This window comes from Eximiradius sp., from assembly GCA_937127445.1.
In the GTDB taxonomy this organism is placed as follows: Bacteria; Bacteroidota; Ignavibacteria; order Kapaibacteriales; family UBA2268; genus JAKIZO01.
Genome location: CAKZLY010000006.1, coordinates 1 through 57671 on the forward strand (window position 1 = coordinate 1; position 57671 = coordinate 57671).

A 57671-nucleotide genomic window follows, 5' to 3' on the forward strand; every position below is an offset into this window, starting at 1 on the left:
ATCGTAAATGTCCCATTGCCTACATTCGTACCATTTATCGTTGCCGGCGATGCCGTGATACTCGTTACCACAGGAACGGTATTATCTATTGTGAATAGCGGAGAAATACCGTTAGCCGTAGGATTTAATTGATTAAGGGCATAATCAGTAATTGTGGTATTATTTACAGTTATTCCAATAGTACCATCACCAGTAATAATTGAAGAGCTGCCAAGAGTAACAGTATAATTAGATGGAGTATTTTGAGTAACCGAAATGCTTGGAGTATTAACTGTTCCAGTAGTATTTAAGGTTACTTTTGTATTATCAAATCCAATAACAGGTTCACTGAAAACAACTGTAAATGAAACTGTGTCGTCATTTGTAATAAAGTTGCTGCCATTTGTTACCGTATTGCGAGTAATAGACTGAACTTCTGGAGCAACATTATCAACAGTGAAAGCATTAGTTAATGATGCATTCCCAGTAAAATTCATATTATCAGTAGCTGAAACAGCAATATTCATTACAGTATTACCAGAACCAACAGTGTAGGTATAAGTATATAAATATGGATTTGAATTTGTTCCGCTTCCGGAAACACTTTGATAGGTAGGATAATATGAATTAGACGATTGGTCGGTAAGAACAACATCAGGATTGCCTTGAATACCGCTTACCTCAACAATATTGAATGTAATAGTAACAATGTCGCCTTGCTTCTTCCAAATTTGACCATTTGAAACACCATTAACAGCAATATTTGAAATAGTTGGGGCGCTACGGTCAGGGAGTGTCTTGGCAGAAGTGGATTGATTGAAGGCATCATTCCCAGCAATATCAAAAACTTCGTTATTCTTAAGAGAAATAGATATTGTTTCAACACCTTTCGGAGTTACATTGGTAGTAAAGAATGCTCTGGCTTGGGTAGCTCCAGCAAGCAGCGGGCTAGCAAAAGCAGGGTTGGAATTGTTTGGTTGTGTTACGTGTGTAATAGTTGCAGAAGTTACTGCACCATCGCTCCCAGTAACAATTATTGGAGTTTCGAAATCAGAAACTGTCAAAGCACCTGTACCGTCAGAGTTTGTATATACACCTTCATTAAATGTAATGTCGACAAAAAATCTATTAGTAGCACCAGAACCAACAGTAACGTTGCCCGATGCAGTAATTGAAGGCTTAACGCGGTCCACCACAACAAGGGTGCCAGAGCTTAAAGTAGTATATGTTGGTCCAGGATTGCTTGCTTCATCTGTATAGCTGGAAACATTTATACCAGCAGAGCCATCAGAAGCAGGAACGGTTTCTGTAATCGTTAATGTTGCGGTATAATTTGTAGTAGGAGCACCACCAGACACATTTGCCGAAGCCCCACCAATAGTAACAGTTGGCTGAGTGATTGGTTTTGATGCTTGCAGAGTTAGGGTTATAACCTCGCCAATTTTAGCGTATTTAGTTCCACTAACTTCATTCCCATTTGAAGTAATCGTACGTGTTGGAATTGATGGAGCAGATACATCATAAATTCGAGTTAATGTATTGGAAGCTGTATTTAGATTTCCAGGACAGTCATTTGCAACATTTTCAGGAATATCAAGGATTATTGAACCTTCTGTGGATGGAGTGACTGTAAATGTCCAGGTAATATTATCAGAGGTCGTAAAATTAGAGATTGAAGCTGTTGCTGTGCCTGTTTTAACAATATCAGAAACCTCAAAACCATCAACCTGTTCACTAAATGCAACGGTAACGCTAAATGGAGCATTAACATACGCGGTTGATGCAGAAGATAGAGTAACAGAAGGTCTAACATTGTCAACAGTAATGGAAGTAATACCAGTTGCAGATTGATTCAGATTACCTGCAAGATCTGTTGCAGAAATACTAATATTACAAATAAGTGCGTTAAGGTTATCGCTTGGGATATTCCATATATAAGTCCAAACTTTGTTGGTTGACTTGGTCATAGAAACATTTGTAATATTACTACCACTTCCAGCACCGTTGGTAATTGTAATTTTAGGAGGAATAGTTTCATTAATAGTATTGGCTTCGGTAAATGTTGCGGTAATAGTAAGAGTTCCGTCTGAATTGCGGACACAATTTGTATTCGAGAGGTTATTGGATAATTCAACTGTTGGTTGTATATTATCAACGATGTAGGAAGTAACCCCAGTTGGAGTTTGATTGTCATTGCCAGCGACATCTTCAGCTGAAATACTTACACTGCAAGTAAAGTCACCACTTGGGACAGTCCAGTCGTAATACCATTCTGAATTTGAGGTCTTGCTCATAGTAACATTTGAAATATCGTTCCCGCTGCCATTGCCATTAGTAATAGTAATTGTTGGTTCAGGAGATTCAGAAATAGGCGAAACATCAGTAAATGTTGCTATAATTCTGACGACTGTGCCTTGTTTTACTTCTTGTCTATTAGAAATATTATTAGAAAGCACAACTGAAGGCCCAGTATTATCGATAGTAAATGTACTACTCTCCTGAGATGATGTATTACCGGCGTTATCCACAGCTGTCAATTTAATTTTTGCAGCATTAGTATTAATATTTGGGACATTCCAAGAGAATGGACTTGTATTTGCAATATTGCTTTGAATTGTATTCCAATTATTTCCATCAAAATACTCAAGAGTGATTGGGCTTGATGCGAGGCCACTACCACCATCAGTAATATTAACAACGGTCCACTCAATATTATGTGAACCGGTTGCCCAAATTGTAGAGCTATTTGGAGTCGTAATAGTTCCAGAAGAAATGGAAGGAGGAGTTTTGTCGAATACAATTTGCAAAGAACCACCTGTTAGATCAGAATGAGTGAATGTGGCATTATTACCAGCTCGATCGATTACACTTATAGATAAAGCCATTGCTCCTTCTGTTTCTGAACCATCAGTTGTATAAGTAAGTGTATATGTCGAGTTAAAACCAGAATTTGGGTCAGCAGTCAAAGTTTTGCCGCCGATTGTTGCAGTATTAACAGCAACTGGCTCATTTGTTGCTAAGTTCACAGTAATTTGTTCACCAGAGCGAGCCCAGCGATCATTGCCAAATTCGGTAGTATTTGTAAGAGTTGTTACAGTTGGAGGAGCTTTATCAACAAGGACGGACGAAGCATCGGTTGTTGACGAAACTGCTGATGTATTTCCAGCAATGTCTGTTGCAGTTAAGTTGAAAGCAACTGTTCCATCCACATCGCTTGAAGCAACTGTATAAGCAATTTCCCAGGTATTGCCGCTTGGATTTGTTATTGAAGGAGAATTTGTAATAGCGTTTCCACCACTTGTTATAGAATTAGCATTCACTCCTGAGAGAGTTTCATCGGAAACAAGAGTGATTTTTATCTGATCACCCGATTTTGCTTTATCAGTTTGGGTTGCGTTATTGGACACAATAGAAACAGGAGAAATAACAGGCGCTTTGGTGTCGGTATAGACGGCTGTGTTGCCGTGAGTAGTAGGAGCTACGTTATTTGCTTCGTTGCCGGCTTCATCTATTCCATAAATAGTGATAGTTTCGGGTGTCGTACCGATCGCAGCAGCATCATAAACAATAGTACGAGTATATCTATAAGTGTTGCCAGAGACTAAAATAGTAAGTGCTGATGAAACATCGTTTGCTGTACCTTCGGAGTTAATTGTGATAGCAGGAGCAGAGGCAAGTGGTTCATTAGCCACAATTTTAATGTAGTAAGTACCAGCTTTCAAACGAGGATTTGTTCCAAGCGAAGCGGTTAAACTCAAATCTGAGAAATATTCAACGGTAAATGAAGGAGCCGAACAATCAATGTATCCAAGTTTTGCAGTAGTTGTCCCAGAAGTAATGTAGCTTGAAATATCAGGGTTACCTGTTTCGGGATTATCCAATTCACCTAATTGTGCGGTAACATTGTTTCCTGCAAGGTCTGTTGCTATAATTGTAATACGTTCTCGTTTAGTTCCATCTGTATTTGGATCATTGACAAAAATGCGGTTAATTCTAAAATTATTTCCACCGGCAGCAGTCGCGGTTACGTTATTGACGTCGTTTGAAGTACCCTGAGAATTTATTGTTACTATTGGTGCAGAAGCGAGAGGTTTTGAAGATGTTATTCTTAAATATGCAGCATTACTTGTGCTAAATTTTGCATTGTCTGGATATGAGACTGTAAGAGCAGTATTGTAGAAATATTGTAATGCAAAGGTTGGTTTTACACCATCAATCACAATAGCTTTTTGACCTGAGATAGAATTAGCCCCACCAACATCTGGAAGAGTAAGCACAGTAACAGGATTGCCATCAATATCAGTAATAGAAGCTGTTCCAGTTAATGACAAGGAACTTGTTGTTACATAATCCAAATCTGAATTATAGTCATTTTCCTGAACTACATAAACTAAATCGATATAGTTTTTACCGTCTGCAATAGTTTGAGAAGTATTGGTTGTTGCGTATCTATCAGTAGTTCCTGTTTCAAGTAAAAGTTGAAGATTGCCATCACCTGGATTGAAGGCTATTACTTTGCTGAAAGTAACTCTCACACTAATATTTGAACCAATTCCGTAGGTACCATTTGAGTTTGTAACTGTTACATTTTGTACGGTAGCAGCATTAGCGTTTTTGGTTTCTGTATCTTGGCCTGATGTAGATAAGTTACCAGCAGTATCGCGAAGAGTTACAGTGGATGTTATAGTTCCATCGTTTAGAGACGAAAGATTTAATCCGCTGATAGTTACAGGCGAAGCAGAAATAGTTTGATTAGTTTGGCTTATAGAATTTGTGCCATCGCTAATCGAATAATCGTAAGTAGCAATATCACCGCCACCGTGAGTGAAACTTAATGAAACATTAGTAACATTTGTTGCATTTATTATATTGCCATTATTCAAAGTAACAACAGGAGCATCTGGTGCAACAATATCAACGGCAAGAGGAGTAGCAAAAGTGCTACCTATTGTAGTATTTCCGGCAATATCAGTAAGAACAACCCGGAAATCTACACTTACGCCTGATGCCCAGCCGTTGAGTTCTTCTAAATCAGTATTTGCAGAACCAGAACGATTAACAGTTAATACCTTTGTATTGTTTATTTCGGAATTTAATATTGTATTAGTTAATGCCCCGACATTTACAAATTCATTTGTACCAACACGTGCTTGCAAAATTGCATTACCACCTTCAAGAGTCGCATCATTAGGAATATTAACAGTAACATCAACGCCAGTATTAGTATTATTGAAATAACCTGATACAATAGTTCCACCAGTAGCAGTACGTGAAGCAATATTTGCAGAAGCAGGCGAAGTTTGGTCAACAGTAATAGTGGTTGCTGCAGCAGTACCGGCAGTCTGATTTCCAGCTTTATCAGTGAGAACTGCACGGAATTCAAATACATCACCGTCAGCAAAGCTCGAAAGCGCTTCGAAAGTTGCATCATTTATTGTCAGAACTTTGTTAGCATTCAAATCAGTACCTTGAATAGTATAAGCAGTGCCGAGATTTAGCGGGGTAGTGAAGTTATCTCGACTTGCTTGAAGCTGGATAGAACCATCAATGAGTGAATTATCATTGGGAACAGGTACTGTTAACTCCAATCCTGTGTTAGTTGAATTCCAATATCCAGCAATAATTGTTCCACCAGTTGTAATAACTGACGAGATCTGAGAATTTGCAGGAGCGGTATTATCAATTGTAACGCTCGACGAATTTGTAGTAGTAGTAACTTGATTACCTGGGTTCCCGTAAATATCTGAATAATCTATAGTAAATGTAATTAAACCATCGTGATCGCTTGCGTGAACAGTAACCGTAGCGGTCCAGCTTGTTGGACCACCAGAAACATTTACACTGTTTGTTAAAGTTGTGTTGTTACTCTTCAATACTACTGTTGGAGTTTGAATATCAGAAGGAGCAACAATGGATAATGTAACAACATTCCCCGATTTTGCAAGAGTGTTAACGGTATTAGATGAAACGATTGTAACAGTAGTAAGCGACGGTGCTGTTTCATCACGCTTAATAGAATTGGATTCAGTGCCATTTGTTGAATTGCCCGCTGCGTCTGTTGTAACAGCACGGAAACGAATATATTTATCTTCATCAACAAGTGTGGTAAACTGTGCATCTGTCAATGTCTTATTAATATTAGTGCCTTGCTGCCCGTTTATGATATTATGAGTAGCTATATATGTAACATTTGCCCAGCTTGATGCATTAGAAGTAAATGCAGCATCATCTGCAGTCTGGTATTGAACTACGAAGTTGCCGCCTACAAGAGATGCATCATTTGCAAGAGGAATTGTAAGTTGCACTCCATCGTTGGTTGAATTGTAGCTATTGGCAACTACGGTACCATTCAAAGCAGTAAATTGCACCGCATCCTGCACTGGTGGAGTATTATCAATGCTAAAAGTATTGCTTGTTAGTACAAATGGTATTGCGTTATTACCAGCAGCATCAGTTGCTGTTATGCGAATACGAACATTTGGATAATCTCCTGAAGGAACCGTATATGTATATGTATAAGAATAAGGCTCACCAAGAGTACCGCTGCCAGTTCTATTTGTGAATGATGCAAAAGAACCACCCGCAATTGCAGAGCCATTGTTTTGCAAGATCTCTACTTGAGGATTGACCCCAGTTGCAAATCCACCAACTTCGGTAACAAAGAAAGTAATTGTAACAGTTGAATTTTCTTTTACAAAGGTAGCCCCATTATCACTAACAAGATAAATTAATGGAGGAGTTTGGTCGCGCAGAAGTTTCGAACCGGTTGTTTGAGTTGATTGCATTGCATTAGCAGCATCATCGTATATTGACAAGTTATTAGCAGGTGTAATGGTAATAGTTTCAACACCGTTTGGTGTTCCAGTAACATTAAAGAAAACGCGAACTGTTGTTTCTCCACCAGAAAGAGCACTTGCCGATGCATAATCTGTACTATTTGTTTGTCGGATACCAGCAATTGTTGCCCCTATGGCTGAACCATCTGTACCGGCAGAAAAAGTGATATTGAAATCTGAGACAGTTAAAGCACCCGTACCATCATTATTTGTAAATACTGGCTCACTGAAAGTAATATCGATATAATCTGTTGCACCATTAGAAGCTGCGCTAACATTAGACGAAGAAGAAATAGTTGGAAGTGTGATGTCTCGAAGTGTTGAGGACGATTCAGTACCATTAATTGAATTACCTGCAGCATCTGTTGTAACTGCACGAAAACGAATATATTTGCCCTCAGCGACTAAATTTTCAAATTCAGATGAAGTAATATCTTTGTCAATAGTAGTATTTGGTTCGCCACTCTGAATAGAATGCGTTGCTATTGCAGTAACATCAGTCCAAGAGGATGGATTTGTAGTAAATGCAGCATCATCAGCTGTTTGGAATTGAACTTTGAAGTTTCCTCCAACAAGAGTAGCATCATTTGCAAGAGTAACAGAAATTCTAAAGCCAGTGTTCGTTGAATTAAAATAGCTTGATCGGATAGTACCACCCAATGCTGCAACAGTTGGGGCATTTTGTGTAGGAGGAGTATTATCAAGATAGAATTTATGAGTAGTGGAACCTTCTGCATCAGCGAAGACATTACCAGCGAAGTCAGTAACTCTACGTTCAACGTAGTAAGTTGCATCGCCCGAAGAAATACTTATCGAATACGACCAGTTTGCCCAATCATCGGAGGTTGTTGCATTAACCCAGGTTTGAGTAGTTGCTGTTGTCCAATCATTGCCATCCCAGTAGTAATCACCGCCATCAAACGTTCCACTTAAGTTGTTATCCACCCAAATAGCAGTCTGAACAGATTGGACACCGGAATTTGGTGTGCCGGGATCACTTGAAGTGCCAGAAATAGCGGTAATAGATTTATGATAAGAGTTATTAGCAGGTGAAGAAATAGTTGCTGATGGGTTAGTATGATCAACAATATAGGTTTCACCAGTTGTAAATGAATAGCCAGAGCCAGAAGTATTATTTGCAGCATCAGTAACCGAACCGGTGAAATTGATTTTGATTTCGGCATTAAGCCCAGTAACATCAGCTGTTATGTCATATAAATCATGCGGATCGGCAACAATTGTCGGTGTTGCACCGGTAATTGAAGCACCAGTAATATCACCAGAAACTGATGCCAACTCAAAATCACCATTTGCAACGCTTGAGTTCGCAACAGGTTCGCTAAATTGGACTCGCCAAGTGAGGGAATTAGCATTTGTTTTCTGGGAAGCGGGTGTTTGCTTTACGATTGAGGAAACAGTCGGGCGAACACCATCTATTACAAGAGCCTTTTGTCCAGCAATAGAAGAAGCGCCACCAACAGCTGGCAAAGCAAGCACCGCATCATTTCCAGCAGCATCTTTTATTGTTGCATCATTTAGCAAAGTGAAAGCATTTGTTGTTGTATAATCAAGATCAGAAGAAATGTCCCCTTCTTGCACGGTATAGGTTAAATCAAGAGTAGTAGTGCTTGTCTGAGAAACGTTTGAGGTAGCAAATCTATCAGTAGTTCCTGTTTCAAGTTCTATTTGCATACTACCAGAGTTTGGAGTAAATGTGACAGGTTCGCTAAAAGTTACGCGAACATTGATTGAAGATCCTATTCCATAAGTTCCATCAGAAGTTGTGGAACTAACAGAAGAAATAGTTGCTGTTTGTCTATCAATTGTAAATACATTATTTTCAGTATGAGCAGAAGAAAGTTGAACACCGGCAGCACTAGTAAAATCAACAGGTATGGTTACTCCTATATTTGCTGCATATTGAGTAGAAGCTGTCGTTACACTATAAACAGCAGTATAAACGGTATTCGTGGCGTTCCAGTAGCCATATGAAAAAGTAAGAGTAGGGCTTACATCTGTTGAAAATGTAAGAGTACCAATAGCGGTTGGATCCATTTCTTCGCTGAAAGTAACAGCAACAGAAAATGTACTACCATTTTTGTTCAAGACATTTGGAGTAGCAACAACAGTTGTAACAGTAGGTGCAGTAGGAGTAGCTGTCGTAGCAAATTCTACCCAGGACGATGCGGCATTAATTGTATTAGCATTGTATGAGCGGAGTCCCCATTCATATTGAGTGCTTGCAGAAAAGCCCGAGTATTATAAAAGAATTAACATAGCCAATATCCAGAAGATCATAATTTGTAAGTATAGCACCATTTTTTATACGAACATCAAGATAATATCCTGAGGCGCCAGTTGCGTGTGTCCACGATATGTTTGCGGTATTGTTTGTAACAGTACCGTTGGTCAAACCTGATGGAGGAAGTAAATTAACTGTATTGATATAGCGTGGATTTAAAGTTGTTCCTGCTGAAGTCATATAATAGGCTGTTGTTCCATAATAATTATATTCAAACACATGGAATGAATAAACGTGCCCAGCAGTAAGTCCAGTAACGGTTAAAGTCCTTGCAGAACTTGTAAGCAATCCTACAACTTTATAATTCGCAAGGGTAGCATTAACCGAGGGAGCAGCAGAAAAATTAGAATTGGGTGAATATTCAGTATTAAGAGTGCTTAAGTAAGTTCTGACAGCATCCCAATCTGGTGTACCGTTATCAGTAGTATCACAAGCAACAACAATACGGCGATTTCCATTGCCATTGATCCAGGCAAGTGACAATGAAGTGGTTTGTACATTTGTTGTAGCAATATAGCGAGCTTGTGCTGTCGGTAATTGAGCTAAAGAAGGCTGAACGCCGACCAAATACGCCAAAGCACATAGTAAAAGGTAAAGAGTCTTTTTCATAAGAAGCTCCTGAAAATTTATTAATTATAAAAAAAATTACAATTAAAACGCAAAAAATATACCATTATGTAATAACTGAACAAACTACAAACAATAATTGTATAAATGTATAAAAAATAAAAATATTTTACAAGTTGATTAAATTAATTTGTGTTTTTTTATTATTTTTAATTGAGCAAATGTAAATAGTTGCTTTTTATGAATAAGCGTTGTAAGTGAACGTTTTTCTAATTGCTGGGTTTTTAATCCTTACTTTTATGGTAATGACATAATTCAAAAAACAAATAGAATTACAATCTATGTGAAAATAATCAACTTAAAACAAATTGTTAAGTTTGAACATAATAAATTGCTATATTTGTTAAGCGATATTTTGTAGTTTGAAAAAAAGGTTAATTATGTGTGGAATAGTTGGATACATTGGAGAACGTCAGGCGGTTGATGTGTTGGTAAATGGATTGAAAAGATTAGAATATCGAGGATATGACAGTGCAGGACTGAGTATTGTTTCAAATAATACTTTAATTACATACAAGAAGCAAGGAAAAGTTGCAGATTTAGAGACATTAATCGAAGGGAAAAATCATAGAAGCAACATAGGAATTGCCCACACACGTTGGGCTACTCACGGAGCACCAAGTGACATAAACGCCCACCCACATAGTGATAACAGTAAACGAATTTCTATTGTACACAATGGAATAATTGAAAATTATGGATTGCTGAAAAAAGCATTAATTAAGCGAGGATATTCGTTCCATACGGAAACCGATACAGAAGTGCTTGCTGTATTAATTGGTGCATTGTTCGAGCAAACAAACAATTTAGAACTGTCTGTGAGAAAGGCTCTATCGGAAGTAGTCGGGACGTTTGGTTTGCTTGTATTATCGCTGGATGAACCTGATAAAATCATAGCTGCTCGGCGTGGTAGCCCAATGGTACTCGGGATTGGAGATGGAGAATATATAATTGCAAGCGACGCCACGGCAATCATTCAATACACAAAGCAAGTAATTTACCTTTCAGACAATGAAATGGCAATAGTTACAAAAGATAATTTTGCTACAAAAACAATAGACAATATTGAAACCAACAATCAGATCCACCAGATAGAATTCGACTTGGAAGAACTTGAAAAAGGTGGGTTTGAACACTTTATGTTGAAGGAAATACACGAGCAACCCTACACAATTCAGAACGCATACAAAGGACGTTTACTTGCGGACAAAGGGAATGTAAAGCTTGGAGGATTGCGAAATGTTGCCGACAAACTCAGAAATGCGAAGCGAATAATATTTACAGCGTGTGGAACATCCTGGCATTCTGCATTGGTGGGAGAGTATATGTTGGAACAATTGGCAGGCGTTCCCGTAGAGGTCGAGTATGCATCGGAATTTCGCTATCGCAATCCAGTGCTATATCCTGATGATATTGTTTTTGCAATTTCGCAAAGCGGTGAAACAGCGGACACGCTTGCAGCAGTTTATGAAGCGAAGCAAAAGGGCTGCACAGTGCTGGGAATAGTGAATGTAGTTGGGAGTTCAATTGCACGCGAGACAGAGGCTGGGATTTATATTCACGCAGGTCCGGAAATTGGGGTTGCTTCGACCAAGGCATTTACTTCGCAGGTAATGGTACTTGCGCTGGTGGCACTATATCTTGGACGGATGAAAAACCTTTCTCAGCTTGATGGCAAGCGTATCGCAAATGAAATTATACAGCTACCTGATAAAATTAATCAAATATTGGGACAGTGCGAAGATATTAAGCAAATTGCGAAAAAATATATATATGCCAAAAATATACTTTATTTGGGACGTGGTTATAATTTCCCTGTTGCATTGGAAGGTGCATTGAAGTTAAAGGAAATATCATATATTCACGCTGAAGGTTATCCAGCGGCTGAAATGAAGCACGGACCGATAGCATTAATTGACGAGAATATGCCCGTTGTTTTCATTGCGACAAAAGATGAAATTTATCATAAAATCATATCAAATATTGAAGAAGTGCGGGCTCGAGGTGGGAAAGTTATTGCAATTGCAACAGAAGGCGACACACAAATAAAGCAATTTGCGAATGATGTGTTCTACATTCCTGAAACTATGCCTATGCTTACCCCAATTCTTTCGGTAGTTCCGTTACAATTGCTTGCATATTTCTTTGCAAAAGAATTGAGTCGCCCAATAGACCAACCTCGTAATTTAGCAAAAAGTGTAACAGTTGAATAGGATTAATTTATGCTATTACAAAAGCTTATAGCTATTTTTGGGATGCTACTGATAATGTTCATCGTATGGATAATGAGCGAGAATAAAAAGAAATTTCCCTGGAGAATTGTAATTTGGGGAGTAGCATTACAATTTATAATAGGCTCAATTGTACTTAATTTCCCTGCGGGTGTAGCTTTTTTCAAATGGTTCGGCGACCAGGTGGCGATATTTCTTGGATACAGCAACAAGGCAGCTGAATTTCTATTTGGTAATGTAATAAATCCAGATTTTGCAACTACTTTTGGCTTTCAGTTTGCAGTAGTGGTATCAGTTACAATAATATTTTTCTCGTCATTTGTTTCTTTGCTGTACCATTTTGGAGTGATGCAAAAAATTGTGCAGGGAATGGCTTGGGTAATGATGAAAACAATGGGGACAAGCGGGATAGAATCTTTATCGGGTTCAGCAAATGTATTTATGGGACAAACCGAAGCACCGCTTTTGATTAGACACTATATTCCGACAGCAACTCGCTCTGAGATTAATTCAATAATGGTATGCGGATTTGCTACGATAGCTGGCGGAGTGATGGCTGCGTTTGTTCAGATGGGTATTTCGGCAACAATTTTGATAACAGCTTCGTTGATTTCTGTTCCTGGCGGGTTGTATCTTTCGAAAATAGCAATCCCACCACAACAAGGGACGCAAACGATGGAAGACATCAAAAAAGCAAACATTCCAAAAGCTGAAAGCTCGCTTGTAGCGATAACAAATGGTGCATCTGATGGTATGAAGTTGGCACTCAACATAATGGCTATGCTCATAGCTTTTATTGCATTGATAGCAGTTATTGATGCTTTTATGGGATTTGTAAGTGTTCAGCTTACCCATATAGGAATATCTTGGTTTCCAAGTAGTTTGCGTGAGCTTTTAGGAATAGTTTTTCAGCCATTTGCTTATTTGGTAGGAATACCAGCAGAAGAAGCAAAAGTGTTCGGAAGTTTAGTAGGAACAAAGGTTAGTATAAATGAGTTCATTGCCTATTCTGACTTATCTGTGCTGATTCGGAATGGTACAATTAGCGAACGAACAGCAAAGTTGGCTGCTTTTGCATTGTGTGGTTTTGCAAATTTCAGTTCAATTGCAATACAAATAGGCGGGATTGGCAGTATGGCTCCCGAACGTAGAAACGAGATAGCTCAGCTTGGGTTACGAGCTATGATAATTGGAGCACTAACAAATATTATGACAACAATAATCGCAAGTATATTAATTTAGCTACTTCTTGATAGCATCACAATCGGCAAGTTTTAAATATTTTGATTGTGGGTATTCGCGTCGAAGCTGACTAAACAAACGTTCAGCTTCTTTTTTTTTGTTTTCAATACAGTAAACTTGTCCAAGACGCACGAGCGCTTTTTCTTTTATATCGTCAAATAACTCATCTGATGAAAGAACGTCTATCAAAAGTTTTTTCGCTGGTTCGAACATATTTTTAGCGATGTAGCATTCAGAAGAATAGTAAAGAAGTATCTGGTAGTCTTTTGCTTTTTTGTTGGTATTGGTAAGAAGTCGAGCAAAAATTTCGCATGCTTCATTGAATTTGCCGTCGTGGTAAAGGTCAATTGCTTGTTTTAGATCATCGTTCATTGCTTGAACGCTTTTGGTTATTTCCTTTGGTGGTATATAGTTGATGTCAATAAAAGTTGTATCGGAGAAGCGACTTTTGGTTTGGCTTACAACTGACTTACTTTTTGCAGTGGACTGATTGCGAGCACCAACTGGAGTGCAAGCAGCAAGAATTATTATTGATAGCAAGAAAAAAGTAATATTTTTCAAAGAGTAACTCCTTCTTTGAAAGAAAAATAATTTTAAATATAGTAAATATATCGAATTAAGCAAAAACAATATTGTAGAGTATTAAATTAATAATTCAAAAACATACAAAATTGTATTTTTGAAGCGTGGGAAAAAATCTTAATTTGCAAAATAATTTTAAAACATACTATGCAAAAAGATATTTTCGACAAAATCATTGTGTTTTTTGAAGGAATTCGCCAGCAAACAGGCGAATATCTGTATTTTGAAGAAATGCCACAGCAATCCGAAGGTATTGCTGTGTTGCCCACTCCAAAAACAGAGAGCCAGACAAGCAAGAAGATACAAGGAGAGGCAATTCATATAGAGGGAAGAAAAATTGAGAAAGTCAAGCAGACACAGACTGTTATTTCTGCACCGACCTTACTGGACGAAAAAGTTGCACCTGACTGGCAAAATGCTAAATCATTAGATGAGTTACTAAATAAAATCAAAGACTGCCAGAAATGCCCGCTTGGAATGATACGCACTAAGTTTGTTTTTGGCGAAGGCAATCCAAATGCAGATATTATGGTCATCGGCGAAGCTCCTGGTGCAGACGAGGACATACAAGGGCGACCATTTGTCGGAAGAGCTGGGCAGCTGCTGACAAAGATATTAGAATCGGTTGGTTTCAAAAGAGAGGATGTTTTCATTGGCAACATTAATAAATGTCGTCCCCCTGGAAATCGTGTCCCAGCAAAAAACGAAGTAGACGCGTGCGAGCCATTTCTTTTGAAGCAAATCGAGCTTATTAAGCCAAAGTTTATATTGGCACTTGGGCTAACAGCTGCAAACACGCTTCTGAAATCGAATTACAAAATGGGTGATATAAGAGGAAAGCTTTTTAATTATAATGGTATTCAGACACTGGTTACATATCATCCGGCAGCATTATTACGCAATCCTAATTGGAAGAAGCCAGTTTGGGAGGATATGAAATTATTAAGAAAATTGTATGATGAATACATAGAAAAATCTAAAAAGGAGTAAAATGAGAGTTGCAGTATTGTTTGGTGGAATTTCTACCGAAAGGAATGTATCAATAAGCGGTGGGCGAGCTGTTGTAGAAGCATTGCGTAGCCTTGGATATGATGTTGTCCCCGTAGACCCTGCTTTTGGAAAGAACGGACAAATAAAAGCAGAAGAGCACATAAACAACATTAATCATTTTAATACTTTGGAGGAGCTCAGTCAGTTTTCCCCAAAGTCAATTATCGAGTGCATTAATTCGGAAATATTCGATAATATTGATTGTGCATTTATTGTGCTGCACGGGAAATATGGCGAAGATGGCATAATTCAGTCATTGCTTGAATTGCGAGGTATTCCATATACGGGCAGTGGAGTGAAAGCGAATGCAATTTCGATTGACAAAGCTACAACAAAAAATTTAATGCTTGTTGCAGGAATTCCTATACCGTCTGGCACTTTGGTAAGTCCCGAAACGGCAAATGAATTCGAAGTAATAAAAGAAATCAGAAACGAATTTGGGAACGAACTTGTTATTAAGCCGAATGATCAAGGATCAACAATTGGGCTAACAATTGTGCGAGATGGAAATTTAGATGAGATTTCGTATGGAATTGCTGAAGCAGGGAAATACTGCCGAGATGTGCTTATTGAACAATATATTGATGGACGTGAAATAACCGTTGGAATTGTTGGGGACGAAGCGTTGCCAGTGATTGAAATAGTCCCGGAAAGCGGATTTTATGATTATGAACATAAATATACAAAAGGCAAAACGCAATATATTTGTCCAGCAGAAATTGATGAAGACGTAGCTGAATTTGCAAAAGGATTGGCAATTACAGCACATAATGTGATAGGGTGCAGAGGATTTAGTCGTGTTGATTTCCGATTGACAGATGATGGGCAGCCTTTTTTCTTGGAAATAAATACCGTACCAGGATTTACATCAACTTCATTGGTCCCGAAGGCAGCAAAGCAGCTTGGGATAGAATTCCCAGAGCTTTGCGATAGAATAATAAAGCTTGCATTGGAGAGATAAACAGATAATTTACATTAGAAAAAATATGGAGTAGTCTAAACTTAAACGTTCAGACTACTTTTTTTCCTTTTACAAAGACATTTTGAATATGATTAATTCCAAAATGATAGAATAAATCGGTGTATGAAGAAACGTCTGCAATGAGCAAGTCGGCTTGCTTACCAATTTCTAAACTTCCGACTTGCAAGCTAAGGCAAAGTGCAGCAGCAGCATTTAAAGTAGCCGCGGTGAGAGCTTCTTCGGCAGTCATTTTCATATTTATAACTGCAAGAGATAAAATCATTTGCATATTTTCGGTGAAACAGGACCCCGGATTGCAATCAGTTGCGAGAGCGACAATTGCACCGCTTTCGATTAATTTTCTTGCAGGAGCATACGGCAAACGTGTAAAATATGCTGTTCCTGGCAATAAAGTTGCAACAGTTCCAGCATTTTTCAAAGCAGAGATACCACTATCGGAAACAAAGAGCAAATGGTCGGCAGAGATTGCCCCAACTTCGGCAGCAAGTTCAGCAGCGGCAACGTTTGCGAGTTCGTCGGCGTGTGCTTTGATTTTCAGACCTAATTCTTTTGCACGTTTGAAAATTTTTCGTCCTTGTTCGATGGTATAGTAGCCTTCATCAACAAATGCATCGCAAAACGAAGCAAGCTGCTTTTCCGCCACTATAGGAAGCATTTCATTACAAATTAAATCCACATAAGCATCGCGATTGTTTGCATATTCGGGTGGGAAATCGTGAGCACCAAGAAATGTAGAAACAACGTTTTGATGAGCAATTTTTTTCAAAACAGCAATTGCTTCGAGCTGACGAATTTCGGGATCAAGCGAAAGCCCATAGCCACTTTTGATTTCAACAGTAGTTGTGCCATATCGTAGAGCAGAATTTGCAAGATTCAACCCATTTTCAATAAGTTCGTTTAAACTAGCTTCGCGAGTTGCTTTCATTGTGGTTAAAATTCCACCACCTTCTTGGGCAATTTGCTGATAAGTAACTCCTCGAAGTCGTCGTGCAAATTCAAACGAGCGGTTTCCTGCAAAAACAAAGTGGGTATGTGAGTCAACAAATCCCGGTAGAACAGTTTTCCCTAAAGCATCGATTGTTTCGTTTATCTGAATATGATTATTGTAAATAAAACGTAAAGCATCATCAGTTTTGCCAACGAATAGGATTTTCTCATCGAAAATAATTGCACCACTTTGAATTTCACCAATATTGTTCATTTCTTCGCCGCGTTTGTAAGGTTTTCCATCGGCGTTGATTGTTACAAGCGATGAGATATTTTTTATTAAAGTAGCCATCTATAGTTCCTTACAAAAATTAAAAATCAGAAACATCAATATTACTTTGATATGGAGGTTCTTCATATTGATAAGCAAGATTGCCGAATTGAGCAAAATCTTTAACAAAAGCAAGGCGCTTGATTCCGGTTGGACCATTACGTTGTTTGCCGATAATTATCTCGGCAGTATTTTCTGTTGGCGAACCATCTTCATATTTCATTATTTTATATACTTCGGGGCGGTTAATGAACATTACGACGTCGGCATCTTGTTCGATTGAACCGGACTCACGAAGATCGCTTAGCATAGGACGCTTATCGGCACGATTTTCCACTAAACGATTGAGCTGCGCAAGAGCAATAATTGGAATATCGAGTTCCTTTGCCAAATTTTTCAAAGATTGAGAAATAATTGAAATTTCACGCTCTCTGCTTTCAGCTTTTGGAGGATGAATAAGTTGCAAATAGTCGACAACGAGCAGTTTAATATTATGTTCATATTTCAAGCGTCTGGCTTTTGCACGAAGTTCCATTATAGGCAGTCCGGCAGTGTCATCAATAAAGAGTGGAGCATCGGCAAGTTTTCCCAGAGCACTGATAATTTTTGTATTTTCTTCGGAGGAAATTCTGCCCGTACGAAGCTTTTGCTGGTTTATTTTAGCTTCTGCGGAAATCAACCTGAGAACGAGCTGTATAGCAGTCATTTCGAGCGAAAAGAAAGCAACAGGTAATTTCTCATCGACAACAATATTGCGAACCATTGATAGAGCAAAAGCCGTTTTACCCATAGACGGACGAGCAGCAATGATAATTAAGTCTGAGTTTTGCAAACCACCAAGCATTTGGTCAAGTTCGATGAATCCGGTAGGCAGTCCGCTAAGTCCATCGCTTGAGCGCTGGGAAATGCGAACAATCATCTCGTATGCTTGATGAGCAAGAGTTTTCATAGAAGAATAATTTTTGTGAAGGAGTTTTTCGGCAATCGAAAATATTTGGGCTTCAGCGGAATCAATTTCTTCGAGTGCGTCGGTTGCTTCGCTATAAGCATTTTTCAGAATATTGCCGGCAACTTCGATTAATCGTCTTTTAAGATATTTTTCTTGAACAATACGAGTATGGTTATCAATAAGCGCTGCTGTTGGAGTAAGCGAGCTAATTTCGGAAAGATACTGAACGCCGCCAACTTCGTCGAGTACACCACGGCTTTTAAGGTGCTCTTTTAGCGAAATCAAGTCGCCGTTTAGACCCTTTTCGTTTAAATTAATTAATGCTTCGTAGATAATTTTGTGGCGTGGGTCGTAGAAAGAATTAGGTTCAAGCAAAGATTGAGCACGAGAAATAGCTTCGCGGCTTAGCATCATTGCACCTAAAACAGCAATTTCAGCTTCACGAGAATGTGGCGGAATATTTGCACTTATGAAATTTGGAGCTTCGTCCAATTTCTTTATGTTTTTTCTTTTTGCTTCCATCTTTTTTTAGTTGATTATTTTCAATAGCAAAAATATTAATTATGAATTAATAATTGGGCTTAAAATTATAAAATAATTGTAAACATAGTTTTCCACAACTAAATATTATTTGGAATTAAAGGAAAAATACTTCTAATTTTGTTCATAAGATTATGAAAAAAATAACAATTTTATATTTGTTGTTGAATTGCACACTTATTTTTGCTGAAAATTGTAATTGCAATGTTTCGGAATTATTGCTTTATCCTGAGAACACAACAGACACGGTTCAGACAAGCATTCGTCAAGACTATGAAAGATGGGAGCAAAGTCAATTCACAATTGCTGGCGCGGTACGGCATACAATAACGGGAGAATTGCCGTATAGGACGACGCATATTAAACCATTGAACTTTGGAATATTTGTTGGAGTTTTGTCAGCATTTTTATATTGGCAACATCAATTTCAGATGGAAACAATCTGGAAGGAGCAAACTGATTTCAAAATACAGGAAGACGGCAAGTATGCAATGTATGCTGATAAAGCCGGGCATATTTACGGTTGCTATCTTACTTCATACCTAATGACAGAAGGATTTATGCAAAGTGGATTAAGTTGGGAAAGTGCAACTATCGCAGGAACTGCTTTCGGATTATCGTATTCTACTTACATTGAAATTCTGGATGGATATGGGAAGCAGTGGGGATTTAGTCCGTCAGATCTCTATGCAGATGTAGCGGGTGCAGCATTGCATATCGGACAATTCTATATTCCATATCTTCAAAACTTTACACCAAAATTTATGTATATTCCTGCTGATTGGCACAATGAACGGAAGCGTTATCCACACGAAATGTTTAACGATGATTACAGTTCACATACACTGTGGCTTTCAGTTAATTTACGAAATACTTTACCTAAAAGTATTTCGCAACATATTCCAAAATGGCTGGAATTATCTTTTGGCTATGCAGTGCGGGGTCTTTGCGATACAGTGCAAGCGTCTTTAGGTAAGTGTAAGCCTTGCCGAGGCGATAAATGGGTTGATGGATTTTACTTCGGCAGTCCAAGATATATCATTGCATTAGATTACAATTTAATACACCTTTTACCAGATGGAGGGTATTTCTGGAATTGGCTTAAACAATCTTTGAACTACTTTAAATTACCATCACCTGCTATTGAATTTGGAAGGGTTACCAAATTATATTTAGTATATCCACTCCAAATTAAGATAAAATGATACACTAAAAAATGAATTATTCCTTAATTTTTTTTTAAACCTTTTTCATTTTGAAACGTCTTAGTATTGGTTTTAGTAACTTATTCAGCAGGTTTTTCTTATGAAAAAAGTGTTTTATTTTGCTCTATTTATTATTACAATAACAGGGATAAATATATTTGGACAACAGCCACAACGTGGTGGAACAATTAAAGGTAAAGTTGTTGATGCAGCGACAAATGCACCGCTTGCACGTGCTAATGTATCGGTAATCACTTTACCCGACTCATCGGTCGCAACAGGAGCAGTCGCAGACGCATCAGGAAAATTTGAAATCAACAATATTCGATTAGGAGCATACATTGTTCGCATAAATTATGTTGGATACGAGACATTCAATTCAGAACCTATAGCGATAACACGGGAAATAAGAACAGTTGATTTAAACACAGTTGGACTTTTGCAGAGTTCAACACGCACAAACGCAGTCGAGGTTACTGCTGAGCGCCAGATGGTAGAGTATTCGCAGGGGAAAAGAATTTTTAATGTCGATAAAAACATTGCTGCAACAGGAGGAACTGCGCTTGACATAATAAAGAACATACCATCTGTAAGCGTTGATATTGATGGGAATGTTAGCCTTCGCGGAAGTTCTAATTTTCGGCTCCAAATAAACGGCAAGCCCACAAGCATCAACCCAACAATATTTTTTGAGCAGACGCCTGCATCATCGATAGAAAGCATCGAGATTATTACCAATCCATCTGCTCGATACGATGCTGAAGGAATGACTGGAATAATTAATGTAATTCTGAATCAAAAGAGAGATGACGGATTGAATGGTTTATTCAGCGTAAATTTAGGGACACGCGATAAGTATTCTTTTTCTATTAATTCAACATATCAATATGGCGATTGGAACTTTTTCTTAAATTATGATTACGGTTCACGTCGTATGCAAGGAAACGGTAGTTCATATAGAATAACTCGTTTAAAAGATACAACAGAGTTATTTCAGGATTTCAAGAATCGGAGAAGTTTTCTAAATCAAGGAATTAGAACTGGTTTTGAATATAATATTTCGAAATTCGACCAACTTTCGATGTCTGCTTCCTATCGGGCATCAGAAGGAACAAGAAAAAGAAATATTGAATATGAAAATTATCTGAATTTCGCAACAGATCCCAATAGTTTATACAATAGATTATCGAAGGAAGATGACGATAGCCCTTACTGGGATTATTCGCTAAATTACAAGCACAATTTCGGCGAACGCGGACACGATTTAACATTTGATGCATACTTTTCTGAATTCGACAGTAAAAATGATGGTGGTTACACACAAATCTGGCAAACACCCATTAGTCCGATTTTAGAAGAAGCATCAAAATCGAATGATATTAATCGCAATATTAATATTCAATCTGATTACTCATATCCGTTTGGTAATTATAAACTTGAAGCTGGTGCAAAAGTATCATTTCAGAAGCTTGATAATGATTATAAGTTTTTCGAGTATTCGGCATTAGATACAAACAAAACAAATCACTTTATTTATAATGAAAGAATTTCGGCTGCTTATGCGATTATTAGTGGGAAATTCGATGATTTTTCTGTTCAATTTGGGTTGCGTGCTGAACACAGCAAAATAGACACCAAACTTAAAACAACAGGAGAGAAAAACAAGCAGGACTATGCAAATTTCTTTCCATCAGCAAATTTTAGTTATAAATTATCAAAAACAGACGAATTTCAAATTAATTATTCGCGTAGAATAAATCGTCCTCGCTCGAATTTCCTTAATCCATTTGTAGATTATTCTGACCCATATAACCTTCGTGGTGGCAATCCGAATTTGAAACCAGAATTTATAAATGCATACGAACTTGCATATATTAAAAATTTCAAGATTTTATCTATCACGCCAACTCTATTTTATCGTCAGACGGACGATAAAATTTCCTTTGTTGCTGATGTTGTTTCTGATGGCAAGATTAAGACAACCTTTGAAAATGTAGCGAAGGGAACAAATTACGGCTTGGAATTGAACATAACATTCGATTATTTTAAATTTATGCGACTATCGGGTGACTTTTCATATTACCGTTCGGAAATAAAGGGCAAAGATAAATCTCTTGAAATGGATAATAATGATTATAGCTGGTCAATTAGAAGTACGGCAAGCATATTTTTATCTCGAGAGCTCTCTATGCAATTAACAGGCTTTTACACTGGACCAACAGTTACAGCACAGGGACAGCGATACTCATCCAGTTCGCTCGATTTGGGTGCACGCTACGAAATGTTCGATCGCAAACTTGCCCTAACTTTCCGCATTTCAGATATTTTAAACGAAATGAAATTTGGTGGATATGCCAAAAATTCGAGTTTTTATAGTCGTTATAATATGAAAAGAGAAACTCGAGTAGCTTATCTTGGATTTCAGTATAAAATAAATGAAGGACCGAAGCAACGCGAACGCCGCCGCCAAACAGACAATACAGGTGGTGGAATGGATTTCGATGAGTTTTAGTTTTTTTGATATTTCGTACAAAATTAAGTGGGTAAATCTAATGCGATTTGCCCATTTTTTTATTACGGATAGTCAAGAATAAAAACAAAAAAGCAGGCATTTTGTTACCTGCTTCCCAGAGCCACTTGACGGACTCGAACCGCCGACCGGCTGATTACAAATCAGCTGCTCTACCAGCTGAGCTAAAGTGGCTTTATTTAGAAAGAACAGCGTCAAATGATGAATACAAAAATAAGAACTTTTCAGATATTGAACAAATTTTTTTTGAAAAAATTCTATATTTTTTACAAAAAATTTATCAAAAATTATCACACAATTGAAATTTGTTAGTAAATCAATATATAATTGAAATAAAATTGCAAAAATATGATAATAGGAAGATTAAAAAATAAATTTTTTTTCAACATAATCGTTACTATAAAAGTTAGTATTATATTAATAAAAAATGAATGTGTAAGGGTGATTAATTATAACGTTTGGAGAAAAGTATGTCGAGAACTTTAAACAAAGTAATGTTAATTGGAAATGTGGGGAGAGATCCCGAACTAAAATTCACACCGAGCGGAATACCTGTTGCAACATTTAGACTGGCAACATCAGAAACCTGGAAGGACCGCAACGGGAATTTGCAAGAGCACACAGATTGGCATACAATTGTCGCCTGGCGTGGGCTTGCCGAAGTGTGCCAAAAATTGCTTCGCAAAGGGACACGCATTTATCTTGAAGGGAAATTGCAGACAAGAACAATTGAAGATAAGAACAACAACACTCGCCGCAACATAGTTGAGGTGATTGCTGAAAATATGATTGTTCTTGACGCACGCAAGCAAAAAGAAAATTCGGATAGTTCAGAAGAAAGGATAATTTCTGATTCTTTATATCCTGACACAAGCTTCGATGCTAATGATTTTTCTGATTTTGATACAGAATTAACCGATACTTTCGATGAATCATACGATTTTGATGAATCTGACAAAAAAAACGATGATAGTCCTTTCTGATAATTGACGAAAAGCGATGAATAAACAAAAAAAAATTGAGATAAAAGTCGGCATTGTATCAGTTCTTGCAATAATAATCTTAATAATTGGACTGTCGCTTGCGAAAGGTATAAGTATTTCACCTGCTAAAAATTTAGTGCATTTCAGGTTTGACAACTCTGGCGGGATAACAGAAGGCTCGCCGGTGGTTGTCAATGGAGTTCGGTGCGGTGTGGTAAAGTCTATTACAAATAGCAACGGCTCGGTTCTGATAACCGCAGATATGGAAACCGTAGAAAATTTGAAGACAGATTGTTATGCAAGGATAACAATTTTAGAAATTACTGGTGGAAAGAAAATTGAAATTTTTCCTGGCTATTCGGATAGACCTTTCGATAAAAGTCAAGAAATTCCAGGAAGAGCAACTGCTGATTTGGCTGATTTAATTGCAACATTGGGAGAAGTGAGTAACGATGCTGCCTCACTTGTTAAAAATCTGGATACACTCACTCAAAATCTCAATTATGTGATGAACAACAAGCATTTGCTTAATAATCTTGAGACAATTGCCCATAATACAAGCGAGATAACCGTTAATTTGAACACTTTTATTAAAGAAAATTACAATGCACTACAAAATATTGTAATTAATCTGAACAATCTTGTTTCTGATTTGAAGAAAACATATTCTCAAAATGAACCGAAACTAAATAAAATAATCGGTCAAATAGAAATTGCGTTAACGAATGCAAATGAATTGCTTTCGAAGATGCAAAACACTATCGGTGAAGCTGATAAAACTCTTGCGAATATTAACGATATAACCGAGGAAGTTCGTTTTGGGAGCGGTCTTGCAAATCGATTAATTTACGACAAGAAACTTGCGGGCGAACTTGATTCAACATTGAAATCAATCAATATCTTACTTAATCAAATTGAGAATCACGGTGTAAATGTAAACGTCAGGTTAGGAACACGCCCATAAACTAATAGGAGAAAAGAAATGTCTGCAAAAACAACAGTTGTAACAGAAGAACTTGATAGATATTTGCATACTCAGTTTACAGCCGAGGATGAAATTATTCAAAAAGTATTGGAAAATGCACAGCGCAAAGGACTACCGAAAATCCATATTAGTGGCAATCAAGCGAGATTTATGCAATTTTTGCTTAAAGCAATGAATGCAAAATATGTGCTTGAAATTGGTAGTCTTGCGGGGTATAGTGCAATTTCAATGGCAAGAGCATTGCCTGAGGATGGGAAGCTTACAGCGGTTGAGCTTAATCCCGAGTATGCAGAAATAATAAAGGAAAATGCAGAAATTGCGGGAGTCTCAAAAAAGATTGAAGTAATTTGCGATGATGGTCGGCATTTTGTTGAAAGCTGTAAATTTAATTATGAATTAGATTTCGTTTTTGTAGATGCGGACAAACCCGGATATCACCTTTATTTGAACAAGCTGACACCGTTTATTAGAAAAGGTGGGATATTTGCGGCAGATAACGCTTTTGCTTTTGGATATGTGCTTGATAGTGCTCCTGAGCGTGATCCAAACGAAGTCAAATCAATAAAAAATTTTAATGAAAAATTCCTTGCTCACGAGAATTATTTTGTAACTCTCGTTCCTATAGGTGATGGTTTGATAATGGGCTTAAAGAAATAATTTTTTTTACTTTCCGAATTGCATAAATTGATTTTTGTAAATTGATTGTATCAGGTCGGCAACGTCAATAATCATAATCACACGTCCGTCGCCTAATATTGTGGAACCAGCCACACCTGTGATACTTCCTAAATATTCACCGAGCGATTTGATTACAATTTCTTGTTGTCCAAGCAGTTCATCAACAACAAGCCCGATTCGTTGCATTCCCAAGCCAACATTAACAACATAGCGATTATCTAATTCTTCGCGTGGATTTGTAACACCCAAAACTTTGTCTAATCTAAGAATTGGGATTACTTCCTGCCGAATACGAATCACTTCCTGATGGCTCACAGTATAGACGCTATCTGTATTTATAGCAACCACTTCAACAACAGAACTAAGAGGAAGTGCATAAGTTTCGTCTTGCACTTTAACAAGCAAGCCTTGAATAATTGCAAGAGTAAGAGGAAGCTTAATAATAAAAGTGGCTCCTTTACCTACTTCGGATTCTATATCTATCATTCCTTTGAGGTTCTGGATATTTGAGCGTACAACGTCCATACCAACGCCACGACCCGAGACAGCAGTAACTTTGGCAGCAGTGCTAAATCCAGGAGCAAAAATTAGCTGAAAAGCTTCGCGAGCAGACATTTGGGAAGCTTGTTCGGGTGTAATAATTCCTTTTTCAATAGCTTTGGCTTTGAGTTTTTCTGGATCCATTCCGCGACCATCGTCGGAAATACGAAGGACAATATTGTTGCCTTCCTGGTCCGCATCTAATGTAATTGTTCCAAATTCAGGTTTGCCGAGACGAATTCGTTCTTCTGGTGGTTCGATCCCGTGGTCGCAAGAATTACGGATCATATGGACGAGTGGATCGTTTAATTCTTCGATAATACCGCGATCAATTTCAGTTTCTTCGCCTTTAACAATTAAATTAATTTTTTTGCCAAATTCTTTACTAAGGTCACGAACGATGCGGGGTGCTTTCTGGTAAAGTTTGCCAATGGGCACCATACGCATACGCATTACAGCAGCTTGGATCTCGGAAGTAACAAAATCGATTTGAGCAGTTGTCTCAATTAAATCGCGAACGTGCTCATTTTTGCCGAATTCTTGTTCGACCATTTCGGTAATTTGAGCTAAGCGGTTTCGCCCAAGTACAAGCTCGCCGGAAAGATCCATTAGAGCTTCAACACGGTTGACATCAATTCTAATAGTATCAGATGCGAGTGCTTTCCCTGGTGATTTTGATGTTTCTTTATTTGCTGATGGTTTAGTTTGCTGCTGCGATACAATGATTGGTTGAGATATTGGCTGCTGATTAGTATTTTCAACAGGAGATTCAACAACAGGAATACCGTAAATATGTTCTATTGGCTTTTGTTGTTCTGGAACAATAGTTATATTGGAATCTGATGGTTCAGCTTCAACTTGTTCTGCAATTGGATCCATTGTGTTGCTATTTATTGTAACACTTGTTTGAGAAATTTCGTCTTTGAATTTGATATTAATTTCCTGAAAAGCGGCATCGATGAGCTTTAATTCTTCATCACTAAAATCACCTGGTTTAGTTGCAATTTCTGGGTTGGAAAGGACGGCTTCGACAAAGCTTGTTCCTTCGGGTAGAATTTGTTGAGTATCCAAAGTGTTTTGAAGCTCAAGGAACTGGGATTGCATTTGTGAATCTTTCAAACGCAGAATTTTAGCAATAGTTTCGGAGTAATCAGCAGATGGTTCGTTGCCTTCTTTAATTTGAGCCACCATCATAGTGATCCAATCCTGAACCTCGAGAAGGACATCAATTATTTCTTGATTAACTTTTATTTCTCCTCGACGAAGTTTATTGAGGATATCTTCTGCGTGGTGAGTAATTTCAGCGATTGGATTGAAGCCCATAAAGGAAGAAGTCCCTTTGATGGTATGGAAACTACGGAAAATTCTATTGATAAGGTCTAAATCATCTGTTCTTGTTTCAATTTCAATTAGATCCTGGCTTAAATTTTCGAGAAGTTCTGATGTTTCAATCAAGTAACCTTCAAATAATTCTTGCATTTCAGGATCATTAAAACTCACCGAAGCCATAATCACTCCAAATTATTTGCCGAATAGAGCATCTATATCGTCTTGCGAAAATTGTTCGAACGAATCTTCATCGCTATTTTCATCAACAACTGGAGTTTTAGTATCACCAGTTGCTTCTGTCGAAGGATTTTGATTAGCAAACATTTTGTCAATTTCGCCCATATCGATTGGCTCGTCTAAATTGCCACTTTCGACTTGTTCGATAACTTCATCAACTTGTTGTTGGCGGAATTCTTTATTAGCCATAGCTTCGACAGCTTCGGGGTCGAAGGCAATTTTGCGGTGAAGCTGAGAAACTTGCATTTTATCATCTGGTGATGGCTCTTTATGCATAAGTTCGCTTATTTCAGATTCATTAAAGTGGTGTAGAATTTTTGTTAACTTAGTTTGAACAGTTTCGAGCAAATTATTAACAGCTGCTATTTGTTGAGCGGTAATATCCTGTACTTGAAGAGAAATCATAATGGAGTTTGAATCGTTAGTAATGCTGGAAATTAATTCTTCGGTTTCATTAGAAATTTTATTAATTTCAACATTAGGAATTTTTTTCATTGTGGTAATAATTGTAGCCAGTGCGGGAAGATGTTGTTTGAGGTCTTCCCCTTTTTCTATTGCCTTATAAAGAGCTTCGAGGAGTGCGATTGGATTTTCTCTTTTCTTTTGAACAATTTCAATAATTCTATTATAATTCTTTTTGATAATTTCAATTTTATATTGAATACCATCTACAATATCCATTACTTCGGTAATTGCCATTTCGGTAGCTTCGGTAACTTTGCTAAGTTGCTTGGAAGCAGATGGCATTTTCTTTAGATTTTCTTGAATTGAAGCATTAATTTCGTCCAGAAGTGGCTGAATTTCGCTGACAAAGATAAAAATTTCTTCGAGAAAAGGGATAACTCTTTGTCCTAATACAAATAGAGCTCTCAACTCATCAGCTTTTTGGAGCAACAGAGTAATATCTTTTTGTTTCATAGCCTCTCCAACTTATGAATTTTGAATAGTTTTAAGAACAGCATCTAATTTTTCCTTTAGCACTTGTGGAGTGAAAGGCTTAACTACATAATTATTAACTCTTGCTTTAAGAGCTTCAATAATATCTTGTTTTAATCCGCGAGTAGTAACCATAAGAATAGGTAAATTTGATAATTGAGCATCAGAGCGTATAGCTTTTGTAAGGTCAAGGCCGCTCATATTAGGCATATTCCAGTCTGTGATAACGAAATCGACTTTGTTCTGGCGTAGCTTTTCGAGGGCTTCCTGTCCGTCGCCAGCTTCAATAACGTCGTTATAACCGAAAGTTTTAAGTGCGTTTATCACAATTCTTCTCATAGTTGGAGAATCATCTACAACTAAAAAAATCATAAAAGAACCTCATAAATTTATTATTCAATAATATTATCGATAAAATAAAACAAAACTTTAATAGAATTATCCAATATATTTTGCAACTTCATATTGAATTCGTTTAGTATTGAAAGGTTTGATTAAATATGAATTAGCGCCCGCAGCAAGGCCGGCGTTAATATCTTCGTCTTTTGCAAGAGAAGACAGAATAATAATAGGTATATCTTTATATTCAGGGTTTTGACGGATAGAGCGAATGAGTTTAAATCCATCGATATTAGGCATATTTAAATCAGTAATAAGCAAATCTATTTTTTCTTTTGGCAGAATTTCGAGAGCTTCCATACCGTCTTGCGCTGAGAGCACGCGATATCCTTTGATTTTAAGGGCAAGCGTTATAAACTTGCGAACTGATGGAGAATCTTCGGCTATTAATATTGTTTTTGCCATCTTCAAACCCGAATTAGTACAAAATTATTCCTTTTGATAAGCCATAGCTTTTGGGAAATGAACCAGTTTAAATGCCTTTGAGATACCGTGCAAGGATTCAGAATAACCAATAAACAAGTATCCACCCTTGTTTAGCGAATTATAAAGATGAGTAACTACCTGCTGTTTGGATGGCATATCAAAATAAATCAACACATTGCAACAGAAGATAACATCGCAATTAGTAACAGTGCGCATTTGCTGAGCATCATAGAGGTTAATATTCATAAATTTAACCATCTGTTTTATTTCATCGCTAAGGACATAGTTTGTACCTTGCTGTTTGAAATATTTTTTTAGCAAATGCGGTGGAACATTTCTGATGGAATATTCTTTATAAACTCCCTGCTGAGCTTGTTCCAGGACCGACTTATTAATATCACTCGCGAGTATCTGGAATTGCACGCGTGGATACATTGGTCTTAGCTTTTCAGCAACTATCATAGCCAAGGTGTAAGCTTCTTCACCGGTTGATGAGGCTGCACTCCAAATACGGAAGACCGGATTGAACAAATTCTGGCGGGTAGAGAGAATTTCGGGAACGATATGGGTTTCAAAGGCTTCGAATTGCTGAGGAGCACGGAAAAAATAAGTCTCGTTGATTGTAATAGCATCGAAAAGCTCATTTAGTTCGTTTCTTCCCATTGGGGAACGCAGCAAGGTTAAATAATCTTCGAATGAAGAAAGTTTGTTGGTAGAAATACGTTTTGCAATTCTTCCTTCGAGCAAATACTTTTTATTATCAGTATAGTATATTCCACACTGATCGTATATAAAATTTCTTAACTCATTAAAAGTATTATCATTTAGTTCCATTTTCACCGGCACTGTTTTTTTTACTTCTTTACTTTCTTCTGTTGGCTTGCCAGCCCCAAACTGAAATAATCGAGCTGCCATTTATTAAACTCATTATTTAATATATTATAACTTAATAAACAATTCATAATAAAAAAATTAAAAAATTCTAACCACTCAGTAAACTTTTCTCAATTCCGGCATTATGCAACAATTCTTCGATAAATTCTTTGTTATTATCATCTGATATTTCGAACAATTTTTTAATTTTGGCGCTTGATTTCTGACTATCAAGCTTAAACAATAACTCAACAACAGTTGAACATTCAATTGATTTACAAACAATCAAATTATCGAAAATCCCATCGATTACAATATATTTGTTGTTTTCGGGAGTTTCGTCCCAGAAATAAGTCAGTAAAGATAGGAAATCTATATCACAACCAATCATTGAGCGATTAATAATTTCATTATAGAAAGCTTTGAAAAATTCTTTAATAAGTTCAGGTGAGTTATATTTTAACAACTTTTCTAAAACAAAGCTTTGAGTATCATTATTGCCTTTGAAAATCTCATTCATTATCGATGGGATATCATCTTTAATAAACACATTTCCTAAGGCAATAAGACCTGCTGCACGTATATCATCATCATCGTCGAAAAGTGCTTTATAGGCAAGGTATCTCAAATTATCGGGCAAAACAAATTCTTCACCTAATCTAAATGATATAGCTGCAACAGTTTTTAGAATAATAATCTGAATTGTTTCGCTAACTTCATCAATTTTTGAGAAAAGTTGGCGAGCTACTTCAATATCATCACAATTAATGGATAAAGCGTCAATAATTTCGGTTTTTAGAAAATCGTCCTTCTCGTCTGTTAGAGCAAAAATCAGGAAATCAATTGCTTTTCTAGAACCAATTTTCCCGAGTGCTTCGATAACGTTAGGCTTTTGGTCTTCTTTGGTGTTATAAATTTTAACTAATTTTTCGATAATGGATTCATCTTGGTAATTGCCAAGAGCTTCAATAGCGGCTTGCACAACATTTTCATCTGGATCATCGAGCAACGGATATATTTTATGAGCAAGATGGCGAGTATTGATAAGTCCTAGCAAATCGCAAGCAAATTTTCTAACGTCAGGATCTGGATTATCCAGATAGCTCGAAAGGAACTCAGCGGAGGCTTCTCCAAGGTGAGCCAGGATATCACCTGCTGTATTACGAAGTTCTACATTTTTGCTCAATATATTTGGTGCAATAATTTCGGAAGCAAGGCGAGCAAAATCTCCTTTCAAATCACACAGGGCTCTAACTGCAACATCACGTACACCACTATCGTCATGAGTAATCAACTCGCAAAGAGATTTCACAACATCTTCGTCGAAATCATTTGTCTGGGCAATAGAAATAATGGTTTCAATAAGTAATGTTGTATCGTCCGCTTCGTTAAGCTCTTTTATTAAGAGTGCTTTATCCATAGAATTACAAAAATTAATTTTGTATAATTTAATATAATTAAAATAGTTTTATTATAGATAAATATCAAGTAAAAATATTTTATTTTATTCAATATTTTTTCCAGTTATATTAATGCCTAACTGTTCAATTCTGTATCGCAATTTAGCACGCGAAATTCCTAAAATTTTAGCTGCCTTTATTTGATTTCCATTGGTGATTTTCAAAGTCTGGATAATCAAATCACGAACAACATTTCCCATAGGAGCACCAGTTTTGGAAATTTGCAGGAAGTGCTGACCATCAGCAAGTTCAATAGTTTGTTTCCCAGGAATTTGCACGCTTGTAGTTGTAGATTTGAGAAAGCTTAGAGATTCTTTTGTGATTAAATCATTAGATTCGAGAAGAACTACGCGTTCGATTACGTTGCGGAGTTCTCTTACGTTACCTTTCCAATGATAATTATTAATAATTTCAACGGCTTCTGGTGAAAAACCTTTGATATTTTTGCCAAATTTAAGGTTGAATTCATTAACGAATGCTGTTGCAATTTTTAGGATATCAGCGCCTCGTTCGCGAAGTGGTGGCAAAAGAATACGGGCAACATTCAAACGGTAATAGAGGTCCTCGCGGAAAGAACCTTCTTCGACTAACTTTTCTAAATCTTTATTTGTGGAAGCGATAACCCGCACATCAACGGATATTTCTTTTGACCCACCAAGACGGTAGTATTGCCTTTCCTGCAAAACGCGAAGTAATTTCACTTGAAGTTCGAGGCTAAGTTCAGCAATTTCATCGAGCAGAATTGTTCCGTGATGAGCCTGTTCGAATTTACCTTGCTTAATTTTTTCTGTGGCACCGGTAAAAGCACCACGTTCATAACCAAAGAGTTCATTTTCGGCAAGTTCGCGTGGGATTGCACCGCAATTAATAGTAACGAAAGGACCTTTTGCACGTGGTGAGTTTTCGTGAATAAAGCGAGCCATCAATTCTTTTCCTGTGCCTGATTCGCCAAGAATAAGGACGGTAGTATCATCGGCACGAGCGACAATTTTTGCCATTTCGATGGCTTTCAGCATTGCCTCGGACGAACCTAAAATCTCACTTGGTTGGTCTTTTTTCAATTGTTCGGATAGAATATCAACTTGACGTCGTAAATCAAAGTTCTTCAAAGCACGTTCGACGGAAACTTCAAGTTGTTCGAGGTCGAGTGGCTTTACGATAAAATCTTCTGCCCCGAGTCTCATTGCACGAACTGCCATTTTAATATCGGAGAAGGCAGTCATAATGATTACTGGCATTGAATAGCCTTGCTTCCGAAGTTGCTCTAAAATATCAAGTCCGTTGGCGTGCCCCAAAAAGATGTCGAGAAGAATTAAATCAGGCGAAATCATATGGAGTTCGTCAAGTGCCTGATTTGCATCTGTAAAGGTAACCACTTTTGAGTATTTGCTGGAAAGAATACCTTTTACCGTCTGATTGACTAATGGGTCGTCCTCTATTACTACTATTGTGTAATTATTTTTGAACATTCTAAACCTTCATTTATTATTACAAAAATCATTCAAATTGTTTTGGGACGGGCAGTTTAACATAAAAAGTAGTGCCCACACCAACTTTACTTTCGACATCGATAACTCCACCGTGTTGGTGCAAGATTCTTTGAGTGATAGGCAATCCGAGCCCTGTCCCGTCTGGCTTTCGAGTAAAGAATGGATTGAATATTTTTGACAAATCTTCGGGAGTGATACCGACTCCATTATCAGTAATCGAAACAACAACCATTTCACCTTCATTGTGCTTCAATCCAGCTTCGACATAAGTTTTAATAATAATATTGCCTTTTGTTTTGATTGCATCGGCAGAATTTGTGATAAGATTAACGAAAACTTGTTGCAATTGCTTTTCGTCGGCAGCAACAAGAGGCAAATCATCTTGAAGTTGCAATTCAACAGTAATTTCTTTTCGTTTAAGAACAGAAGCAACTAATTCGAGTGTAGTCGGAATAAGAGAATTTATATTTACTTCTTTAACGTCAGGAATTGTTGGACGCGAGAAATTAAGAGTAACTTCAACAATCCGGGAGATGCGTTCTACACCTTGTAAAGCAGTATTAACATAGTCGAATTCAGGTGCATTCTCGGATATATTACGTTTAAGAATTTGAAGATTTAAATTTACTGCTGCAAGCGGATTTCTTATTTCGTGAGCAACACCAGCGGAAAGTTGGCCCAAAAGAACAAGTTTGTCCGCTTGGACAAGTTTATCAGTTAGAGCGTGTTGTTCACTAACATCTCTTGCAATTGCCTGAATTAAGTTTTTCCCGTCATATTGAACAAAGCGAGCGCTTACTTCAACCATAAGGCTTTCATCATTATTAGTCTCTAAGGAAAGTTCGCTAAGAACCATTGGGGAGCTCGATTTCTGCAGTAATTTAAATATTCGCCGAAATTGAGGGAGAGTTGAGCCGATGAGCTCATCACGAGATATGCCAAGAAGGGTTGCGGCATATTCGTTTGCATCGAGTATGCACCAAGTTTCAGGTTGTACGATAAAAACGGCATCTGATGCATTATCGAAAAAAGATTTATACCAAGAAAGTTGTTTTTCCAAACGTTCGACTTTTGCTTTTAATGTTTCTCTTTTTTTTTCGGATTTTGCCATATTACTTCTTTTCTTTTTTCACATTAGGATTAATGTTTGTGCTATCCTGGGTATTCTCATTTTTTTGAAAAGGGACAAGTTCCTCAGGCTTAAGGTTTTTCAATTTATTATATTCTTCTGATGGTTGTTCGATAATTGTTTCGACAGCTTTTTTCAATAAATTTTCGGGTTTAAGCATATCTTTTAAGTTTTCCTGCTTTGGCAAATTTGGGTTGAAATTGGGGTCGTGAAGTTGTATTTCCTTTTTCTGGTAGATTGTTTTTTCTCTATCGAGAAGATATTCTGGTATTGGTTCTCCACTGCGAACAGCAAGAAGATATTCAACGCTTAATTTTACATCTTTTGCATAATCAGAATTTGGATATTTTTCAATTAATATGGAATAATATTTCAAAGCACTATCTGGCATTGATTTCAAACGTTCATATATCCAGCCAATATTATATAACGCTCTTGGAGCTAAGAATGAATTTGGATAATCGAGATATACTCTCTGAAATTGTTTTATAGCAAAATTATAATCTCCGAATTTCATTAAATCTCTGCCAGAAGAATAAATTTCTTCGACTGTATCTTGAGCAAACGCTCGGGTGTAGCCTAAAATTTTCATTGCTTCTCTGCCGTATTCGGTTTTTGGATATTTTTCAACAATTACTTCAAGCAAAGAATCAGATGTTCTCAGATCAGAATTTCTCCAATGGTGTGAAACGACATAGAGATAGCGAGCAGAAGTTGTATCTCTTTCGGGGGAAACAACCATTGCCAGGTTATAATAGTAAAGCGAACTATCAATGTTCTGAAGTCGAGAGTGGACGCGTCCAAGTTCAAACAGATCATTAGCTAGAATTTTGCGAGAAGTGTCTTGAAGGGTTTCGCCGCGTTTCAATCTTTCGAGAGCATCTCTTGTTTTAGTTTGATAAGAATCCCAAGCATTTAGGATCTGATACATTTCATCAGAGAAATTATTTTGGACATTTCTCGAGGCACGACCGCGAGCGAAGTACATTCGGGCTTTTGTATAGTCATTTTTTAAATAGAAGTCTATTCCTCTCTCGTATGCGAAAGCAGAAGTAGCAGGATTGACATTATACAATGAATCAGCAGTACGCTCAAATTGAGCGATTTTTTCTTCATCATTATGATAACGAGCGATTTGCATTCTTTGAGTATGGACAAAGACACGCCATTCACTAAATTTACCATCATTATCGAGATAGTTGAGGATTTTTTCGGCTTCATCGGTTTTCCCAAGTCGTATAAGCGAGGCTGCTCTATATAAATTAGCTTCGAAAATTCCTAAATAATCTGGTTTATATTTCAAAACGTTTGCGAATTCAATTTCAGCACGTTCGAACATACCCATACGGAAAAGAAGCGAGGCAAGTTCGAGTTGCCAGCGGGCTTTCATTTCTTGGTTGTCTGATTGAGCAACAGCCTGCAAATACGGTTTAAGAGCCGAGGGCAAATCGTTTTCGTAGAGAGCAAGTTCGGCTTCAATTCTGAAAGCATCTGAAAGAATATCGTAACGCTTTTTCTGCCAGGCAATATCAACTGTTCGGGAAAGGATGATTCGGCCGGCATAAAATTTTTGCTGAACCAATAGATTTAGGGCAAGCAGTAAATGAGCATCGGGCGAGAGCTTACCATCAGGGAATTTATCGATAAGTTCGCTGCATTTTACTTGGGAAGGTAACCACTCTTCGCGATAAAAATAAGTTTTTGCCATCAAATAAAGTACATCTTGGATGTAATCGCTTTTTGGTTTATACGCTAATATTTTTGAACCTTTGATAAGAATCGAATCGAGCTTTGCGTTGACGGGTTGGCGTTTAAATCTATTTATAATAAATTCCTGCAAAAAATCGGGCATCCCGCTTCTACGGGGAATTTCGATATTCACAGGCTGAACCGGTATTAGAACTCGTGGTAAGATCCGCTTTTTTTCTTCTTGATATTCAAATTCTTCTTCTGATTCTTTCAGCAGGCGATTTGCGTTGTAGTATGTATTGAAATATGCAGTAAAATTATCATATCTGAAGCAAGAACTAAGCGATATGAGTAAGAAAACCAGCAATAATTGCTGAATTTTTGCTTTTGAATTCATTTTAGAATTTCTCAATAATACAAAAAGTTGTAACTATTTTCATATTTACCAATTATTTATAGCAAAAATAACAAAATGGCGAATATTCTACAAACAAATATTTTACGTTTAATTAATTAATATATTTTATTTAATAATTATTCGAAATTAAAGTTTATTTGGTATTTATTAACTCCTGTAAGTCAAAAAACACTTGTGTTGGAGTAATTTTTCTCATACAATTGAAGTGTTTTTGGGGGCAATTAGAACGCCCAATATGACTACACGGGCGGCAGTTGAGAGTAATTTGCGAAATTTTATATTGAACTCCGTATGGTGTAAAACCAAGTTCAGGGACAGTAGAACCAAATATGGCGACAATGGGTTTTTGGAGAGCTGAGGCAATGTGCATAAGCCCGGTATCATTGGAAATAAAATAGTGGCATTCATTAATTTTTTGGATTGTATTGGGAAGCGGCAATTTCCCGGTGAAATTTTCAACATTGAGATTATATAAATTGGTGATGAGATTTGAATTATCGACTTCATTTTTATTGCCGAATAAGTAGAATTTTGCTCCGTAGTGAGAAGAGATGAGTTTCATCAGTTCGGCAAAATTCTCGGGGAGCCATTGCTTAGTAAAGTGTTGAGCACCGTGAGCAATGCCAAAAATTAATTTGTCGTTTTTTTGTTGGGGTGTATCACTATTTTGAAGAAAAATTTCTGTATTGTAATTCTTATTGACCACATTAAGTTCAGCGAGTGTCTCGAAATACCTATCGACTACGTGTTTTGGTGAGCGAATAAGTGATTTTAGATAAACAAGAGAAAGTTTATAAAGCCTGTACTTGTTATAGCTAATTTTTTTCTTGTAAAGTCCGGAAAGAAGGGACTTGCTACGCAGGTTGTTTTGCAAATCTATTGCAATGCTGTATTTTTGAGAATTGTTTGCCAGAAGGATTTCCTTTTTCAGAAAATTAATTTTGTCTTTTTGGTCAGATTTTTCGAAAACGAACAATTTATCGATAAATGGGTTGCTTTCGAGCAGGCAAGCCATTGGTTTTGTAGTTAAATAAGTAATTTTAGTATCAGGAAGTTGCTCTTTGATAGCACGAAGAATCGGAGTGGTGAGGACCACATCGCCAATGGAACTAAACCTCGCTATTAATATATTGTTTTTTTCAAATAATTTCATATATTAATAAATTGATATTTATACAAATTAATAAAAATACGAATAAGATTTAAATATAAAATATAGGGAAAAAAATGAACTTCACGTTAGAAAACCAGAACAATATTGTGATTTTCCGTTTGAAAAATTCTAATGTTGATGGGCAAGTGGCAGCTCAGCTGAAAGCAAAGCTCTTGATTGTTGCACAACCCGATATTGAAGCATTAATCATTGATTTATCACCCGTGGAAGCAATAGATAGTTCAGGGCTTGGGGCGTTGTTACTTGCACACAGACAGCTCAAAGATTATTCAATTCCCGTAATTCTCACGGGTGTGAAAGATTTTGTTCGGAGCTTGATGAATATCACTCGAATTGACGAGTTATTTGAATTCTACGATACAGTTGAAGAAGCACTTGAAACTTTTGTAAAAGAAGCAGAAGAATAGAAATGGTTCTCACACCTGATAATTCAATTGTATTGATAATAGATATTCAATCTAAGTTGTTGCCGCATATATATCAAAATGATGAATTAATCAATAATAATGCAAGATTGATTAGTGGATTAAAGTTATTGGAAGTACCAATAATTATTACTGAGCAATACCCCAAAGGACTTGGGAAAACATCAGATAGATTGATTGAAGTGCTGGGTGATGATTACAAACCAATCGAAAAGGATACATTTAGTTGTTTAAGTTGCGACGAAGTGTTGAATTTGCTGCGCCAATCAAGAAGAAAGAATGTAATAATCACTGGGATCGAGGCTCATATTTGCGTTATGCAAACGGTTCGAGATTTGATTGCAAATGATTTTAATCCGTTTGTAGTTGTAGATTGTGTATCGTCGCGAAAATTATTTGATAAAGAATATGGTTTGAAAAGGATGCTAAGAGAAGGTGCTTTCCCAGCAACATATGAATCGGTGCTGATGGAGATAGCAAACACTTCTAAACATCCTAATTTTAAAGAAATATCAAAAATAATAAAATAAAAAACGAGCATAAAGAGGGAATAAATGAGATATACAGTTGCGGAGTTAGACGAAAGCAACCTTCACCATAATATTTCCCAGATAAAAAAATTTGCACCGAACTCATCAATAGTGGCAATGGTGAAAGCAAATGCTTATGGTCACGGGATAGAGTATTATGCTAAAATTCTGCGCAATGAAGGCATTGAATATCTTGGATTTGCTTTTGTCGATGAGGCTATTGAGGTGCGAAATTTAGGCGATAGTGGGAAAATGATTGTGCTTGTGTCAGCTCAGGAAGATGAAATTGATAAATACCTTGAATTCAACATAGAAACGACTTTTTCGAGTTTCGATATAGCAAGATTATTTTCAGAAAAAGCAAAAGCACAGAGCAAGACTGTCTTTGCTCATTTATTTGTAGATACGGGGATGCATCGCGATGGAGTTGCCCCCGAGCAAGCATTAAAATTCATTGAAAAAGCAGAAGAATTTGGGAATATTAAAATTATTGGGATTTGCTCCCATTTATCTACTGCTGATAGCGATGATTTAGGTTTTGCGCTGGAACAAATGGAACTATTTAACCGAACTATTGAGTATATAGAAAGCAAAGGATATAAATTTAAATATAAACATCTTTCGAATAGTGCAGGGCTTGTCAATATTCCCTGCAAAGCGTGCAATCTTGTTAGACCAGGTATTTCACTGCACGGATTGATGAGTACTCCTGAGCTGGCAAAAAAGATGGATTTGAGACCAGTACTTAGTTGGAAATCAAAAGTTCAATTGATTAAACCGGTAAAAAAGGGTGAAACAGTTGGGTATTCGCTCAAATATATTGCTGAGAAAGACACAAATGTAGCTGTTGTGCCGATTGGTTATGGCGACGGGCTTCTGCGAAATTTAAGCAACAGAATGCAATGTTTGATTAATGGAAAAAGGTACAACCAAATTGGTACAATTTGTATGGACGAATGTATGTTCGATATTGGCAATGATAATGTCGGGGTGTTAGATGAAGTTGTGCTAATTGGGAAACAAGGCAGCGAAGAAATATCCGTTTATGAGATTGCAGAATTAGCAGGAACAATTACATACGAGGTAACAACATTAATTACCAAGCGGGTGCCACGCATTATAAAAAAATAATTATTTTACTTTTTTTATAATTGAATTAATTGTAATTTTGTAGTTCGATTTTTATCAAAGCTTACGGGTGATTATTATGCCAAAAATGAAAGCAAGCGGTTCTGCAAAGAAACGTTTTGAAATCACAGGGAGCGGCAGGATTAAACGTAAGAGAGCTTATCACAGCCATATTCTTACGAAGAAATCTCCAAAACGCAAGAGATTACTTCGTACGACTACATTAATTTCGGCAGTTGATGAGCCAAGAGTAAAACGTTTGCTTGCGCTTTAATTTTAGGACGAATGGGGTATCGAAGCTCTCCCTAAGTCCATATTTTTTTTGTTTAATTATTAAGGATTTTTATTATGCCAAGGTCAGTCAACAAAGTAGCTTCGCGTGCCAGACGTAAGAAAATGTTAAAGCTCGCCAAAGGTTACTGGGGGCGTCGTAAGAATGTCTGGACAATTGCGAAGAATCACATTGAAAAAGGTTTGCTCCACGCATATGTAGGCAGGAAATTGAAGAAACGCGAGTACCGCAGTTTGTGGATTGTTCGCATCAATGCTGCTGCACGAATGAATGGGACTACTTATTCTAAATTGATACACGCACTTAAAGAAAAGGGTGTAGTAATCAATCGCAAGGTTTTGGCTTACTATGCAGCTAATAAGCCAGAAGTTTTTGCTGCTATTGTAAAGCAAGTAATATAGAGTTTTCTGTTTTATAAGAAGCTGTCTTATAGCCTTCGGAAGGATTGAAATCTTCCGAAGGTTTTTATTTTAATCATCTCATTTGCATATAAATATCAATGAGGCGAATTCTCTCAAAAGCAAAAAAGAGGTGCTATCTCATAACCTTCGGAAGGTTGCGGAAACTTTCCGAAGGTTTCTCTTTAAAACATTTATCGTAATATCCTCATATTTCTTATATACTTTTGCGTTGGGGTTTCTAGTACATAGTAATACAAGCCCGGTGCAATATCACCAGCATTCAAAATGACTGAATAGTTGCCTTGATTCCTATATTCTTCGAAAACAATTTTAATTAATTGCCCGGTAAGGTCGTAAATTTTCAAGCTGGTAAAGCCTTTTTCGAGTAATTCAAAATCAATAGTGGTTGAAATCGAGAAAGGATTAGGCCGATTTTGAGCTAAGCCGAAATTACCGGAAATAGGGTCGAAAAGTCGAGGACCGCCTTGATTACAGTACCCAGTTAGTTTGAAAGAACCGTCAGAAGTAATGAACTTAACTTTAATATCTTCAAGTGGATAAATATTAAAGAGCTTAAGAGCAGTAATAGTATCATTACCTGTTCCGATGTTGAATTTAATTGAGAAATGGTTTTCCGACAGGCGACCGTCGTATGGGATTACAAATGTAATTGTTCTATTATACATATCAATTACATCATCGACAAAAGTGCCAATCGGAGCAAGCATAGTAGAATTGAAAGATAAGCTGGCTTTGATATTGTTAAGTTTCAAAAGTTTGTTATCAGAAAGGTTTGTGATTTTTATTGGTAAATCAACGGATTTGCCACTCGCTCCAGAAATATTTCCAACCTCGATAAGCAAACTATCAAGAAGGACACCCGTAGCGTTGCCGAATAAATTAATAAATAGAGGTACTTTGGAACCACTGTGCCTAATAGCAATAACGCCGTTGCTTCTACCTAAGTTGTAAGGAATATATCTTAAATTCAAATCGAGTGCATGGTTGGCAGAAAGGACAAAAGGAGTTTTTGGGAAAGACAGAATTTTAAAATATCGGTCAGTTGGACCTGTAAAGAAAATACTATCAATTATAATATCACTTTGAGATAAATTTCGAATAAAATCGGTAAGAGTAGTGTCGCGATAATCATTAATATCAAGAGTACCAAAATCGACAATATCGCTTAAAGAGGTTAAGCCATAGTCAATGCCACGACCTTTGATTTCAACATAAATAGTATCGCTGGGAATAACAATTTTTGCATAAATTCTTTTTTCACCAGGAGTTTTAGGCTCAAATCTAATAGAAATGTTCAGTAGTTCATTTTCTTTAAGAATAAATGGGGTTCTGAACTTATCAATAATCTGGAACTCATTTAAATCCGGGCCAAAGAAGGTAAGCTCTTTTATTTGAAACTTAAAATTCTTTGAATTTCTGATAAAACCTTGAGTTTTTACAACAACATCATTAAGATAAACATCGCCGAAATCAACGCTAATTGTTTCAATTTTAGCTTTACCAATCGAAATGTAACAATTGATGGTATCCATTTGGAGATCTCGCTGGTTCAAGTTCCATATTTTAGCAGTAGAATCCCAGCTGGCAGTAAGAAGACGCGAGCCATCGAAATTGAAAACGCTTGTCATTACGGGTTTTGTGTGTTCGCGGAAAATGTGCAGAGTGTCCTTGCCATCTAATCCTTTAGGAATAGAGCCATCTCGAGCAATCCATCGACGAACAGTATTATCAGTTCCTGCAGAAAGAAGATATTCTGTATTATCGTCAGGATTATAAAAGAAGGATAAATAATTTATAAAGACACGAGTAGTATCATCAACTTTATGTTGAATTTTGTATCTTAAGCTTTTATCATTATTATTAATAATAACCGCAGAATTATCTGGATCATTGACAGCAGCAATCAACGAACCATCCGAATTGATAGCACCATTTCTGGAATAAGAAATAGTTTGCCCTGGGAGTCTTGTATCAATAGTATTAATTTCATTCCCATTTAAATCATAAAATTTAGTTCGCCCGGACTGAGTAGTAATCATAATTCTGCTACCAGCAACATCAAAAGTAGCATAGAGCGCGTAATCATCGCCGTTATATCCTATTTTTTTGATTAGCCCACCATTCAAATACCAGATAAATAAGCTCCCATCTTTTGTAGTTGAAACAAATCGTTGATTTAGTGGACAGACTTGAACATTTAGCACTTCAGAATCTTTATTATGCAAGAATATTCCTTCTAATTTTGAGTTAGAAAGGTTATATTTATATATATAACCGTCTTTAACGGCAACAAGAATAAAATTCCCAGTTTTATCAAAAACAGCATAATTCACTTTATCCGAAAAAGTAAAAGTAGCTATTTTTTCGCCATTATTAGAGTTCCAAACAACAACAGTTGAATCATCGGAGGCAGTAACCACTTTATCGCAAATAGTATTGAAAAAAGCTGAATTCACTGAATTTCTATGTTCCAAATTCAACGTTCTACCAACGTTATTGGGCCATAGCTGAACAGCACGAATAAGTAAATTATTAGTTTCCATGTCTGGGACAACCCATCGATAGCTCAAATTTTCTACATTTTTAGCAAGAGCATGCCAATTTTTACCATCATTTATTGAATATTCGAGCTGAATGATATCTTTGGGGAGCAATCCATGCCAACGAATATCAATAGTATCGCCAACAACAAGTGTTTCGCCGCATTTTGGATTTACTATTTCAATGGTTTTTACTTTTGGGGGACGATTTGGAAAGCCACCAGTGATATAAATTTCATTTCCACTGCAAGCATTTGATTCAATAATTAATCTTGTAAATACAATAGCAGAATCTAATGGAGAGTATCTTATTGAAATAGTATGAGATTGGTTCTTCGAAAGAACAAATGGATTAGCGACTGCTCCAGCAACAATTGAAAATAATGGGTTTTCAGTTTGAATAGAATTTATAGTTATATCTGAATTAATAGCCGTAATTGTAATATCCTGTGTAAGCGATTGACCAATTGGAACTGATGAATAGCTCAAATAGGAAGGATTTGATTGAATTGTCGGTTTATCCTTATCGATAACATCAAAATTAAATTCATCAAAATAACCACTCGAATTATCAGTAAGTCGAATAGTATGATTTTCCGAACAGTCGTAATTACCTATAAAATCAATACTACAAGGTTCGGAGCCACGAACGAGATAGAATAAAGAATTAACAAGAGGAGTAATATCATCAAGGTTTGTAATATTATCGAAGCAAACTCCATTGGTGGATTTACATAATTCAATTATTTCAGCAGGAGCTTTTGATCCGAAGTAAATAAAGAATATTGAGATACTATCCCGAATAGCAATTTCGGCAATATTATTTACTTGGAAATCGGCAACTCCTTGAGTTGCAATAATTATAGAACGTTTTGAACTACCAAGTTTTGCAATATTGAGCGAGCCAAGTAAATTATAAATAAACCCTTTATTTATTGATGAACTTGTTGAGGAAGGAATTGCGTTTATTGCACGTGAAAGCGAAGTATAATTATTAGAAAAATCATGATTTAAAAAGCTTCGGGTATCAAAAGAAGTAACAGCAATTTCGTTGTCTTTTTCACACATCAAAAAACTTAATGTATCGAAAATTCTTTTAGCAAGTTTCATATATAATTGGCTGTCGTCACCCAAAGAAAGAGCTTTATCGAGGGAAAGAACAAGAGAGCTTTTAATAATATCAGAGAATTCGCATTTTATGCTATTAATATTTAATGCTGCACCATTATCAGATAGTGCATAATTATTTCTATCAGGGTTTACAATTAATTCTCCATCGGCAGAATAAGCAAAAAAACGTAGTTTCAAAGACGGATAATCGGAATAGGAATAATCTACTATCTTTAAAAAATTCTGGCTCTGCACAAGAGTACTTGATAGTAGAAATAGCAACGAAATAATAAAAACTCTTCTCATTTTATCCCCCCCAACCTCAAAATTGGGTCTTATAACTAATTAACATTTCAAATAAATGAGCAATAAATATACCAAAAATAAAAATAATTTTACTTTTTTCAAGTTTTTTTTATTGTTATTTATATTTAATTTATGTAAGTTATTCTATTATTATTCTCAATAGTATAGGTAAGTTATGTCAGTAGAATTAATTATTATTATTGCTGTCCTTTTATTAATAGTAATTCTATTCAATTCATTAATAGCTAAACGCAATGCTGTAAACAATGCATTTGCTGGAATTGATTCATATTTGAAAAAGCGTTACGACTTAATTCCTAATTTAGTCGCTGCAGTACAGAAGTATATGGAACACGAGCGCGGTTTGCTCACCGAGATTACTGAGCTTCGCTCGCGTGCAATAAGCGGGAATATCTCCGATAGCGAAAGAGTAGAACTTGATAACAAAATAACACATGCTTTGGGTGCAATCAATATAGCAGTCGAGAATTATCCTGATTTGAAGGCAAATACAAATTTTCTTCAACTTCAGGCTGCACTCAATGAAGTAGAAGAGCAACTTTCTGCTGCACGCCGTGCATACAATGCAGCAGTGAATTCCTACAACAATGCAGTTCAAATGTTCCCAACAAACTTAGTTGCAATGATAATGGGCTTCAAATCACGTCCATTTTTCGAAGCAAGCGAAGCAGAACGCCAAAACGTTAATGTTAAAAACTTATTCAATAGTTAGAGGAAATTCTTATGAAAACTATTGAAGAGTTCAAGAATTTCTTCGATACTGTTTTGCATATCGATTTGAATTTGCTTGAACATAAGCGGCAAAAAACTATAAAACTTATTTTCAAAAACATTCTAATTTACATAATTATTATTGTTTTATTAATTATTGTTGGACTGTTTGTAAATAAATTAATATACGGCGATTATTTTAATGAGAAAGAATACAATATACCGATAATCGTTTCGATAGTTTTCTCAATTTCTACAATTATTTTGCTTTTTCAAAAAAACGGCAGAGTAATTCAAGAGTTTATTTCTAATTTCAAAAAAGTTGTGATTGGGAAAATAGTTAAATTCATAAATGAGAATTTGAGCTATTCGCCGACTGAATATATTCCCCCAGAGCAATTCATCAAATCAGATATTTTTAGAGATAAAATTAATAAATATTATGGTGACGACTTGGTATCTGGTGTCATCGACAAAACAGAGATAAAATTTTCAGAGGTGCACGCTTGGAAAATAGTTGATTCTGGGGAGGACAAAGAAAAAAAGCGACAAATTTTTGAAGGAATATTCTTCATTGCAGATTTTCATAAAAATTTCAATGGTAAATACTTTATTTTTCCTGATTTTGCTCAAAAAAGATTTGGCGGGCTCGGGAAATTTTTCCAGAAAATGAATTTTAGTAGAGGAAAACTTATCGAACTGGAAAATCCCGATTTTGAACGTGAATTTGTAGTCTATGGTTCTGATCAAATTGAAGCGAGATATTTGCTATCATCGAGTATGATGGAGCGGATACTGAAATTAAAACAAGGTAAATTCCAGTATCTTTTTATTTCTCTTGTGAATAGTTGTCTTTATATAGCATTGCCATTTAAAAAGAAATTGTTCGAACCGTCAGTTTTTCGTTCCAACAATGATTACAGAAAAACAGAAGAATTCTTTTCATTAATAAACGATACAGTTTCCATTGTCGAGGAATTGAACTTAAACACTCGAATTTGGACAAAGGAGTAGCTACTCTTCTAAAAATAGCGATATTTTTTGAGATTCGGCTTCCCTCCAAATATTCTGGCAAGGGAAAAGATTCTGGTATAGTGGAATTCCAATAATTGTAGAATCAATATATTGCGTTTTTAGATTTTTCAATGCAATTAATGATTTAGAATTACTGATACCTTCGTACAATGTAATTTTTATTCCAAAGGTTTTTCCAATTTGTTCGATTAAATTGAAGCTATAATCTTGATTATTCGATAAACAAGTTTCATCAATTAGAATAATTCTATCACCACCGAAGCTTTTGATTAATTTTAAATAATCGGAAATATTGTAATTCAAATTCGAAACAGGAAAATGAACCATTCCATCAACTAACTTACATAGAAAAGCAACGCGAGAAGGCGTAAATTCTTCAATTAGCTTACGAACTCCCATCTGGTCAGCAATAGAAAGTTCGTTAAGCACAATTCTATAAATACCAGAATTGAGAATTACTCTACATTCTTCAACATCAGAGAATTCAGCAGAATACTCGATAGGAATATCGACAGACTCAGCAATATAGACAGCAGCGGTGGAATTCAAATAATTATTCTTACCTTTGAATGAATCAGCATCGACAATATGAATACATTTTGCATTTTCTTTTCGCCATAATTTTACAAGAAGTAGTGGGTCTTCGGAAATTCTGCAATAGTAATCATCAAGTTCGGAAGAACATTGGATTTTGATTGCCCCAACTCCATCGGACAGTTTTATGAGTGGCATTACTAGAATCATTTGATTTCCATCGCAAGTTGAAGAGAAAGCTTAATCAAAGTTTCGATGTTGTTTATTTTACCCGCATTTTCATCATAGACTTTTTTAACAGCCTTCTCGGCAACTGAACGATTATACCCCAAAGCACACAAGGCAGCAATAGATTCACTTTTTAGCAAAGCATCTTCGCCAAGCAAATCTTCCGGAGCAATCGATAATTTAGAGATTTTGTCTTTAAGCTCAATCAAAAGACGTTCGGCAGATTTTTTGCCGATACCTGGCAATTTTTGCAATGCATGAAGATTTTCAGTCTGGATATAATTGGCTAATTCAGCAGGACTGGCTGCGGATAAAATTCCGATAGCTGTCTTCGGACCTATGCCTGAAATGCTAATGAGCGATTTAAAAAGTTCTCTTTCGCTCTCGTCCATGAAGCCAAACAATAGGAATTGGTCTTCGCGTGGTATTAATACAGTGCGAAGCCGGACGGGTTCCCCTGTTTTGGGAAGTTTCGAGGAAGCAATGACCGAAACCATTAACTCGTAGCCAATCCCGTTGCAATCAACTATAACGGAAGTTGGCTTTTTTTCTAATATTTGCCCGCTAATTAATGAAATCATTTAATTATGCAACTTAATTTTTAGCAAATATAATAATCAATTAACAAGAATGAAAATGAAGTTTCACAAATTTACTATTTCTTTGTAACTAATGAATGAAATACTACGTTATTATTTTAACAAATAAAGGGAATAGATATGAAAAAGCATATCGTAATTTATTTAATCGCGTTTTTACTCTCCTTTTCAGCATTATTTGCGAGCTTTTATGTAAAAGGAAGAGTGATAAATGACGAACATAAGCCCGTTGCAAAAGCCAAAATTGAATTCAAAGGTTCGACCAAAACTATTAAAAGTGAAACAAACGCAAAGGGATATTTTTCGTTCGAAACAAGCGACAGCATTGGAATTATTACAATCAAAAGCAAATCATACAGCACAAAGCAAATTAAAGTATTTGCATTCAACGATGAAAACTATCTAATTACATTAAGCAAAGAATATAAGATTAGTCATAGAAGCAAAGGATTTTATAGATCTGCAGCTTACGGGGGTAGAGCTGAAGCTTTATCTGTTAAAAGCGAAGTCGGAGATATTGCAATGCTGAAAGCATCTTTGGATTTTCACGAACCGCAGCCAACATTTTCGCAAGATAATATTTCAGCGAAGAAACTCACCGCAGGCGATATAAATGACTTCAAAAAATGGAGAATGTGGAATGATATTTCGGAAAACGATTTGTTCGAATATAGAAAAAATTGGTGTTTTAGTCCAATTGATAGATATACGGTTCAGTTAAAAACCACGTCAAACAGTCCTATAGTTGATGCAATAGTTATTCTCAAAGACGGAGAGAAAGTTCTATGGCAATCACGAACAGATAATACTGGCAAAGCCGAACTATGGACGAATGCGTTTAACATTTTCGAAAACCATAGTAGATTAAATGTCGAAATAAATTATAAGAACCGCAGTTATTTCATAGAAAATCCGAAGAAATTTTACGAAGGAATAAACTTTTTAGAGATTGATGAAAATTGTAATTACAACAAAAGCTTAGATATTGCTTTTGTAGTCGATGCAACAGGCTCGATGGGCGATGAGATTGAATATTTAAAAGCCGAGCTGACGGATATAATTGGACGAGTTAAAGACACAATACCAGAAATGTCGATACGAATTTCGGCGTCCTTCTATCGTGATTTTGGCGATGAATATTTAGTGAAATCTGTTGATTTCACACAAGATATTACAAAATTGATAGATTTTATTAAAACAAATTATGCTGATGGCGGAGGAGATTTTCCAGAAGCAGTAGATTATGCTCTGGAAGAAGCGATTGCGAATTTGAGTTGGAGCGAAGATGCTACCTCAAGAATTATCTTCCTTGTGCTTGATGCTCCCCCCCACTCCCAACCCGAAGTTATTGAACGGCTTCAAAAACATATAAAGCTTGCTTCGGCAAAAGGGATTCGCATTGTTCCGTTAACTTGTAGCGGAATAGACAAAAGTACAGAATATCTGATGAGAGCATTTGCAATTCTTACAAATGGAACGTATCTGTTTCTAACCGATGATAGTGGTATTGGTGGGAAACATTTAGAGCCGACAACCGATAATTATTCAGTTCAGTTGCTGAATTCATTGATTTTGCAAACAATCTATCAGTTTAGCTACCTGCCACCTTGTATTACGAAAACTGTGCTTACAGGCGATACCTTAATTGTAGCTAACCACAACAATGAAACGATAAATTCGGTTATGCCATCTGATGAAATGATTACCAACAGCAATAATTTTGAAATTAAATGGAAGTATTACCCGAATCCTTGTCCAGGGATATTGAATATAGAGCTCAAACAAGATATAAAAGAACTATTCATCGCAGATATTACAGGGAAAATAATCTATCGAATTGAGAATTCAAGCAATAAATTGATTAGTATAGACTTAACAAGTTTTCCTAACGGATACTATTTTATTAGATATGAGTATGAACCAGACAAATGGCTTAACGGAAAATTTATTTTGCAGAGTTCAAATTAATAAAATAAATAGAAAATTCGTATATTGATTTTTTTTAATTGTTTTAATGGAAAATACATAATATGACTTTGAAAGAGTTTGTTGAGAAGAACAATAGATTTATAGCAGCACATCGTGGGGCATCGGGCAATGCACCTGAAAACACATTGGAAGCCTTTCGTCAGGCAATAACGTGTGGAGCAAAGGTAATAGAAGCGGATGTGCAAATCACAAAAGACAATATCCCAATAGTTTTTCACGATGATGAGTTAGGAAGAACTGTTTCTGGAACAGGGCTTATTGGAGAATATACATACAACGATTTGAAAAATCTTTCAGCTGGAATTTGGTTCAACAAAGAATATGAAAGCGAAAGAATACCACTTTTAGATGAATTAATAGAATTGATAAAGGGTCAAGCATTTTTAGGACTGGAAATCAAGCCCAATCTTGAAACACTAAAAACAGCAAAAATAATATTGAAGACATTAGAAAAGCACAATTTTATATCATCGGCTGCACTGGCTTCTTTTGATTACAGTATTTTGAAAACAATCAAGCAAGAATACCCATTGGCGCATATAGCAGCAATAAAAATCCCTGGTGATAACATTTTACCTTCGGAAATAAGAGCACAATTTGCAATAGACGCATACATTTGTGCGGTGGACGAAATAAATGACAGAATTCGAGATGATATAAATAAGCACAGGATTATCTGGGGAGTATATAACACAGATAGCGAAGAAGATTTTGAGCTTGCGATAAGGTCAGGAGTTAATGCAATAGGGACGAATTATCCTTGCAAAATGAATGAATTGCTTTCAAAAATAAACAATTATTAATCGTTTTTTCATAGTAGAAACATATTTTTTATGTGATTAAATTTTTGTATATTTGTATATACTTATTAAAAAGTATAAAAGTATATATGTATAAAATTGATTCATATATAACCAATTATTTCTATTTGAATGGCAAAACAAGCAAAAGTCCATTCGCAGTTCCTGCATCACGAGCAGGAAAAATTTTGCGTTTCAAGCACTACTCGACAGACGCTCCCATTTGATTTCACCATCTCAATAATTTGAAATAATTATTAACTTAATAAATTAATATACTTTATTAATTAATTGGAGAATTACATTGAAAACACAAGATTACATTGCTATTGAGAATGAATACGGAGCTCACAATTATCATCCGCTGGATGTAGTTGTCGAAAGAGCCGAAGGTTGCTTCGTATACGATGTAGAAGGGAAAAAGTATTTAGACTGTCTTGCAGCCTATTCAGCAGTTAATCAAGGGCATTGCCATCCAAAAATCAAAGAAGCGTTTTTGGAGCAAGTAAATAAAGTAACTCTCACCAGCCGTGCATTCCGCAATGATAAATTGCCGATGCTCTATAAGAAAATGCACGAGCTGACGGGCTACGATATGTTCCTGCCGATGAACTCAGGTGCCGAAGCAGTAGAAACAGCAATTAAACTTGCTCGTCGTTGGGGTTATGATGTTAAAGGCGTCGAAAAAGACAAAGCTGAGATTGTTGTAGCAACTGGCAATTTCCACGGAAGAACAACTACAATTGTAGGATTTTCAGACGACCCAGATTCATATTATGGATATGGACCTTATTGCAAAGAAGCATTCCCAATGCACGAATATGGTAACATTGAAGATTTGAAATCCAAGATTACAGAAAATACAGTTGGTATTCTTATCGAGCCAATTCAAGGCGAAGGCGGAGTGGTAATTCCACCTGAGGGATATTTGAAAGCAGTGGAGCAAATTTGCCGTGAGAAAAATATTCTGTTTATTTGTGATGAAATTCAAGCGGGACTTGGTCGCGCAGGGAAGCTTTTTGCTCATTATTACGAAGGCGTTCGTCCAGATATAGTAATTGTTGGTAAAGCACTTTCAGGTGGGTTCTATCCGGTTTCGGGCGTTTTGGCAGATAAGCATATTATGCTTGTAATCAAGCCAGGACAGCATGGTTCAACTTTTGGGGGAAATCCACTTGCAGCAGCAGTAGCAATTCGCGCTCTTGAGGTATTGATAGAAGAAAAGATGATAGAGCGTTCAGCTGAAATGGGTGAATACTTTATCAACAAACTTCGCTCAATAAATAATCCCAAAATCAATATGGTTCGCGGTCGTGGCTTGTGGATAGGTCTTGTTCTGAACACCAAAGCACGTCCATACTGCGTAAGATTGATGGAAGAAGGAATGCTATGCAAAGATACACACGAAACTATAATTAGGATAGCTCCACCTCTTGTAATTACAAAAGAGGAAATAGATTGGGCAGTTGCAACAATTGAAAAAGTATTAAATGAAAATTTAGGATAATTGTTTAATTATTTCAAAAATAATAAGGAGATATTATGAAAAAACAACGTGTAATCATCATTGGTGCCGCTGGTCGTGATTTTCACAATTTTAACACAATGTATCGCGACAATGAAATGTATGAAGTCGTTGCCTTTACAGCAGCTCAAATTCCAGATATTGATGGACGTAAATATCCTGCATCATTAGCAGGGAAACTCTATCCGAATGGGATTCCAATTTTTGATGAAGCTGATTTAGAAAAATTAATCAAAGAATATAATATAGATGAATGTGTATTATCATATAGCGACCTTCCTTATGATAAAGTTATGCACATTGGCTCGCGAGTAATGGCAGCTGGTGCAAAATTCTCAATGATGGGTTCATATCCAACAATGATAAAATCAACAAAACCTGTTATTTCCATTTGTGCAGTTCGCACAGGTTGTGGGAAAAGCCAAACTACAAGAGAAGTTGTTCGTCAATTGATAGCAATGGGCAAGAAAGTTGTTTCAGTTCGTCACCCAATGCCTTATGGAGATTTGGAAGCACAGAAAGTTCAGCGTTTTGCTTCTATCGAAGATTTAGACAAGCACAACTGCACAATTGAAGAGATGGAAGAATACGAACCGCATATCGCAATGGGTTCGGTAATTTATGCTGGAGTTGATTATGAAGCAATTCTACGTGAAGCAGAAAAAGAAGCTGATGTAATAGTATGGGACGGTGGCAATAATGATATGCCATTCTATCAACCAGATTTACATATAGTAGTAGTTGACCCATTACGTCCTGGACACGAAATTAGCTACTATCCTGGTGAAGTAAATCTACGTATGGCTGATGTAGTAGTAATAAATAAAGTTGACTCTGCTTATCCAGAAGATATTGAAGAAGTATTGGATAATGTTCGTGAATACAATCCAAAGGCGCATATTATTCTTGCTGCGTCATCAATTATGGTTGAAAAACCAGAAGTTATCAAAGGCAAGAACGTATTGGTAGTTGAAGACGGTCCAACTTTAACACACGGCGAAATGGATCACGGTGCAGGTATGGTAGCAGCTCGTCGCTATGGTGCTGCTGACTTTGTCGATCCACGTCCTTATGTTGTTGGCAAAATTGCTGAAACATTCGAAATTTATCCAGAAATCGGCATATTGCTTCCAGCAATGGGTTATGGCAAGCAACAAATGGCTGACCTTGAAGCAACAATCAACAATGTTGAGTGCGATTCGGTTGTAATCGGTACTCCTATTAATCTTGCTCGTTTCATCAAAATCAACAAGCCAAATACCCGTGTTTACTATGAATTAACAGAGATTTCTGCACCAAAAATCGCAGATGTTCTTAGAGATATGCCAAAATTAAAGTAATTTGAATTTTTAATGCTTAAAAGAGGTTGCCCGAATGTGGCAACCTCTTTTTTTATTTAGTCACGATTGTTGGTAGTATTAAGGTTCATATTTGTTCTTTTTTTTAACTTTGTTTTTGATTATTTTTATTTTTTATTTTTGTGTATTTTTTATACTTCGGTGTTTATATGTATAGGAACATTCAACTTATTTTTATTATTTTATCTTTATTATTTCTAAATGCTTCAATAAATGCGAAAAATATATCTCAAAGTGAAATAAAAACAATTCTTAACTCGGGTACAAGATATATCATTCCTTTGAATGGACAATGGGAAAAATCCTCTGACGGATTAAACTGGGAAAATGTTCATATACCTTATTCTGATGTCAATTTAGAAAAGATCACATTAATAAGAAAAGTGCGAATAGAAAAATCCCAACAAGAATCGCTAAGCTGGCAGTTATTCTTTTTGGGATTTAATCATCAAGCAGAGATCTCAATCAATGGACAATTTTTAGGACGATTTATCAGTTCGATGGCTCCAATATGGGTTAAAATTCCACCAAAAGTTTTAAATGCAGGCGAGAACGAATTAAGAATAACATTTTTAGTGCCGAACGATGTCATTAAGACTATTTTTGAACACTATATTTACGCAAGAAAGAGATATAATGGATTAGTTCGTGAAGCTTTTTTAATTGGAAATCCACCTGTATGGATCAGCGATATAAACACAAATTATTCGTTGTCAAATAATTACTCGCAAGCAAATATAAATGCTACTATTTCTGTTTCCTCAGCTAATTTCGACTTGATTTCAAAATTTCAGAGCAGTGTAGGTGAAAATTTAGAATTGAAAAATAAAGCGAATTTCCAGATAGAAACTAAAATTATAAAAATCGGTACGGGTGAGATAGTTGCAATCGGGGAACCGCGTCAGATTTCTATCGAAGCAGAACGAACCATAAATGTAAGTGTAAAATTTAATATAACTTCTCCATCGTTATGGTCGCCATCAAATCCTAATTTATATCAAGTTCAGGCAACGATTGTTCAGGCGGGGAGAACTGTTGACAATTTTGCAACAAATTTTGGGTTACGCGAGATATCTGTGTCGAGGGCAGAAAAATCTAATTTTACACTTAATGGCTATAAAATTCCGCTAAAAGCCGTAAGTTATATTGATTATCATATTTCTTCTGGGCAAAGTTTATCGATATGGAGAATGGAAGAAAACATTAGAATGATAAAAACGCTTGGTGCAAATGCAATTCGTTTTCAGTTTAACCCTCCTCATCCATATTTTGCTTATTTGTGTGATAAATATGGTTTATTAATGCTTCTTGATTTACCAATATACTCTATTCCTGAAACACTGTTGAGAAGAGACGAAGTTAAAGTATATATAAAAAATCAAAGTAAATTATTTACGTATTTTAAGCAAAACTATGCTTCAACATTAGCATTTGGTTTTTCCGATGGAATTTGCGAAGACCATTTTCCTAATGAATTTGCTTCAGAAATCAAGCCTATTATTACTTCAAATGGGAACTACTTATTCTACAAGTTTATTAATCCAAATGAAAAAACAATCACTTCGAACATTTTTGATTTTATTGGCATCAATTTGAAGAAAGAGACTTCGATATCGCATCAGTATAGTATTTTGAAGGGAATAATACAAAGGAGCAATAATAAACCTTTTGTTACTTGCTTTGGCGTCCCCATAAACGAAAACAATCATAACGGGTACTCCGACCCATATTCTTATGAACACCAAGCTTTTTATATTAAAAGTCTCTATAATTTATCTTTTCAGAATGGTTCGTTTGGTGTAGTAATAAATTCTTTCAACGATTATGAGCTTCATCACCCATATTTAGCCACAAACAATTATCATTCATCAATTTTGACAATAGGGATTACAAATGCAACTAATAAGCCCCGTTTTTCATATACAATGCTGCAAGCACTTTTCAATGACGAAAAAGAGCCATTGATAAATGCAGGTAGTTATGCAGGCGAAACGTTAGTTAGTTTCTTAATATTTGGTTTTATATTGTTGGTTGTATTGCTGTTTTTTATAAATCGTTTCAGACGTTTTCGGGAATATCTCACACGTGCGATGCTGCGTCCATATAATTTTTATTCTGATATTCGAGACCAAAGGATAATACCATCATTTCAAACTGTAATACTTGCACTAATTGTATCGTTTACGATAGGAATGTATGTAACCTCTCTCCTATTTTATTATAGGAATTATGATATAACACAATTTTTGATAATGCTTTGTTGTCCATCGAGTTTTTTGCAGGAAATCATTTACAAAATGATTTGGATGCCTGAGGTTTCGCTTTTTATTATAGCATTAATTAGTTTTGTTGTATTATTTGCAATTTCAATAATCATAAAAATCTTTGCTTTCTTTTCACGAGCAAGAATTTATTTTTCAGATTGTTTGATTATTTCGGTTTGGGCAAGTGCGCCATTTGTAGTGCTGCTGCCATTAGCAATTCCATTAATTCGATTACTTGAAATAAATAATACTATTGCAATTATAGCGGTTATTCTATTTTTGTTAATTAAATTTTGGGTAATTGCACGAATATTAAAAGCATCTGCTGTTGTCTTTGATAAGCCTTCTGCATTAGTTTATAGTATTGGGATAATCGTAATTTTAGTATTTGCTGCTATTCCGATAGGTTTTTATCAGATTAATTATCAATTTTTCTCGTATTTGATGTATTTCTGGTGTACATATCTTTAAGTAATTATTATTGAACAGAAAGATAAAAAAGCAGGCTATTTTTGCCCGCTTTTTTTTATTGAGCCAATTAGGGGACTTGAACCCCTGACCTGCTCATTACGAGTGAGCTGCTCTACCACTGAGCTAAATTGGCTTAACTACATTACAAAATTAAGTATTTGAGCTAAAAAAATCAACACTGAAATTTTTTTTAATTTTTCTGAAACGATTAAACCAATCGGGTGTAATTTAGTCAAAAGGTTAAAATTCCTTTCAACAATATTATGGAGATTATTATGAAAAACAAATTATTCCGCAACATTTATGTAGTTGCAATTTTAGCAGCAGTATTTGGATTATCGTCTTGCCAGAAAGACAATCCAGTTGAGCCCGTGGACAATGGCTTAGATTATTCAATGGTGCTTGTTTCACCCGAAGCAATGGTGGGCGAACTTTCTCAGCCAAGCTTAACGACAGATTTCACACTGCAGAATGTCTATGACAAGATGTTAATGCCACCTTTTGATAACAAAGGAAAAGGTCCAAATGGGGAAATGCCACCAAAGCCTGAACCAAACAAGCCACCATTCAAAATTGGAGTCCTATTGCGAATGCTCGAACTTGACTCAGCACAAAGAGAGCAGGTAAAGATTTTTGTACAAGAGCTCGAAGATTGCATCAAAGAGTATCGCCAAATGTTACGTGAAGCTCAACGCGCAATAATTGAAAATGCGAACGCGCAACGCCGCCAGATTATGGAGCAACTAAAAGCTGGTGAAATAACGAGGGAGCAAGCAATGCAAGCACTCAAACAGTTGCGTGAAGAAACTCGAATGGCGATGGAATCTAACGAAGACATTGCAACAGCTCGCCAAGGTTTGAAAGATTGCCACGATGCTTTTCTTGAAAATGTCAAATCAATACTTACAACTAAACAATTGGAAATTTGGAACAAATTCTTTGGAATAAAAGAATAATAATATTCGATTTGGTCATATTGTTTCAAAGAGGCTATACTGGAAAGTGTAGCCTCTTTCATTTTGTTATAAAGTCAGAGAAAATGTTTCAAAACGACAAAACTCCAGCGCGCCCATTAGTCGAAGAGACTACTTTTTTTTCAAATTCCTCTATTTTGGATTGATAAATATTGACAATAAATTCAATAGAATCTTTGTAGTCTTCGGTTGCAGAAACAGCATATTCGTTAATCAATTTTTTGATAATGGAGACGTCTTCATAGGAACAAAGCACTCTGATGGCAGTAGTAATGTGAATGATTTTTTTTTCACATTGAGATAGAGCCAATTCAGCAGTTGAAGAATATGCGCGCGAAAGACCACCAATACCAAGTTTTGTGCCACCAAAATAGCGAGTAACAACAACGATTATGTCGCTAAAATCGTATTTTTTAATAGAAAATAGGATTGGCTTGCCAGCAGAACCGTTGGGTTCGCCATCGTCAGCGAAACGGACATCGAGGCCTTCTGCGCCTAAACGATATGCAAAACAATTATGCGTCGCATCGAAATATTCACTACGGATTTGCTCTAAAAATTGGAGAGCTTCGTCTCGGCTTGATACGCTCGCGACTGAAGCAATAAATTTCGAGCCTTTAATTTTTTGTTCAGCGCGCAATGGTTTTGAAATTGTATAATAAAATTCTTTGCTCATATTACAAATGGAATAAATTATGAAAATAGGAATGGTTTGTTATCCAACTTATGGAGGAAGCGGGATAGTAGCAACAGAGCTTGGAAAAGTACTTGCAACACGTGGTTGGGAAGTACATTTTATTAGCTACGCTAATCCAATTCGATTGGATAGATTTAGAGAGAATATCTTTTTTCACGAAGTAGAAATACCGCATTATCCACTGTTCGAGTTTCATCTTTACACACTGGCATTGACAGGAAAAATACTGGATGTGCTTAAATACGAAAAACTCGATATAATTCACGTTCATTATGCTATTCCCCATGCGATAAGTGGAATTCTAAGCAAGCAAATTGCAGAATCAAGCAATGTGAAATTAGTAACGACATTGCACGGAACAGACATTACACTTATCGGACTTGAACCGGCATTTTCTCCAATTGTTAAGTATTCAATCGAGCAATCAGATGTTGTAACTGCTGTTTCACGATATTTAAAGGACCAAACCATTCAGCAATTCCAAATCGAAAATGAAATCCACCATATCCCAAATTTTATTGATACAAAAATATATAAAAGAATTGAAAGTTGTAACTTGAAAAAGACATTTGCACCAAACGGAGAAGCAATTCTGATGCATATATCAAATTTTCGACCTGTCAAACGAGTCCCAGACACGATAAGGGTACTAA

44 protein-coding genes and 2 tRNA genes (1 of these 46 running past the window's edge) are annotated in these 57671 nt (G+C 36.3%); 25 read left to right on the top strand and 21 right to left on the bottom strand.

The features are described from left to right. Positions 1-8921: beta strand repeat-containing protein (locus tag AC6QZF_RS01150; RefSeq protein ID WP_499798050.1), on the bottom strand; the 8921-nt coding region annotated here is incomplete at its 3' end. On the opposite strand from AC6QZF_RS01150, the gene AC6QZF_RS01155 reads away from it, so the two are divergent. Further along, on the top strand, positions 8914-9051 hold the full coding sequence (locus AC6QZF_RS01155; RefSeq protein WP_499798051.1) for a hypothetical protein: 138 nt from the start codon (positions 8914-8916) through the stop codon (positions 9049-9051). The genes AC6QZF_RS01150 and AC6QZF_RS01155 overlap by 8 nt on opposite strands. On the opposite strand, the gene AC6QZF_RS01160 is transcribed toward AC6QZF_RS01155, so the two are convergent. Further along, a complete protein-coding gene (locus AC6QZF_RS01160; protein ID WP_499798052.1) occupies positions 9043-9726 on the bottom strand; it encodes a hypothetical protein in 684 nt (227 codons plus the stop codon). The genes AC6QZF_RS01155 and AC6QZF_RS01160 overlap by 9 nt on opposite strands. Positions 9727-10124: 398 nt before the next feature. Between AC6QZF_RS01160 and glmS the strand changes: the two genes are divergently transcribed. Both glmS and AC6QZF_RS01170 read left to right on the top strand, forming a co-directional pair. Next, positions 10125-11957 carry a glutamine--fructose-6-phosphate transaminase (isomerizing) gene (gene glmS / locus AC6QZF_RS01165; RefSeq protein ID WP_499798053.1) on the top strand — a complete coding sequence of 611 codons (1833 nt, stop codon included), beginning with the start codon at positions 10125-10127 and terminating at the stop codon, positions 11955-11957. A gap of 9 nt (positions 11958-11966) precedes the next feature. Continuing rightward, entirely contained in the window at positions 11967-13217 is a 1251-nt protein-coding gene (locus AC6QZF_RS01170; RefSeq protein ID WP_499798054.1) for a NupC/NupG family nucleoside CNT transporter, read from the top strand. On the opposite strand, the gene AC6QZF_RS01175 is transcribed toward AC6QZF_RS01170, so the two are convergent. Beyond that, positions 13218-13778: a tetratricopeptide repeat protein gene (locus tag AC6QZF_RS01175; RefSeq protein WP_499798055.1), complete on the bottom strand. Its 561-nt coding sequence runs from the start codon at positions 13776-13778 to the stop codon at positions 13218-13220. 168 nt (positions 13779-13946) lie between these two features. Between AC6QZF_RS01175 and AC6QZF_RS01180 the strand changes: the two genes are divergently transcribed. Then, positions 13947-14789: a uracil-DNA glycosylase gene (locus tag AC6QZF_RS01180; RefSeq protein WP_499798056.1), complete on the top strand. Its 843-nt coding sequence runs from the start codon at positions 13947-13949 to the stop codon at positions 14787-14789. Between the two features lies 1 nt (position 14790). After that, on the top strand, positions 14791-15810 hold the full coding sequence (locus tag AC6QZF_RS01185; protein WP_499798057.1) for a D-alanine--D-alanine ligase: 1020 nt from the start codon (positions 14791-14793) through the stop codon (positions 15808-15810). A gap of 49 nt (positions 15811-15859) precedes the next feature. On the opposite strand, the gene hutI is transcribed toward AC6QZF_RS01185, so the two are convergent. Then, on the bottom strand, positions 15860-17110 hold the full coding sequence (hutI, locus tag AC6QZF_RS01190; RefSeq protein WP_499798058.1) for an imidazolonepropionase: 1251 nt from the start codon (positions 17108-17110) through the stop codon (positions 15860-15862). Positions 17111-17129: 19 nt separating this feature from the next. Continuing rightward, complete coding sequence (dnaB, locus tag AC6QZF_RS01195) at positions 17130-18560, bottom strand: replicative DNA helicase (protein ID WP_499798059.1); 1431 nt, start codon at positions 18558-18560, stop codon at positions 17130-17132. 152 nt (positions 18561-18712) lie between these two features. Between dnaB and AC6QZF_RS01200 the strand changes: the two genes are divergently transcribed. Beyond that, positions 18713-19783, top strand: coding sequence for a DUF2279 domain-containing protein (locus AC6QZF_RS01200; RefSeq protein WP_499798060.1), 1071 nt, complete (start codon positions 18713-18715; stop codon positions 19781-19783). 100 nt (positions 19784-19883) lie between these two features. Continuing rightward, positions 19884-22295, top strand: coding sequence for a TonB-dependent receptor domain-containing protein (locus tag AC6QZF_RS01205; RefSeq protein WP_499798061.1), 2412 nt, complete (start codon positions 19884-19886; stop codon positions 22293-22295). 119 nt (positions 22296-22414) lie between these two features. Here the strand turns inward: AC6QZF_RS01205 and AC6QZF_RS01210 are convergent. Next, positions 22415-22487 (bottom strand) — tRNA-Thr (locus tag AC6QZF_RS01210). Between the two features lie 296 nt (positions 22488-22783). Between AC6QZF_RS01210 and AC6QZF_RS01215 the strand changes: the two genes are divergently transcribed. From AC6QZF_RS01215 to AC6QZF_RS01225, 3 genes are read left to right on the top strand one after another with little or no spacing between them, the layout of a single operon-like run. Beyond that, positions 22784-23296, top strand: a complete 513-nt coding sequence (locus AC6QZF_RS01215) for a single-stranded DNA-binding protein (RefSeq protein ID WP_499798062.1) — start codon at positions 22784-22786, stop codon at positions 23294-23296. A gap of 16 nt (positions 23297-23312) precedes the next feature. Next, on the top strand, positions 23313-24260 hold the full coding sequence (locus tag AC6QZF_RS01220; RefSeq protein WP_499798063.1) for an MlaD family protein: 948 nt from the start codon (positions 23313-23315) through the stop codon (positions 24258-24260). Between the two features lie 18 nt (positions 24261-24278). Further along, positions 24279-24938, top strand: coding sequence for an O-methyltransferase (locus AC6QZF_RS01225; RefSeq protein ID WP_499798064.1), 660 nt, complete (start codon positions 24279-24281; stop codon positions 24936-24938). Positions 24939-24944: 6 nt separating this feature from the next. On the opposite strand, the gene AC6QZF_RS01230 is transcribed toward AC6QZF_RS01225, so the two are convergent. From AC6QZF_RS01230 to AC6QZF_RS01275, 10 genes are all read right to left on the bottom strand, one after another. Beyond that, a complete protein-coding gene (locus AC6QZF_RS01230; RefSeq protein WP_499798065.1) occupies positions 24945-27008 on the bottom strand; it encodes a chemotaxis protein CheA in 2064 nt (687 codons plus the stop codon). A 12-nt stretch (positions 27009-27020) separates the two neighbouring features. Continuing rightward, positions 27021-27983 (bottom strand): hypothetical protein, encoded by a 963-nt coding sequence (locus AC6QZF_RS01235; RefSeq protein WP_499798066.1) that lies wholly within the window; start codon positions 27981-27983, stop codon positions 27021-27023. Between the two features lie 12 nt (positions 27984-27995). Further along, positions 27996-28373, bottom strand: a complete 378-nt coding sequence (locus AC6QZF_RS01240; protein ID WP_499798067.1) for a chemotaxis response regulator CheY — start codon at positions 28371-28373, stop codon at positions 27996-27998. Positions 28374-28439: 66 nt separating this feature from the next. After that, the gene (locus tag AC6QZF_RS01245; RefSeq protein ID WP_499798068.1) at positions 28440-28805 is read right to left on the bottom strand and encodes a response regulator; all 366 of its coding nucleotides are present in this window, start codon (positions 28803-28805) and stop codon (positions 28440-28442) included. Between the two features lie 24 nt (positions 28806-28829). Then, positions 28830-29741, bottom strand: a complete 912-nt coding sequence (locus AC6QZF_RS01250; protein ID WP_499798069.1) for a CheR family methyltransferase — start codon at positions 29739-29741, stop codon at positions 28830-28832. 67 nt (positions 29742-29808) lie between these two features. Continuing rightward, positions 29809-31119: a HEAT repeat domain-containing protein gene (locus AC6QZF_RS01255; protein WP_499798070.1), complete on the bottom strand. Its 1311-nt coding sequence runs from the start codon at positions 31117-31119 to the stop codon at positions 29809-29811. Between the two features lie 84 nt (positions 31120-31203). Beyond that, positions 31204-32628 (bottom strand): sigma-54-dependent transcriptional regulator, encoded by a 1425-nt coding sequence (locus AC6QZF_RS01260; protein ID WP_499798071.1) that lies wholly within the window; start codon positions 32626-32628, stop codon positions 31204-31206. A gap of 28 nt (positions 32629-32656) precedes the next feature. Beyond that, a complete protein-coding gene (locus AC6QZF_RS01265) occupies positions 32657-33760 on the bottom strand; it encodes a two-component system sensor histidine kinase NtrB (RefSeq protein ID WP_499798072.1) in 1104 nt (367 codons plus the stop codon). A gap of 1 nt (position 33761) precedes the next feature. Continuing rightward, a complete protein-coding gene (locus AC6QZF_RS01270) occupies positions 33762-35864 on the bottom strand; it encodes a tetratricopeptide repeat protein (protein WP_499798073.1) in 2103 nt (700 codons plus the stop codon). A gap of 154 nt (positions 35865-36018) precedes the next feature. Next, positions 36019-37038 (bottom strand): glycosyltransferase family 9 protein, encoded by a 1020-nt coding sequence (locus AC6QZF_RS01275; RefSeq protein ID WP_499798074.1) that lies wholly within the window; start codon positions 37036-37038, stop codon positions 36019-36021. Positions 37039-37112: 74 nt separating this feature from the next. Here AC6QZF_RS01275 and AC6QZF_RS01280 point away from each other — a divergent pair, with 74 nt between their 5' ends. The 5 genes from AC6QZF_RS01280 (at position 37113) to rplT (ending at position 39835) form a co-directional block, all read left to right on the top strand. After that, positions 37113-37466, top strand: a complete 354-nt coding sequence (locus tag AC6QZF_RS01280; RefSeq protein ID WP_499798075.1) for an STAS domain-containing protein — start codon at positions 37113-37115, stop codon at positions 37464-37466. Positions 37467-37468: 2 nt separating this feature from the next. After that, entirely contained in the window at positions 37469-38014 is a 546-nt protein-coding gene (locus tag AC6QZF_RS01285) for a hydrolase (RefSeq protein ID WP_499798076.1), read from the top strand. A 24-nt stretch (positions 38015-38038) separates the two neighbouring features. Then, positions 38039-39145, top strand: a complete 1107-nt coding sequence (gene alr, locus AC6QZF_RS01290) for an alanine racemase (RefSeq protein WP_499798077.1) — start codon at positions 38039-38041, stop codon at positions 39143-39145. Between the two features lie 76 nt (positions 39146-39221). Next, entirely contained in the window at positions 39222-39416 is a 195-nt protein-coding gene (gene rpmI, locus AC6QZF_RS01295; RefSeq protein ID WP_499798078.1) for a 50S ribosomal protein L35, read from the top strand. A gap of 74 nt (positions 39417-39490) precedes the next feature. Next, positions 39491-39835 (top strand): 50S ribosomal protein L20, encoded by a 345-nt coding sequence (rplT, locus tag AC6QZF_RS01300; protein ID WP_498368323.1) that lies wholly within the window; start codon positions 39491-39493, stop codon positions 39833-39835. A 191-nt stretch (positions 39836-40026) separates the two neighbouring features. On the opposite strand, the gene AC6QZF_RS01305 is transcribed toward rplT, so the two are convergent. Beyond that, positions 40027-43812, bottom strand: coding sequence for a WD40 repeat domain-containing protein (locus AC6QZF_RS01305; protein WP_499798079.1), 3786 nt, complete (start codon positions 43810-43812; stop codon positions 40027-40029). A 175-nt stretch (positions 43813-43987) separates the two neighbouring features. On the opposite strand from AC6QZF_RS01305, the gene AC6QZF_RS01310 reads away from it, so the two are divergent. Together AC6QZF_RS01310 and AC6QZF_RS01315 are read left to right on the top strand one after the other, a co-directional pair. After that, positions 43988-44545 (top strand): LemA family protein, encoded by a 558-nt coding sequence (locus AC6QZF_RS01310; RefSeq protein ID WP_499798080.1) that lies wholly within the window; start codon positions 43988-43990, stop codon positions 44543-44545. A gap of 11 nt (positions 44546-44556) precedes the next feature. After that, positions 44557-45558 carry a DUF3137 domain-containing protein gene (locus tag AC6QZF_RS01315; RefSeq protein ID WP_499798081.1) on the top strand — a complete coding sequence of 334 codons (1002 nt, stop codon included), beginning with the start codon at positions 44557-44559 and terminating at the stop codon, positions 45556-45558. Here AC6QZF_RS01315 and AC6QZF_RS01320 read toward each other — a convergent pair whose 3' ends face one another. Together AC6QZF_RS01320 and ruvA are read right to left on the bottom strand one after the other, a co-directional pair. Then, positions 45559-46323: a HisA/HisF-related TIM barrel protein gene (locus AC6QZF_RS01320; RefSeq protein WP_499798082.1), complete on the bottom strand. Its 765-nt coding sequence runs from the start codon at positions 46321-46323 to the stop codon at positions 45559-45561. After that, entirely contained in the window at positions 46320-46922 is a 603-nt protein-coding gene (ruvA, locus tag AC6QZF_RS01325; RefSeq protein ID WP_499798083.1) for a Holliday junction branch migration protein RuvA, read from the bottom strand. The genes AC6QZF_RS01320 and ruvA overlap by 4 nt, the downstream gene beginning before the upstream one ends. A gap of 138 nt (positions 46923-47060) precedes the next feature. On the opposite strand from ruvA, the gene AC6QZF_RS01330 reads away from it, so the two are divergent. The 6 genes from AC6QZF_RS01330 to AC6QZF_RS01355 all read left to right on the top strand — a co-directional run bounded on the left by AC6QZF_RS01330 (position 47061) and on the right by AC6QZF_RS01355 (position 55347). Next, positions 47061-48908 carry a T9SS type A sorting domain-containing protein gene (locus AC6QZF_RS01330; protein ID WP_499798084.1) on the top strand — a complete coding sequence of 616 codons (1848 nt, stop codon included), beginning with the start codon at positions 47061-47063 and terminating at the stop codon, positions 48906-48908. A gap of 62 nt (positions 48909-48970) precedes the next feature. Next, on the top strand, positions 48971-49732 hold the full coding sequence (locus AC6QZF_RS01335) for a glycerophosphodiester phosphodiesterase (RefSeq protein ID WP_499798085.1): 762 nt from the start codon (positions 48971-48973) through the stop codon (positions 49730-49732). An 86-nt stretch (positions 49733-49818) separates the two neighbouring features. Further along, complete coding sequence (locus tag AC6QZF_RS01340; protein WP_499798086.1) at positions 49819-49956, top strand: hypothetical protein; 138 nt, start codon at positions 49819-49821, stop codon at positions 49954-49956. A 77-nt stretch (positions 49957-50033) separates the two neighbouring features. After that, entirely contained in the window at positions 50034-51236 is a 1203-nt protein-coding gene (gene rocD, locus AC6QZF_RS01345; protein WP_499798087.1) for an ornithine--oxo-acid transaminase, read from the top strand. Between the two features lie 35 nt (positions 51237-51271). Next, positions 51272-52594, top strand: coding sequence for a cyclic 2,3-diphosphoglycerate synthase (locus AC6QZF_RS01350; protein ID WP_499798088.1), 1323 nt, complete (start codon positions 51272-51274; stop codon positions 52592-52594). Between the two features lie 167 nt (positions 52595-52761). Beyond that, entirely contained in the window at positions 52762-55347 is a 2586-nt protein-coding gene (locus AC6QZF_RS01355) for a glycoside hydrolase family 2 TIM barrel-domain containing protein (protein WP_499798089.1), read from the top strand. A gap of 61 nt (positions 55348-55408) precedes the next feature. Here the strand turns inward: AC6QZF_RS01355 and AC6QZF_RS01360 are convergent. Next, positions 55409-55480 (bottom strand) — tRNA-Thr (locus tag AC6QZF_RS01360). A 142-nt stretch (positions 55481-55622) separates the two neighbouring features. On the opposite strand from AC6QZF_RS01360, the gene AC6QZF_RS01365 reads away from it, so the two are divergent. After that, positions 55623-56303 carry a F0F1 ATP synthase subunit B family protein gene (locus AC6QZF_RS01365; RefSeq protein ID WP_499798090.1) on the top strand — a complete coding sequence of 227 codons (681 nt, stop codon included), beginning with the start codon at positions 55623-55625 and terminating at the stop codon, positions 56301-56303. Between the two features lie 88 nt (positions 56304-56391). Here AC6QZF_RS01365 and AC6QZF_RS01370 read toward each other — a convergent pair whose 3' ends face one another. Then, on the bottom strand, positions 56392-56997 hold the full coding sequence (locus AC6QZF_RS01370; RefSeq protein ID WP_499798091.1) for an IMPACT family protein: 606 nt from the start codon (positions 56995-56997) through the stop codon (positions 56392-56394). Between the two features lie 19 nt (positions 56998-57016). On the opposite strand from AC6QZF_RS01370, the gene bshA reads away from it, so the two are divergent. Next, positions 57017-57671 carry the 5' portion of an N-acetyl-alpha-D-glucosaminyl L-malate synthase BshA gene (gene bshA / locus AC6QZF_RS01375; protein WP_499798092.1) on the top strand. It continues 461 nt past the right edge of the window, so the window shows 655 of its 1116 coding nt (coding positions 1-655); its start codon is at positions 57017-57019; its stop codon lies off the right edge, out of view.

What these genes read in the sequence shown, in the direction of transcription:
- AC6QZF_RS01170 (WP_499798054.1), top strand. Translation starts at nt 11,967, where the DNA reads ATGCTATTACAAAAGCTTATAGCTATTTTTGGGATGCTACTGATAATG.
- AC6QZF_RS01225 (WP_499798064.1), top strand. Translation starts at nt 24,279, where the DNA reads ATGTCTGCAAAAACAACAGTTGTAACAGAAGAACTTGATAGATATTTG.
- hutI (WP_499798058.1), bottom strand. Translation starts at nt 17,110, where the DNA reads ATGGCTACTTTAATAAAAAATATCTCATCGCTTGTAACAATCAACGCC.
- AC6QZF_RS01240 (WP_499798067.1), bottom strand. Translation starts at nt 28,373, where the DNA reads ATGATTTTTTTAGTTGTAGATGATTCTCCAACTATGAGAAGAATTGTG.
- AC6QZF_RS01315 (WP_499798081.1), top strand. Translation starts at nt 44,557, where the DNA reads ATGAAAACTATTGAAGAGTTCAAGAATTTCTTCGATACTGTTTTGCAT.
- AC6QZF_RS01310 (WP_499798080.1), top strand. Translation starts at nt 43,988, where the DNA reads ATGTCAGTAGAATTAATTATTATTATTGCTGTCCTTTTATTAATAGTA.
- AC6QZF_RS01340 (WP_499798086.1), top strand. Translation starts at nt 49,819, where the DNA reads ATGTATAAAATTGATTCATATATAACCAATTATTTCTATTTGAATGGC.
- AC6QZF_RS01230 (WP_499798065.1), bottom strand. Translation starts at nt 27,008, where the DNA reads ATGGCTTCGGTGAGTTTTAATGATCCTGAAATGCAAGAATTATTTGAA.
- AC6QZF_RS01235 (WP_499798066.1), bottom strand. Translation starts at nt 27,983, where the DNA reads ATGAAACAAAAAGATATTACTCTGTTGCTCCAAAAAGCTGATGAGTTG.
- glmS (WP_499798053.1), top strand. Translation starts at nt 10,125, where the DNA reads ATGTGTGGAATAGTTGGATACATTGGAGAACGTCAGGCGGTTGATGTG.
- AC6QZF_RS01250 (WP_499798069.1), bottom strand. Translation starts at nt 29,741, where the DNA reads ATGGCAGCTCGATTATTTCAGTTTGGGGCTGGCAAGCCAACAGAAGAA.
- rpmI (WP_499798078.1), top strand. Translation starts at nt 39,222, where the DNA reads ATGCCAAAAATGAAAGCAAGCGGTTCTGCAAAGAAACGTTTTGAAATC.
- dnaB (WP_499798059.1), bottom strand. Translation starts at nt 18,560, where the DNA reads ATGGAAGCAAAAAGAAAAAACATAAAGAAATTGGACGAAGCTCCAAAT.
- AC6QZF_RS01245 (WP_499798068.1), bottom strand. Translation starts at nt 28,805, where the DNA reads ATGGCAAAAACAATATTAATAGCCGAAGATTCTCCATCAGTTCGCAAG.
- AC6QZF_RS01370 (WP_499798091.1), bottom strand. Translation starts at nt 56,997, where the DNA reads ATGAGCAAAGAATTTTATTATACAATTTCAAAACCATTGCGCGCTGAA.
- AC6QZF_RS01270 (WP_499798073.1), bottom strand. Translation starts at nt 35,864, where the DNA reads ATGAATTCAAAAGCAAAAATTCAGCAATTATTGCTGGTTTTCTTACTC.
- AC6QZF_RS01285 (WP_499798076.1), top strand. Translation starts at nt 37,469, where the DNA reads ATGGTTCTCACACCTGATAATTCAATTGTATTGATAATAGATATTCAA.
- AC6QZF_RS01200 (WP_499798060.1), top strand. Translation starts at nt 18,713, where the DNA reads ATGAAAAAAATAACAATTTTATATTTGTTGTTGAATTGCACACTTATT.
- AC6QZF_RS01365 (WP_499798090.1), top strand. Translation starts at nt 55,623, where the DNA reads ATGAAAAACAAATTATTCCGCAACATTTATGTAGTTGCAATTTTAGCA.
- AC6QZF_RS01215 (WP_499798062.1), top strand. Translation starts at nt 22,784, where the DNA reads ATGTCGAGAACTTTAAACAAAGTAATGTTAATTGGAAATGTGGGGAGA.
- AC6QZF_RS01265 (WP_499798072.1), bottom strand. Translation starts at nt 33,760, where the DNA reads ATGGCAAAATCCGAAAAAAAAAGAGAAACATTAAAAGCAAAAGTCGAA.
- AC6QZF_RS01350 (WP_499798088.1), top strand. Translation starts at nt 51,272, where the DNA reads ATGAAAAAACAACGTGTAATCATCATTGGTGCCGCTGGTCGTGATTTT.
- AC6QZF_RS01220 (WP_499798063.1), top strand. Translation starts at nt 23,313, where the DNA reads ATGAATAAACAAAAAAAAATTGAGATAAAAGTCGGCATTGTATCAGTT.
- AC6QZF_RS01160 (WP_499798052.1), bottom strand. Translation starts at nt 9,726, where the DNA reads ATGAAAAAGACTCTTTACCTTTTACTATGTGCTTTGGCGTATTTGGTC.
- AC6QZF_RS01260 (WP_499798071.1), bottom strand. Translation starts at nt 32,628, where the DNA reads ATGTTCAAAAATAATTACACAATAGTAGTAATAGAGGACGACCCATTA.
- AC6QZF_RS01275 (WP_499798074.1), bottom strand. Translation starts at nt 37,038, where the DNA reads ATGAAATTATTTGAAAAAAACAATATATTAATAGCGAGGTTTAGTTCC.
- AC6QZF_RS01205 (WP_499798061.1), top strand. Translation starts at nt 19,884, where the DNA reads ATGAAAAAAGTGTTTTATTTTGCTCTATTTATTATTACAATAACAGGG.
- AC6QZF_RS01180 (WP_499798056.1), top strand. Translation starts at nt 13,947, where the DNA reads ATGCAAAAAGATATTTTCGACAAAATCATTGTGTTTTTTGAAGGAATT.
- AC6QZF_RS01305 (WP_499798079.1), bottom strand. Translation starts at nt 43,812, where the DNA reads ATGAGAAGAGTTTTTATTATTTCGTTGCTATTTCTACTATCAAGTACT.
- AC6QZF_RS01335 (WP_499798085.1), top strand. Translation starts at nt 48,971, where the DNA reads ATGACTTTGAAAGAGTTTGTTGAGAAGAACAATAGATTTATAGCAGCA.
- AC6QZF_RS01355 (WP_499798089.1), top strand. Translation starts at nt 52,762, where the DNA reads ATGTATAGGAACATTCAACTTATTTTTATTATTTTATCTTTATTATTT.
- AC6QZF_RS01280 (WP_499798075.1), top strand. Translation starts at nt 37,113, where the DNA reads ATGAACTTCACGTTAGAAAACCAGAACAATATTGTGATTTTCCGTTTG.
- AC6QZF_RS01330 (WP_499798084.1), top strand. Translation starts at nt 47,061, where the DNA reads ATGAAAAAGCATATCGTAATTTATTTAATCGCGTTTTTACTCTCCTTT.
- alr (WP_499798077.1), top strand. Translation starts at nt 38,039, where the DNA reads ATGAGATATACAGTTGCGGAGTTAGACGAAAGCAACCTTCACCATAAT.
- ruvA (WP_499798083.1), bottom strand. Translation starts at nt 46,922, where the DNA reads ATGATTTCATTAATTAGCGGGCAAATATTAGAAAAAAAGCCAACTTCC.
- AC6QZF_RS01255 (WP_499798070.1), bottom strand. Translation starts at nt 31,119, where the DNA reads ATGGATAAAGCACTCTTAATAAAAGAGCTTAACGAAGCGGACGATACA.
- rplT (WP_498368323.1), top strand. Translation starts at nt 39,491, where the DNA reads ATGCCAAGGTCAGTCAACAAAGTAGCTTCGCGTGCCAGACGTAAGAAA.
- AC6QZF_RS01320 (WP_499798082.1), bottom strand. Translation starts at nt 46,323, where the DNA reads ATGATTCTAGTAATGCCACTCATAAAACTGTCCGATGGAGTTGGGGCA.
- AC6QZF_RS01185 (WP_499798057.1), top strand. Translation starts at nt 14,791, where the DNA reads ATGAGAGTTGCAGTATTGTTTGGTGGAATTTCTACCGAAAGGAATGTA.